The 57,671-nt window shown below is 59.0% G+C and carries 52 protein-coding genes (2 of these 52 cut by a window edge); 35 read left to right on the top strand and 17 right to left on the bottom strand.

Going from position 1 to position 57,671, the window contains the following annotated elements; all coding sequences use genetic code 11:
- Positions 1-365, top strand: the 3' portion of a protein-coding gene (locus ASD46_RS00540) for a cysteine hydrolase family protein (protein ID WP_035198176.1). The gene continues 106 nt to the left of window position 1, outside the view; 365 of the gene's 471 nt are visible here — the last part of the coding sequence; the start codon falls outside the window, past its left edge; its stop codon occupies positions 363-365.
- Positions 366-445: 80 nt separating this feature from the next.
- Here ASD46_RS00540 and ASD46_RS00535 read toward each other — a convergent pair whose 3' ends face one another.
- Complete coding sequence (locus tag ASD46_RS00535; protein ID WP_025593311.1) at positions 446-946, bottom strand: hypothetical protein; 501 nt, start codon at positions 944-946, stop codon at positions 446-448.
- A gap of 21 nt (positions 947-967) precedes the next feature.
- The gene (locus ASD46_RS00530; protein WP_003512774.1) at positions 968-1,741 is read right to left on the bottom strand and encodes an NAD kinase; all 774 of its coding nucleotides are present in this window, start codon (positions 1,739-1,741) and stop codon (positions 968-970) included.
- Positions 1,742-2,047: 306 nt separating this feature from the next.
- Here ASD46_RS00530 and ASD46_RS00525 point away from each other — a divergent pair, with 306 nt between their 5' ends.
- Positions 2,048-2,965 (top strand): PhzF family phenazine biosynthesis protein, encoded by a 918-nt coding sequence (locus ASD46_RS00525; RefSeq protein ID WP_025593313.1) that lies wholly within the window; start codon positions 2,048-2,050, stop codon positions 2,963-2,965.
- Between the two features lie 104 nt (positions 2,966-3,069).
- Here the strand turns inward: ASD46_RS00525 and ASD46_RS00520 are convergent, their stop codons facing one another.
- Complete coding sequence (locus ASD46_RS00520; RefSeq protein ID WP_025593314.1) at positions 3,070-9,621, bottom strand: lipoprotein; 6,552 nt, start codon at positions 9,619-9,621, stop codon at positions 3,070-3,072.
- A 479-nt stretch (positions 9,622-10,100) separates the two neighbouring features.
- Here ASD46_RS00520 and ASD46_RS00515 point away from each other — a divergent pair, with 479 nt between their 5' ends.
- Both ASD46_RS00515 and ASD46_RS00510 read left to right on the top strand, forming a co-directional pair.
- Positions 10,101-10,469 (top strand): Hpt domain-containing protein, encoded by a 369-nt coding sequence (locus tag ASD46_RS00515; protein WP_025593316.1) that lies wholly within the window; start codon positions 10,101-10,103, stop codon positions 10,467-10,469.
- A 127-nt stretch (positions 10,470-10,596) separates the two neighbouring features.
- Positions 10,597-10,917 carry a 2Fe-2S iron-sulfur cluster-binding protein gene (locus ASD46_RS00510; protein ID WP_003512782.1) on the top strand — a complete coding sequence of 107 codons (321 nt, stop codon included), beginning with the start codon at positions 10,597-10,599 and terminating at the stop codon, positions 10,915-10,917.
- A gap of 308 nt (positions 10,918-11,225) precedes the next feature.
- On the opposite strand, the gene ASD46_RS00505 is transcribed toward ASD46_RS00510, so the two are convergent.
- Positions 11,226-11,852, bottom strand: a complete 627-nt coding sequence (locus ASD46_RS00505; RefSeq protein ID WP_003512784.1) for a DUF922 domain-containing Zn-dependent protease — start codon at positions 11,850-11,852, stop codon at positions 11,226-11,228.
- Between the two features lie 179 nt (positions 11,853-12,031).
- On the opposite strand from ASD46_RS00505, the gene folP reads away from it, so the two are divergent.
- The 3 genes from folP to folK all read left to right on the top strand — a co-directional run bounded on the left by folP (position 12,032) and on the right by folK (position 13,780).
- Positions 12,032-12,817 (top strand): dihydropteroate synthase, encoded by a 786-nt coding sequence (gene folP, locus ASD46_RS00500; protein ID WP_025593319.1) that lies wholly within the window; start codon positions 12,032-12,034, stop codon positions 12,815-12,817.
- A 77-nt stretch (positions 12,818-12,894) separates the two neighbouring features.
- Positions 12,895-13,260, top strand: a complete 366-nt coding sequence (folB, locus tag ASD46_RS00495; RefSeq protein WP_013636000.1) for a dihydroneopterin aldolase — start codon at positions 12,895-12,897, stop codon at positions 13,258-13,260.
- Positions 13,244-13,780, top strand: coding sequence for a 2-amino-4-hydroxy-6-hydroxymethyldihydropteridine diphosphokinase (gene folK, locus ASD46_RS00490; RefSeq protein WP_025593320.1), 537 nt, complete (start codon positions 13,244-13,246; stop codon positions 13,778-13,780). Before folB ends, folK begins: the two co-directional genes overlap by 17 nt.
- A 14-nt stretch (positions 13,781-13,794) precedes the next feature.
- Here folK and ASD46_RS00485 read toward each other — a convergent pair whose 3' ends face one another.
- From ASD46_RS00485 to ASD46_RS00470, 4 genes are all read right to left on the bottom strand, one after another.
- A complete protein-coding gene (locus ASD46_RS00485) occupies positions 13,795-14,355 on the bottom strand; it encodes a hypothetical protein (protein WP_003512790.1) in 561 nt (186 codons plus the stop codon).
- A gap of 129 nt (positions 14,356-14,484) precedes the next feature.
- Positions 14,485-15,564 carry a YcjF family protein gene (locus ASD46_RS00480; protein WP_025593323.1) on the bottom strand — a complete coding sequence of 360 codons (1,080 nt, stop codon included), beginning with the start codon at positions 15,562-15,564 and terminating at the stop codon, positions 14,485-14,487.
- A complete protein-coding gene (locus ASD46_RS00475; RefSeq protein ID WP_025593325.1) occupies positions 15,561-17,039 on the bottom strand; it encodes a YcjX family protein in 1,479 nt (492 codons plus the stop codon). The genes ASD46_RS00480 and ASD46_RS00475 overlap by 4 nt, the downstream gene beginning before the upstream one ends.
- 131 nt (positions 17,040-17,170) lie before the next feature.
- Positions 17,171-17,680, bottom strand: a complete 510-nt coding sequence (locus ASD46_RS00470) for a SixA phosphatase family protein (protein WP_035198195.1) — start codon at positions 17,678-17,680, stop codon at positions 17,171-17,173.
- Positions 17,681-17,948: 268 nt separating this feature from the next.
- Between ASD46_RS00470 and dksA the strand changes: the two genes are divergently transcribed.
- Entirely contained in the window at positions 17,949-18,368 is a 420-nt protein-coding gene (dksA, locus tag ASD46_RS00465) for an RNA polymerase-binding protein DksA (protein ID WP_003512796.1), read from the top strand.
- Between the two features lie 128 nt (positions 18,369-18,496).
- Here dksA and ASD46_RS00460 read toward each other — a convergent pair whose 3' ends face one another.
- Positions 18,497-19,735, bottom strand: coding sequence for a flagellar biosynthetic protein FliO (locus ASD46_RS00460; protein ID WP_060641776.1), 1,239 nt, complete (start codon positions 19,733-19,735; stop codon positions 18,497-18,499).
- A 232-nt stretch (positions 19,736-19,967) separates the two neighbouring features.
- Here ASD46_RS00460 and ASD46_RS00455 point away from each other — a divergent pair, with 232 nt between their 5' ends.
- The 8 genes from ASD46_RS00455 to ASD46_RS00420 all read left to right on the top strand — a co-directional run bounded on the left by ASD46_RS00455 (position 19,968) and on the right by ASD46_RS00420 (position 29,689).
- Positions 19,968-20,255: a hypothetical protein gene (locus ASD46_RS00455; RefSeq protein ID WP_013636007.1), complete on the top strand. Its 288-nt coding sequence runs from the start codon at positions 19,968-19,970 to the stop codon at positions 20,253-20,255.
- Between the two features lie 165 nt (positions 20,256-20,420).
- The gene (gene cckA, locus ASD46_RS00450; protein ID WP_003512808.1) at positions 20,421-23,009 is read left to right on the top strand and encodes a cell cycle histidine kinase CckA; all 2,589 of its coding nucleotides are present in this window, start codon (positions 20,421-20,423) and stop codon (positions 23,007-23,009) included.
- 293 nt (positions 23,010-23,302) lie between these two features.
- The gene (clpS, locus tag ASD46_RS00445) at positions 23,303-23,656 is read left to right on the top strand and encodes an ATP-dependent Clp protease adapter ClpS (protein WP_003512812.1); all 354 of its coding nucleotides are present in this window, start codon (positions 23,303-23,305) and stop codon (positions 23,654-23,656) included.
- Positions 23,657-23,666: 10 nt separating this feature from the next.
- Complete coding sequence (clpA, locus tag ASD46_RS00440) at positions 23,667-26,183, top strand: ATP-dependent Clp protease ATP-binding subunit ClpA (protein ID WP_003512815.1); 2,517 nt, start codon at positions 23,667-23,669, stop codon at positions 26,181-26,183.
- A 158-nt stretch (positions 26,184-26,341) separates the two neighbouring features.
- Positions 26,342-27,100 (top strand): AzlC family ABC transporter permease, encoded by a 759-nt coding sequence (locus ASD46_RS00435; protein WP_003512817.1) that lies wholly within the window; start codon positions 26,342-26,344, stop codon positions 27,098-27,100.
- Entirely contained in the window at positions 27,097-27,441 is a 345-nt protein-coding gene (locus ASD46_RS00430; protein ID WP_003512818.1) for an AzlD domain-containing protein, read from the top strand. The genes ASD46_RS00435 and ASD46_RS00430 overlap by 4 nt, the downstream gene beginning before the upstream one ends.
- Before the next feature lie 68 nt (positions 27,442-27,509).
- Positions 27,510-28,460, top strand: coding sequence for a phosphatase PAP2 family protein (locus tag ASD46_RS00425; RefSeq protein WP_013636012.1), 951 nt, complete (start codon positions 27,510-27,512; stop codon positions 28,458-28,460).
- A gap of 278 nt (positions 28,461-28,738) precedes the next feature.
- Positions 28,739-29,689, top strand: coding sequence for a phosphatase PAP2 family protein (locus ASD46_RS00420; RefSeq protein WP_025593331.1), 951 nt, complete (start codon positions 28,739-28,741; stop codon positions 29,687-29,689).
- On the opposite strand, the gene ASD46_RS00415 is transcribed toward ASD46_RS00420, so the two are convergent.
- Positions 29,668-30,558, bottom strand: a complete 891-nt coding sequence (locus ASD46_RS00415; RefSeq protein WP_025593333.1) for a LysR family transcriptional regulator — start codon at positions 30,556-30,558, stop codon at positions 29,668-29,670. The genes ASD46_RS00420 and ASD46_RS00415 overlap by 22 nt on opposite strands.
- Before the next feature lie 110 nt (positions 30,559-30,668).
- Here ASD46_RS00415 and ASD46_RS00410 point away from each other — a divergent pair, with 110 nt between their 5' ends.
- Positions 30,669-31,520, top strand: coding sequence for an urea carboxylase-associated family protein (locus ASD46_RS00410; RefSeq protein ID WP_025593335.1), 852 nt, complete (start codon positions 30,669-30,671; stop codon positions 31,518-31,520).
- 175 nt (positions 31,521-31,695) lie between these two features.
- On the opposite strand, the gene ASD46_RS00405 is transcribed toward ASD46_RS00410, so the two are convergent.
- The 4 genes from ASD46_RS00405 to ASD46_RS00390 all read right to left on the bottom strand — a co-directional run bounded on the left by ASD46_RS00405 (position 31,696) and on the right by ASD46_RS00390 (position 34,657).
- Positions 31,696-32,127, bottom strand: a complete 432-nt coding sequence (locus tag ASD46_RS00405; protein WP_019565530.1) for an HIT family protein — start codon at positions 32,125-32,127, stop codon at positions 31,696-31,698.
- A 126-nt stretch (positions 32,128-32,253) separates the two neighbouring features.
- The gene (locus ASD46_RS00400) at positions 32,254-33,453 is read right to left on the bottom strand and encodes a GNAT family N-acetyltransferase (RefSeq protein ID WP_060641775.1); all 1,200 of its coding nucleotides are present in this window, start codon (positions 33,451-33,453) and stop codon (positions 32,254-32,256) included.
- Positions 33,450-34,190: a glycerophosphodiester phosphodiesterase gene (locus tag ASD46_RS00395; RefSeq protein WP_025593339.1), complete on the bottom strand. Its 741-nt coding sequence runs from the start codon at positions 34,188-34,190 to the stop codon at positions 33,450-33,452. The genes ASD46_RS00400 and ASD46_RS00395 overlap by 4 nt, the downstream gene beginning before the upstream one ends.
- Complete coding sequence (locus ASD46_RS00390; protein ID WP_003512829.1) at positions 34,187-34,657, bottom strand: RidA family protein; 471 nt, start codon at positions 34,655-34,657, stop codon at positions 34,187-34,189. The genes ASD46_RS00395 and ASD46_RS00390 overlap by 4 nt, the downstream gene beginning before the upstream one ends.
- A 116-nt stretch (positions 34,658-34,773) precedes the next feature.
- On the opposite strand from ASD46_RS00390, the gene ASD46_RS00385 reads away from it, so the two are divergent.
- The 14 genes from ASD46_RS00385 (at position 34,774) to lpxB (ending at position 49,098) form a co-directional block, all read left to right on the top strand.
- Positions 34,774-35,616: a cell envelope integrity EipB family protein gene (locus tag ASD46_RS00385; protein ID WP_019565533.1), complete on the top strand. Its 843-nt coding sequence runs from the start codon at positions 34,774-34,776 to the stop codon at positions 35,614-35,616.
- Between the two features lie 193 nt (positions 35,617-35,809).
- Positions 35,810-36,577, top strand: a complete 768-nt coding sequence (gene rpsB, locus ASD46_RS00380) for a 30S ribosomal protein S2 (RefSeq protein WP_003512836.1) — start codon at positions 35,810-35,812, stop codon at positions 36,575-36,577.
- 362 nt (positions 36,578-36,939) lie between these two features.
- Positions 36,940-37,866: a translation elongation factor Ts gene (gene tsf / locus ASD46_RS00375; protein ID WP_003512838.1), complete on the top strand. Its 927-nt coding sequence runs from the start codon at positions 36,940-36,942 to the stop codon at positions 37,864-37,866.
- 97 nt (positions 37,867-37,963) lie between these two features.
- The gene (gene pyrH, locus ASD46_RS00370) at positions 37,964-38,686 is read left to right on the top strand and encodes a UMP kinase (protein ID WP_003502561.1); all 723 of its coding nucleotides are present in this window, start codon (positions 37,964-37,966) and stop codon (positions 38,684-38,686) included.
- Between the two features lie 66 nt (positions 38,687-38,752).
- Complete coding sequence (frr, locus tag ASD46_RS00365) at positions 38,753-39,310, top strand: ribosome recycling factor (RefSeq protein WP_003512840.1); 558 nt, start codon at positions 38,753-38,755, stop codon at positions 39,308-39,310.
- A gap of 64 nt (positions 39,311-39,374) precedes the next feature.
- On the top strand, positions 39,375-40,118 hold the full coding sequence (locus ASD46_RS00360; RefSeq protein WP_025593342.1) for an isoprenyl transferase: 744 nt from the start codon (positions 39,375-39,377) through the stop codon (positions 40,116-40,118).
- Positions 40,118-40,951, top strand: a complete 834-nt coding sequence (locus ASD46_RS00355) for a phosphatidate cytidylyltransferase (RefSeq protein WP_003512845.1) — start codon at positions 40,118-40,120, stop codon at positions 40,949-40,951. The genes ASD46_RS00360 and ASD46_RS00355 overlap by 1 nt, the downstream gene beginning before the upstream one ends.
- A 49-nt stretch (positions 40,952-41,000) precedes the next feature.
- Positions 41,001-42,122: an RIP metalloprotease RseP gene (gene rseP / locus ASD46_RS00350; protein ID WP_019565535.1), complete on the top strand. Its 1,122-nt coding sequence runs from the start codon at positions 41,001-41,003 to the stop codon at positions 42,120-42,122.
- Between the two features lie 199 nt (positions 42,123-42,321).
- Positions 42,322-44,646: an outer membrane protein assembly factor BamA gene (gene bamA, locus ASD46_RS00345; RefSeq protein WP_019565536.1), complete on the top strand. Its 2,325-nt coding sequence runs from the start codon at positions 42,322-42,324 to the stop codon at positions 44,644-44,646.
- 49 nt (positions 44,647-44,695) lie between these two features.
- The gene (lpxD, locus tag ASD46_RS00340; RefSeq protein WP_025593345.1) at positions 44,696-45,763 is read left to right on the top strand and encodes a UDP-3-O-(3-hydroxymyristoyl)glucosamine N-acyltransferase; all 1,068 of its coding nucleotides are present in this window, start codon (positions 44,696-44,698) and stop codon (positions 45,761-45,763) included.
- Positions 45,756-46,223, top strand: a complete 468-nt coding sequence (gene fabZ, locus ASD46_RS00335; protein ID WP_003512853.1) for a 3-hydroxyacyl-ACP dehydratase FabZ — start codon at positions 45,756-45,758, stop codon at positions 46,221-46,223. Before lpxD ends, fabZ begins: the two co-directional genes overlap by 8 nt.
- Positions 46,220-47,035: an acyl-ACP--UDP-N-acetylglucosamine O-acyltransferase gene (lpxA, locus tag ASD46_RS00330; protein ID WP_013636021.1), complete on the top strand. Its 816-nt coding sequence runs from the start codon at positions 46,220-46,222 to the stop codon at positions 47,033-47,035. The genes fabZ and lpxA overlap by 4 nt, the downstream gene beginning before the upstream one ends.
- 3 nt (positions 47,036-47,038) lie before the next feature.
- On the top strand, positions 47,039-47,920 hold the full coding sequence (locus tag ASD46_RS00325; protein WP_003512855.1) for an LpxI family protein: 882 nt from the start codon (positions 47,039-47,041) through the stop codon (positions 47,918-47,920).
- Positions 47,917-49,098: a lipid-A-disaccharide synthase gene (gene lpxB / locus ASD46_RS00320; protein ID WP_035198207.1), complete on the top strand. Its 1,182-nt coding sequence runs from the start codon at positions 47,917-47,919 to the stop codon at positions 49,096-49,098. Before ASD46_RS00325 ends, lpxB begins: the two co-directional genes overlap by 4 nt.
- A 130-nt stretch (positions 49,099-49,228) precedes the next feature.
- On the opposite strand, the gene gltA is transcribed toward lpxB, so the two are convergent.
- On the bottom strand, positions 49,229-50,518 hold the full coding sequence (gene gltA, locus ASD46_RS00315; protein WP_003496202.1) for a citrate synthase: 1,290 nt from the start codon (positions 50,516-50,518) through the stop codon (positions 49,229-49,231).
- A 306-nt stretch (positions 50,519-50,824) separates the two neighbouring features.
- Between gltA and ASD46_RS00310 the strand changes: the two genes are divergently transcribed.
- The gene (locus tag ASD46_RS00310) at positions 50,825-53,257 is read left to right on the top strand and encodes a ComEC/Rec2 family competence protein (protein WP_025593349.1); all 2,433 of its coding nucleotides are present in this window, start codon (positions 50,825-50,827) and stop codon (positions 53,255-53,257) included.
- Positions 53,258-53,273: 16 nt separating this feature from the next.
- Here ASD46_RS00310 and ASD46_RS00305 read toward each other — a convergent pair whose 3' ends face one another.
- Entirely contained in the window at positions 53,274-53,957 is a 684-nt protein-coding gene (locus ASD46_RS00305; protein WP_025593350.1) for a glutathione S-transferase family protein, read from the bottom strand.
- Between the two features lie 439 nt (positions 53,958-54,396).
- Positions 54,397-55,119: a transcriptional repressor LexA gene (gene lexA / locus ASD46_RS00300; RefSeq protein ID WP_003512859.1), complete on the bottom strand. Its 723-nt coding sequence runs from the start codon at positions 55,117-55,119 to the stop codon at positions 54,397-54,399.
- A 211-nt stretch (positions 55,120-55,330) separates the two neighbouring features.
- Here lexA and ASD46_RS00295 point away from each other — a divergent pair, with 211 nt between their 5' ends.
- The 3 genes from ASD46_RS00295 to eno form a co-directional block, all read left to right on the top strand.
- Entirely contained in the window at positions 55,331-56,212 is an 882-nt protein-coding gene (locus tag ASD46_RS00295; RefSeq protein WP_035198216.1) for a VOC family protein, read from the top strand.
- Positions 56,212-57,057 carry a 3-deoxy-8-phosphooctulonate synthase gene (gene kdsA / locus ASD46_RS00290; RefSeq protein WP_025593353.1) on the top strand — a complete coding sequence of 282 codons (846 nt, stop codon included), beginning with the start codon at positions 56,212-56,214 and terminating at the stop codon, positions 57,055-57,057. The genes ASD46_RS00295 and kdsA overlap by 1 nt, the downstream gene beginning before the upstream one ends.
- 147 nt (positions 57,058-57,204) lie before the next feature.
- A protein-coding gene (gene eno / locus ASD46_RS00285; protein WP_003512870.1) for a phosphopyruvate hydratase crosses the window boundary here: on the top strand, positions 57,205-57,671 show its 5' end (the start). 808 nt of this gene lie beyond the right edge of the window; 467 of the gene's 1,275 nt are visible here — the first part of the coding sequence; the start codon lies at positions 57,205-57,207; its stop codon lies beyond the right edge, outside the window.

Here is a 57,671-nt window from a genome sequence, read left to right as displayed (position 1 = left end):
GCGTCGAGCGCCATAATGAAAGCGTCACGCCTTTCGAGCGGCAACTCGGCTGGAAGCCGGGCAGGGACGACTGCTCGCTAGTTGCGGCGGACTGGATTTTCATAAAGCACGGCTACGCGCCGCCAAGGGCGGCTATCGACCACCTCCTGTCTCTAAAGCTCGACAGGGTGCTGGTCTGCGGCATTCAGGCCGATACCTGCGTGCTGGCTGCGGGTTTTGCCCTGTTTGATGCGGGGCTTCATCCCACGCTTCTGCCATGGCTGACGGTGGGCTCCAGCCTCGATCGCAGCGGCGAACTCGGCGCCAGACTATGGAAACATCATTTCGGTGCGGTTCTGGCCGGGCCGCATGAGCTTAACGCGTAGAGAGTTTCCAGTAGAACTGCGTGTAATCAAAGGGGTAGAGAACCTCCAACGATTCCGTTCAAACCGACGTTCTCTCGCCCTCAGTTCGAGGCCTTTTCGATCTTCATCTCGCCGAGTTCGTCGATCAGGATCGTCCAGCTTTCCGCTTCCCTGATCTGCGGATCGGTTTTCAGATAGACGGTCACGAACAGGCCGGGCGAGGCCGACGCACCGTTTGAGCTTTCGGGGCGAATATCCGTGACGTAGGACTTCATCTGGCTGAACTCTTCCAGCTCGATATTTTCGAGAAGGTTCGGTCCGTTTGCGGTAGTGGCGATGCGCTGCAGATAGACTTTAGCGGTGCCATCGCCCTGGCGGATTGCAACCACCTTGTAATAACCGCGCGAGGGTGTCGCTGGCGGCGGCCGCAACTGGCCGTCAGGACCTTTCACCGGCTCAAGATTATGCTCTTCCCACATGCCGCTGCTGACAACGAAGATCGCCGATACCGGCAGTTTGTCGATGGCCTCCGTTTGCGCCCGCACGGGAAGCGCTGTGGCGGCGAAAATCAGGGCGGCGAGAAGAGGTTTTTTCAGGGGCATGGCCATCATCAGTGGTTGGCGTCAATTGTTGAATTGTTCGGCGAGAACGCGGTCTGACCATGAACGGTCCGGGTCCGAGAGAATTCTGGCCGTCCTGTCCTGCGATTGCGCAATCCGCACATGCCGTACGGATTTCACCTCCGTATGGTCGGCGACCGCGTTCACCGGACGTTTGTCGCGCTCCAGAACGTGAATATCGACCGTCACCTTGTTGGGCAAAAGTGCGCCGCGCCAACGCCTTGGCCGGAAGGCGCTGACGGGTGTGAGCGCCAGAAGCGGTGATTCCAGCGGCAGGATCGGTCCATGGGCTGAGAAGTTATAAGCTGTCGATCCTGCCGGTGTCGCAACCATCATGCCGTCGCAAATCAACTCTTCAAGCCGCGTCTTGCCGTCCACCTCGACACGTAGCTTGGCGGCCTGATGCGATTGCCGGAACAGGCTGACCTCGTTCATGGCAAGCGCCGTAAATTCATCTCCGTCGGAATCCGTCGTCGTCATGCGCAGCGGATGAAAATCATTGCCGGTCGCCACCGCAATACGCTCGACCAGGCCGTCTACCCGGTAGTCGTTCATCAGAAAGCCGACCGATCCCCGGTTCATGCCATAGACCCGCTTGCCGGAATTCATCGTTTCGTTGAGAATTTGCAGCATGAAGCCATCGCCGCCGAGCGCCACGATCACTTCCGCCTCGTCGAAGGGCGTGTTGCCGTAAGCGCCTTTCAGCTCCTCCAGCGCCCTCTGCGCCTCCTCGGTTGCGGAGGCCACGAAGGATAGTGAACAGTTAGAATGCGACATTCGCTTCCCTCGGCAACAACGCATACCGGAATCGATATGCGGACGATGCTGTAACCTGTTGAAGCAGCTCACAATCTCCAAACGTCGATAAAACGGTCGATCGCAAGCCACAAGACGCATCCTTGGTACATGAAGACGGCAGCAGGCGACAAGGCCTTTCCGGCGGACAGGCGTTCGCAGCAAGCGGGTTTGCCCGCGTGCGGTCCACAGCTTCTTGGTTTCCGGCCTTCGACAAGGGTTGCGATGCGGCGCGACGTGAGGCAACTTGCGCGAAACAAGCGGAACGGCGAGTGGCAGGAGACGGGCGTGGTGCTGAATTACAATATCTACGATGTCTTTACCGAGACCAAAATGGCGGGAAATCCGCTGGCGGTCATGTATGACGCGGATGGCCTCGACCAAGTGACGATGCAGGCGATAGCCAGAGAAATGAACCTCTCCGAGACCGTTTTCGTCAACCGCTCGGGCAACCCGGCCCACGCGGCTTCGCTGCGTATCTTCACGCCTTCGGGCGAGTTGCCTTTCGCGGGCCACCCGACTGTTGGCGCAGCGATCGCGATAGCCGAGCGCAATCGAAACGAAGGTGACGACGATATCGATATGGTCTGTGTGCTGGAGGAAAAGGTGGGTCCGGTCCGCTGTGCGGTGAAAATGCGCGCCGGTGCGGTCAGCTTCGCCGAATTCGACCTGCCGCGCAAATCGTCCCGCGTCACCCTGCCGCTCGATCATGCCGCACTTGCCGATGCGCTGGGCGTGAGCGAAGGCCATCTCGGCTTTGAGAACCACGTACCGTCGATCTGGACGGCCGGTGTGCCGTTCCTGCTCGTGCCGCTGCACAATATTGCCGCTATCAGCGAAATGGATTTCGACGCCAATCTCTGGCTGCGCACCGCACCGCTGGTGGAGGGGCGCCTGACGGCGGCCTATATCTACTGTCGCGGCGGCGTCAATCACGCGGCAAAGTTCCATGCCCGCATGTTTTCCCCGGAAATGGGGATTTCGGAAGACCCCGCCACCGGTTCCGCCGCCGCCGCCCTTTCCGGTGCAATCCATCATTTCGACGGCCTGACAGACGGTCACTATCCGCTCTTGATAGAGCAGGGCGTGGAGATGGAACGTCCTTCCCACATCCATCTGCGCATGGACATCAAGGACAACGAAATCGCCCGCGCCCGTATCGGTGGCCACGCGGTCCGTGTAGCATCGGGCACGTTCGAGATCTGATTTTAACGTGAGCGACTGAACTACAGTCGAAAAGCTACCTGCCGACCAAAACGAAAAACCCCGGCCATGACCGGGGTTTTATTGTTTCTGGTCTTAACCAGAGATCAGTTGAACCGACCCGCCGCATGGGCAAGCATCGTGTAGACCTTGCCGGTATCGGAGGTGAGGTAGGACTGGGTGACTGTCCGGTCACGGTCCGTGCGGGCGACATCAGCGAGCAGCTTTTCGAAATCGGTGATGTAGCGGTCCACGGCGGTGCGGAATTCGGCCTCCCGCTCGTATTTGCGCTTGATCTCGTCAAACGTCGTCTGGCCCTTCAGCGTATAGAGGCGACGGGTGAAGACGTCACGTTCGCCGCGCTGGTACCGGCGCCACAGTTCCACCGACGCATCGTGGTCGATCGCGCGGGCGATGTCGACGGACAGCGAGTTCAGCGATTCCACCATGTGACGCGGATTGCGGGTATCGGCAGCACGGGTCGGCTGCTGATCGCCGCTTGCGCGGGGTGCGGAAGCGGCGGCCGATTCCTGCGAGGCACCGCGCAGAAGATCGCTGATCCAGCCACCGCCTTCTTCGCGGCGTGCGGCAGGCGCCGCAGCCGCCTGGGACGGGGCAGGCGCCTGACGGTTTTCGACCTGGCGGTTCTCAAGCGGCAGGGTGCCACGCAAGGCGGGTGCGGCTGCCGGCTGCGGCTGAGCCGGGCGTGGTGGCTGTGCCGGCGTGGCTGCTGCCGGCTGCGGACGCGCTTCGACACGGCGTTCAGCGGCAGGTTGGGTCGCTGCAATGGCGCGGGCGACGGGTTCGGAAACTTCCATCTGTTGGGTCGAGCGACCGACAAGCTGGGAAATATCCTGCAGGGCCTTGATCTGCTCGGAAACGGCGCGGCGCATCGCTGCGGCGCTTTCCTTGGCCTCTTCCGGCAGGTCGAACGCGCCGCGCTTCAGTTCGGCACGGGTCGCATCCAGCTCGCGGCGGATATCGTGGCTGGAGCGGCGGATTTCGTCCGTCGCGCCGGCAAAACGGCTGACAGCTTCCTCAACTGCCTGACGCAGCGTTTCCTTGAGGTTGGCGGCGGCGGCATTGGATTTTTCCGAGGCACTGCCGAGCAGGTTGTCGACTTCCGAAAGCGAGGATTCGACACCGCCACGCAGGCGGTTGACCAGCTCGTCGGAATATTTCTGCGCGTCGGAGAGCGTGCTCTCGATCGAACGGCTGGCATCCTGACCAGCGGCGAGCAGGGCGCCCCGCATGGTCTGTGCTGCCGAGCGGGCGCGCTGTTCCGTCTCGTCGAGCGAACGGCCGATATCGGAGAAGGATGCCTGCAGATTGTCACGCAGGTTGCCGGCGACGTTCTGCGAACGCTCTTCGGCCTCGTTGAGCGTGGTTTCCACCACGCTGACGACGCCGCGCATGGCGGTTTCGATTTCCTCGGAACGCTTGACTAGTCCTACAGACAGGCTGCGAAGTGCATCCTGACGCTCTTCCAGTGTACCGACAAGGCTCGACTGCGCGGCATTGAGCAGTTCGGACGCCTGGCTGAGAACCTTCGAATGTTCCTCGAAACGTCCGACGATGCCGGCAACCTGCGCCAGTGTCTGGCCGGAAATATTCGACAGACGATCGATCTTTCCTTCGAGCAGACGGCTGGAGCTGGACACCATGTCGGCGGCCTGCGAGGCGGATTCGGAGAAGCGGGTGGCCGATGCGTTCAACGCTTCGTCGGCCGTGCCGAATTCCTGCGCGGCGCGCTCAACCGCAGAGTTGAAGTTGTTTGCCGACTTTTCGACGATTTCGGCCATGCTGTTATGGGTCTGCGACAGCATATCCGTGCTCTGGCGCGTGGCGGCGACAAGCTTGTTTGCCACATCGCTTCCCGTGCGGGTGTATTTGTCGATACCTTCTTCGACGGCGTCGGCCATGGCCGTATGCGTCTGCGATAGCATGTCCGTGCTCTGGCGGGTTGCCGCGACAAGCTTGCTTGCTGCCTCGCTTCCGGCATTGGCATAATCGCTGATCGCCTGTTCCACCATGCCGACCATGCCGCTGTTGCTCTGCGACAGAAGTTCGGCGCTCTGCTGGGCGGCGGAGACGATCTTTTCGGCGGCTTCGCGACCGATGGTGGCGTATTCGTCGACGACAGGCTTTGCCTTCTCTTCGATCAGGCGCGACAGTTCAGCAGAACGGCTGGCCAGCATCGAGTTGAGTTCGCGAGTGCGGTTGTCCAGCGCCGAGCGGATGGATTCGCCGCGTGCATCGAGAGCGGATTCGACACCGGTCAGGGTCTCGGAAATGACGCCCACCTGCGAGCGAACGACCGCTTCGGCCTCGGCAACCTTGTTGACGATGATGTTGCCCGCCTCGGAGAAGGTCTGGGCGACGGCTGCCGCCTGGCCGGACAGGCGCGTCTGTGCATCCGAGATGCGGTTGACGATCTCGCCAGAACGTTCTTCGATCGCCTTGGTGAAGGCGTCGTTCTGGGCCTGTACCTGTTCGGCGAATTCCGAGCCGGTTTTCGCAAGCAGGGCAGTGGAACGAACGGCTTCCTCGTCGATGCTCTGGGTGGCGGAAATGACCGCCCCACGCAGGCCGACCGCGAGTTCGCTCGCCTTGCCTTCGATGGTGCGGTTGACGTTTTCGAGGCCGATCGTCAGCGCGCGGTCCATGGTGCCGAGGCGTTCATCGATGCGGGCCGAACCGGCATCGAAGGTTTCCGCCAGACGGCTGGTGCGGCTTTCGAAGGTGTCGGCAACCCGTATCGTCTGCTCGTCCAGAATGCCGGTGATACGTTGAGCCGCATCGTCGCTGGTGCGGGCGAAGGCGGCTGTCTTGTCTTCCAGCGCGTCGGCAAAGCGACGTCCGGCATCCTCGATAGAGGTGTTGACGTTGCCGAGATCGCTCGACACACGCTCCTGCAGCGCACCGAGCGAAGTCTCGATGCGGGTGCCGGTCTCGTCGAGCCTGCCCGTGACGCTTCCGATCGAGGTTTCGATCCGCGAGGAGAGAGCATCGGTCGCACCGCCGATTTCGCGGGCGGCCTCACCGATCTTGACGGCAATATCGCCGGCGCTGTTGCGAAGACGCTGTTCCAGCGTGGCTGCACTGCCGTCTATGGCCTTCTGCAAGGTCTCCTGCTGGGTTTCGAGCGAGAGTTCGAGCATGCTGGCGCTGGATGCAACGGTGGTGCCGATCATTATCGCCTGTTCGGAGAGCATGTCGCCCATCTGGGTCGTGGCTGAGCTCAACGTCGCGGCGATATCCGCCTGGCGCTGCTCAAGCGCGGTACGGATGTCCTCATGCGATTGCGAGAGGTTGTTTTCGAGGCGGGAGACGCCTTCTTCCACCGTCTGCGCAAAACGGCTGCTGCCGTCTTCCACGACGCTTTCGATGCGGTTGGCCGCGCCGGAGACGCTCTGCTCGATCAGGCCGCTATTGCGCTCAAGCGAGCCGGCAATGCGTTCGGCCTGCGAACCGAGCATGGTCTCCAGCCGCTCGTGGCCGCTGGCAAGTGCGTTTTCAAGCGTGAAAGCCGTCGATTCCAGTCGCTGGCCGACGCCTGCGGCCGCGAGCGACAGTGATGCGGTTCTGGCATCCATCGCCTCGGAGATACGCTCCTCAACGCCGGAAATCGTCATGTCGAGCGCCATGGTGCGGCTGTCGAGCGCGTCCGCGATGCGTTCTTCCGCACTGGAGACAATGCCGGAAAGGGCGGCAGTGCGGCTGTCCAGGGCATCGGCAATACGATCTTCGACCCCGGAAACCGCCGAGTGAAGCGCAGCAGTGCGTCCGTCGAGGATGTCGGCGATCTTTTCCTCGACACCGGAGAAGCTCAGGTCGAGCGCCATGGTGCGGCTGTCGAGCACGTCCGTGATCCGCTCTTCCGCGCCGGATACGACATTTTTGAGCGAAGCCGTGCGGCTGTCGAGTGCGCTGGCAATGCGGGTCTCGGCACCGGCCACCAATTCGCCAAGAACGGCGGTGCGGGTATCGAGCGCTTCGGTAATTTTTTCCTCGGCGCCGGAAAACGCCATGTCAAATGCCATGGTGCGGCTGTCGAGTGCATCCGCAATGCGTTCTTCAACGCCGGAGACGACGGCGTTAAGCGCTGCCGTGCGGCCATCGAGCGTTTCCGCGATACGGGTCTCGGCACCGGCCACCAATTCGCCAAGGACGGCGGTGCGGGTGTCGAGTGCTTCGGTAATTTTTTCCTCGGCGCCGGAAAACGCCATGTCGAGTGCCATGGTGCGGCTGTCGAGTGCATCCGCAATGCGTTCTTCAGCCCCCGAAACGACGGCGTTGAGTGCTGCCGTGCGACCATCAAGCGTTTCCGCGATACGGCTCTCGGCACCGGCAACCACGTCGCCGAAGGTGGACGTGCGGCTGTCGAGTGCGCCCGCAATCCTCTCTTCGGCACTTGCCACAATGCCGGTCAGCGCCGAGGTGCGGTTGTCGAGCGTTTCCGACAGCCTCTCCTCGACATTGGCGAAGGTCATGTCGAGCGACAGCGTGCGGCTGTCCATCGTGTCGGCGATGCGTTCCTCGACGCCGGAAATGGCGCTGGAAAGAGCGGCCGTGCGGCCATCCAGCGTCTCGGCAATACGGTTTTCCGCACCGGATACGACGTCGTGCAGGGCAGCCGTGCGGCTTTCCAGCGTATCGGAAATGCGGTCCTCGATGCCGGAAACGGCGCCGGTGATGGCGGCGGCGCGGGTTTCTAGCGTTTCCGAAAGACGGCGCTCGACATCGGCAACGACGCTGTTGATTGCGGCTGCACGCTCCTCAAGCATCGCGGCTAGACGTTCCGCCGTGCCGGAGACCGAGCCGGTAATGGCCAGCGAACGGCTGGCAAGCGCCTCGTCGAAACGGTCCTGGCTTGCCGAAAGCGCGCCAAACAGGGCATTGCTGCGCTCCGCCAGCACGCCGTCGATCTTCTCGTGCGAATTGGCGAAGGCATCGGTGATTTCAGCGGTGCGCTGGCCGATTGCGTCGCTGAACGCGCGGGTACGGGTCTCAAGCGCGCTTTCGAGCATTTCCTGGCCGGTGCCCAGTGCGGTTGCAAGAGCAAGCGACTGGTCGGTCATGGTGTTGCCGATGCGCTCAAGTCCGCTGGTCAGCATGGTGTCGAGGGCTTCGGAGCCGCCAGCAACGGTTTCGTTGATCCGGGCGAGGCTCTCCATCAGCTTGCTGTCGAGGCTGCCGGCGCGCTGGTCGAAGGCACTGGCGAAATCCGCCACATGTTCGTCGAAGGCGGAGTTGACCTGGCCGACCGTCGCCTGCAGGCGTTCTTCATAGAGGCCGGAGCGTAGATCGAGATCCATGATCGCGTCATCAGCCGTGCTTTGCAGGCTCTGGCGGAAGGACAGGCCTTTTTCTTCAAGCGTCGTGGACAGCTTGTCGAGCACGTTATCCAGCGAACCGCCGATGATCTGCTGGCCGCGATCGATATTGCGGTTGAGTTCGAGCGTGCGGGTGGAAAGGGTCTCGTTAAGCTGGCGGGTGCGTTCCTCGAGTGCGCTGTTGAGGCTTTCCGCGCCGCTGTCCAGCGTCGATGCGTGGATCGCGAAGCGTTCCAGCAGCACTTCGCCGCGCTCGTCCAGCGTCGAGGTGAGGTTGTGCAGACGCATGTCGAATTCGCTCGATAGCGTTGCGCCCGAGGAATTCAGTGCCTGAAGCAGGTTTTCGGTCTTGGCGGCAATCAGGCTGCCCATCGCCTCGGTCGAGGCGCGCGATTTTTCGAGCAGCGCGGCCGAGCGTGTGTCGATCATCGAGGCGAAGGCCTCGCCGGTGGTGGAAAGCCGCATCGAAAGCTCTTCGCCGACGATGGAAAGCTCTTCCTTGATCTGTTCCTGCGCGCCGACGATGGAGGAGCGGATGCGCTCCGCATGGTTGACGATGGCGTCACGCTCGGCGCTCAGTTCCTGCACGAGGCTGCGCACGCGCAGTTCATTGTCTGCATAGCTGCGCTCAAGCGCGTTGACTTCAGAATGGACGAGCGTTTCGAGTTCCGTCGCGCGGGCAATGGTGCGCTCGATGCCGTCGTTCATGGCCGAGACTTCTCGGCGAACCGCCTGGCCGACGGACATGATCCGGTCGGAGGCGACAGTTTCGGGTTCGGCAAGACGAAGGGCGACTTCTGCCATCGACCGGGCAGCGTTGCGCAGATCGCGGGCACGCGCCATCATGATCGCGAAGGCGAAGAACAGCATGATCGGAACGACGATGCCGACGACGATCGCCATCAGCCCAGGTATTGCGGCGAGATCGGCAACCGAGCCGATGTTCCAGAGTGCACTGCCGTAGATAAGATGCGCGATGCCGAGGCCGCCGAGCGCCCAGATCACCGACATGATCGTCGCGTTTCTGAGCGCGCCGCCGATAGAGCCGCCTTCGAGCGATTTCAGGATCATGGCCGGGCTGCGCTTGGAGCCGTCGTTGGCAGCTTCCAGATTGGGGGATCTGGGTGCCTGTTCGGCAGGCGCGCGCGCGGCCTCGGGAGCAGGGGTCTGTCTGCTTGCTTCCTTCAATCTGGCCTCCGGCTGCTTTGGCGCTGTCGTCTTCCGCGATTCCGGCTTGTCTTCGAAAGCACCAAGCTGCAGGGCGTCTTCCAACGCCTGAAATGCAGTCTCGTCGACAGAGTCGCTGATCTTGTTATTCGCCATGCGGTTACGCCTCGTTACACATACGCCCGGCTTCATGCCGTTTGACCATCTGCGACCCGCAAATGGACTGCCGCCATCATGCCAGCGGAACATTATCCCGTTAAAGAGAACAATTCCGCCATTACCAATCCCGAATTGCTGGTGGTCCAGCTTTCGGGCGAAATTACATCACTGTGCCGGAATAACAAAGCTTGAGCATAAGCCTCGTCGGAACGGCAGTACCGTAGTGACACATTTAGGTGTTCGAAACAATTAATGCGGGTTTGCCGCAGCAGCGAAGTGTCGGCTTTTTAACAGTTTTTAAACCTGAGTTTCACGCTGAACGCCTTGTTTCGCATAAGTTTAACATAAATTAACCATAGCAGAAGATTTTCGCCCGCGTCACGCCGTAATTTAAGCTGATAGCACCGGCTTCAATGCGTAAATACGACACAGATGTGACACGAAACAGGAAACGGCGAGACAAAGGAATTTCAGATATGGCAGCCGTCAGTATTGCTTTCGAAGCTCCGGATAATTTTGGTGGTGCGCCGGCCGCCGCGACAAGACCAATCGATTTCGAACATCTCGCCCGCCAGACGATGGGCGACAAGGAACTTGAAATCGAGGTGCTGCAACTCTTCAGCCGTAACGCCCGTGCTGCTCTGCATGAAATGGCCGGCGCTGACGACAAGACCGTCAAGGCAACTGCCCATCGCCTGAAGGGGGCCGCGCAGGCGATAGGTGCCTCCACCGTTTCCACGGCGGCGGCGGCAGTGGAGGACAAGGGCAACGATAGCGCGGCTGTAGCCAGACTTGCGGCAGCGATTGTCGAAGCGGAAAACTTCATCCTCAAGCTCTGCCGTTAAGGCGAATCCAGTCTGTTTTACAGGGCCGGTTGCACTTGGCGCCTGCGAGAAGCGGGTTGCCAAGGCGAACCGGCCTTTCTATGTGTTTGTTTAGAACAGTTCTTAGACACCATTTTGGATCTCCGGCATGACAAAACTGACCATTGTTGCCTTTGACGGCACGCCCCATGAACTCGACGTAAGCAACGGTTCAACCGTCATGGAGAATGCCGTGCGCAACTCCATACCCGGCATCGATGCGGAATGCGGCGGCGCCTGTGCCTGTGCGACCTGTCATGTCTATGTGGATGACGCATGGGCGGAGCGCGTCGGCGGACCCGAGCCGATGGAAGAGGACATGCTGGACTTCGCCTTCGAAGTACGCCCGACCTCGCGTCTTTCCTGTCAGATCAAGATGAAGGACGAGCTTGACGGCCTAGTCGTTCACGTTCCCGAACGTCAGGGCTGACGACAAGCCGAATTATATGCCACAGAAAAAGCCCCGCTCACCTGTTAGCGGGGAGCGGGGCGAGGCGGGTACGCAGCATGCAAGCGAGGGAGGAAACACCTGCGAGCCTCAAGTGCGCACCGGGAGAACCGGAGGTGGTTTCGAACGCCGGACCCCTGCGGATCACCACCGTTAAAAACCATGTGAACAAGCTACAATGAGTCTCGTTGACCGCACCATGACGAGAAGTCACGGGTGATATCGAACATGACGTAACGTCATGTTAGCGTTGCGTTTCGCGTCCAGGGGAGTATGGGCGGAAAGGCGGCTCAGCGCCGGTTCTGGCCCTGTTCGATCCGGTTCTTCAAAAGCCGGGTCATGCGCGCGTCGAAGTTTTTGGATTCCACGATATCGAACCTCAACTGATCCTTGTCGTGCTCGTCCATGACGGTCTGGGTTATCTTGCCGACCATTGCCTGCAGCGTTTCACAGTCTTTTTGCGGACGAAGCGCCGTCAGTTGCCTTTCGAGCGAGCGGGCATGGGTGCGGGCGATTTCCGCGTGCCGTTCCTCGTGGCGCTTGATATCTGCAAGCAACGTATCCCAGATGAAGGCCAGTTCCGCCGTGGTGCGGCGGCGGTTTTTCCATTGCGGCAGGAGAATACGGGTGTTCAGCAACACCTTGGTGCTTCCAACGCTGCACATGCCGTTTTTCTCGACATAGGTGAGTTCGCCGCCGAATTTGATCTCGGTGGCACCGGGATGGCGTGCGCCGGTGTTGCGCGTCAGCGGGCCATGCTTGGAAAGCTGCTTGTCGAGGTCAGCGGCGGTTTTACCGCTGATCGAAAAATAGGAATAGGTCTTGCTGACGATGGTTTCGGAAAAAGCCGATCCGGGCATGGAAAGGGCTAATGCGCCAGCGAAAACGGCGCAAAGAGCACGTGAAGATATGGTCATAACCCGGCCTTCCGGTTGAACTTGAAAAACGTTTGCTGCATAGGCGGAGCGGAACTTATAAGAATTGGCATAACACTCCGTTATTCCCGAAAGGCGCGTGTTACGTGATAACAGCCGGCAGCAATGTGTGGCAAGCGGCCCATGGTCGCTCCCTGAAACTTGATGGACGTGGCCGTATTATGGCCATCGTCAATGCGACGCCCGATTCCTTTTCGGATGGCGGCCGTTATCTTGCCGTTGATGCGGCTTTTTCCCATGCCCTGACCTGTGTCGAGGAGGGGGCGGATATCATCGATGTCGGCGGCGAATCCACCCGCCCGGGCGCGGCCGAGGTGACCGAGGGTGAGGAACAGGATCGCGTGCTGCCGGTTATCGAACGGCTCCGTCGCGAGACGGATGTCCTGATTTCCGTCGACACCTACCGCGCGTCCACGGCAAGGCTGGCGATCGAGGCGGGCGCCCATATCGTCAACGATGTTTTCGGCCTGCAGAAGGACGGGAACATGGCGGGTGTGGTTGCCGCCGCGCGCGCGGGCGTCTGCATCATGCATACCGGGCGCGACAGGCAGAAGCGCGCCGATGTTATCGAGGATCAGTTCGAATTCCTCAATCGTTCGCTTGAGATGGCGGAAGCTGCGGGAATCGCCCGCGACGCCATCGTGCTCGATCCCGGTTTCGGTTTTGCCAAGGACGAGCGTGAAAATGTCGAGTTGATGGCGCGCTTTGGCGAACTTGCCGCGTTTGACCTGCCTGTTCTGGCCGGGACGTCGCGCAAGCGGTTCATCGGGTCGCTGACGGGCAGGGATGCGGCCCACGAACGCGATATCGGAACAGCAGCGACGACAGTGATCCTCAGGCTGGCGGGTGCCGCGATTTTTCGCGTGCACAATGTCGCCGTAACACGCGACGCGCTGGCAATTGCCGACGCGGTTCTTGCCAAAGCGTCGGCAAGGCCCGATGCATAGATCAATAGATGCCGGAGTGCCGCATGCCTTAAAAGAGGCCGGCTATTCCGGTATAACCCCGCCATGGAGGCGATGCGATGAGCCGCTACACCATTATTCTGAAAAACTGTTCCTTTTTCGCCCGTCATGGCCTTCTCGAGCAGGAGGAGGTGCTGGGCCAGCGCTTTTTCGTCGATGCCGAGATGGAGGTTGAAGCGGGTAACGCGCTCGAGACCGACGATATCGAAAATACCGTCGATTATGGCGTCGCCTTCGCCGTTATCGAAAAGATCGTCGTCGGCCAGCGCCGTTACCTGATCGAGGCCCTCGCGAACGATATCGCCAAGGCCCTGCGCGCGCGTTATCCGCAGATTGTCTGGCTGCGTATCACGGTTCGCAAGCCCTCTGCGCCGGTTCCCGGCATTCTCGACTATGCGCAGGTGAGTGTTGAACACCGTGCCTGACAGGATAACAGTTGCCGCACTAGGCCTTGGCGGGAATATCGGTGACCCTGCGGCTGCAATGGCCAGAGCCTTGCGCGAACTGGATGCGCACGACGATTGCCGGGTGCTGTCTGTCTCCGGGCTTTATCGCACGCCGCCCTGGGGTAAGACGGACCAGGCGGATTTTTTCAATTGCTGTGCGCTGGTGGAAACCTCGCTTTCAGCACCCGCGCTGCTGCAATTGTGCCTCGATATCGAAAAGGGCATGAAACGGGTCAGAACGGAGCGCTGGGGGCCACGCACCATCGATATCGACGTGCTGACCTATGGTAATGATGTTGTCGTTACGGAAAGCATTGAAGTGCCGCATCCGCGCATGACGGAGCGTGCCTTCGTGCTGATGCCGCTAGCCGATATCGCACCCGATCTCGAAGTCCGGGGCAAGCCCGTGCGGGAATGGCTGCGGCAGGCGGATACCACCGGCATCATCAGCGCAAACGAAAAACGGGAGTGGTGGACACTCCCGCTTGGCGATGGCTGAAAAGGTCGCGGGTTTTACGGCTTGATCGAACCGACGGCGATCTGGTCGATGTCGCGCGCGAGTGTGACGCCGATAACCGGGATCATCTGGTCGGCGACCTTGACGGAAATGGTGATGTTCATCGAATTGTCGTTCGAGACGCGGGCGACCATGGCACCGTTGAGCTTGGCGCGATTGATGCCCACAACGACCTTGTCACCGCTGACCTGCCCGGAAATGATGTCCAGTCCCTTGCCTTCGGCGCCGTCGAGGAACTTGCCCTCGTAAGAGCCGCCCTTTTGGCTGATGACCGCGGACATGGGCTGGCTGAAGACGCCGACGCGGCAGGTGCCGGCGAGCTTGATGCCCGTCTGCTTGTCGTCGAGCGGCTCGCCCGTCAGGTCGCAGGTAAACTTGGTGCCCTTGTACTTGCCGGCGACGATTTCGCCCGGACCTTTCCAGCTTCCGGCAACGGAACGGAAAAACACGTCGTCGCGATCGCGCGATGCGGCATGGACGTCAGACAGGCCGAAGCTGCCGCTGACGGACAATATGGCGGCAAGTCCGCCCACAAGCGAAAAGAAGCGCGAATACATGATACTTTCCCCGGCGAAGAAGCCTGTTCGATAAGCGGCAATCTACCGGCGGAATGGTTAATGTTTGGTTTATTTCGGCTTTATTTACAGCTTCGTCCGTAACCTTTTGAGCCGTACAAGTCCGGCTGATCAGGCTTTTTGACCGGTTTTTCCGCCACCAAGATCGGGCGTGAGGTCAGACATGAAATCACCTATGCCGGGTCGCTTTACCGCCTTGAAGGGTAGCGGGCGGCAGAGATCCATCGCCGCAATGCCGATTCGTGCCGTCATCAGACCGTTTATGACACCTTCACCCAGGCGTGCGGAGAGTTTTGAGGCAAGCCCGTGACCGAGAACCTGCTGGGCAAGCCCATCACCGACGGCGATCGAACCTGTGACCGCGAGATGGGCGACGACGTCACGCAAAAGCCTGAGCATGCCGAGCGTGCCCGGCCGGCCGCCGTAAAGTTCCGCCATGGCGCGCACCAGCCTTGTGACCTCGAACAGCACATAGGCGAGATCGACCACGGCGCGTGGGCTGACGGCGGTAACGACGGAGACGCGTTTGGAGGAGTTGAGGATCAGCGCGCGGGCCTGCCGGTCGAGCGGCACCAGCAATTCGCGTTCGGCAAGCTCAATCAGATGCGGCCCGTCGATCACGTCGTTTTCGGTGTCCTTGAGTGCGGCGCGCCCCTTGGCCGTTTCGGCGCGGTGGGAGAGAACTGCATTGAGGCGGGTAACGATGGCGCGGGCGGGTTTCGGGCTCTTGTCGAGGCTGGCCGTCTCCGCATCGGCTTTCAGCGATTGGACGGCGTTCAGCCGCATGATGCCGAATACTTCTCGTCCGACCAGAACGAGGACGGCAAAAAGCGCAACAAGGAGCGCAATGCTCGCCGTGTAACCCAGCCAGTCGGAGCGGGAAAAGAGATTGCGGATAAGCTGATCCGCCCAGAGCCCGAAGGCCAGCGAGAACAGCACGCCGAGTGCACCAAGCGCGAGCTTGCCGAAGGAGAAGCGGCTTTTCTTCGGCACGGCCACCGGCAATGCGGCGGCATCCGTCTCTTCAGGTGCTAAAAATGGATCATCCTCATCGGGCGTCAGGGAAATCTCGGTGTCGAAGCTGCGCGGTGCGCGTTTTTGCGCGACGGTTGGCCGTGCCGTTTCTTCGGTTTCGAGCGTGAAAGCCGCCGGGCGGCGTGCCTGCGGATCGTTTGGTGTGGGAGCCTTCATGCGAGCTTGTCTCCAAACAGGAACTGCATGGCGCGGTCGAGCCTTATGTGGGGAACGGAAAGCCGGATGCCGCCGCTGCCCGGTTCATCGATATTGGGGGGGCGGAAACGCACGACATTGACGTCCGGCAACGTCGCCTTGTCGCCATCCCTGTCGATGCTGCGGAAAAGCGGCTCCGGATCTTCGGGCAGGTCGCCGGGAAAGATCGCCGTCTTACGGTTGCCGTCAAATATCTCGCCGTTGATGGTTTCACCCGCCATCGGCGTGCCGACGATGACCGGAAGCTCGTGACCGTCCTGTCTCACGCTTGCTTCCCGCGTAGCGCGCACGGAAGCCAGCGCCATGACCTCGATGCCGGCACCATTCATGCCGATGGTGGTGATGGCGCGGTCCACCAGACGGCGGGTTAGCCGTTCCAGCCGGTCGTGGCTTTCATGATGCAGGTGGTCGGCCTTGGTAGCGGCAATCAAAACCTTGTCGATGCGCCGGCCCAGCAGCGATGACAAAAGACTGTTGGTGCCAGGGCGGAAACAGGCGAGAACATCGCCCAGCGCCCGTTCCAGATCCTGCACCGCCTCGGGGCCGCGATTGACCGCCTGCAGTGTATCGATCAGCACGATCTGCCGGTCGAGGCGGGCGAAATGTTCGCGGAAGAAGGGTTTCACCACGATTGCCTTGTAGGCGTCGTAGCGCCGCTCCATCATGGCGCGCAGCGACCCCTTTGGTGCCTTGTCGTCTGTCAGCCCCGGCAGGGGCGCAAAGGTCAGCGCCGGTGATCCTTCCAGATCCCCCGGCATCAGCAGACGGCCCGGCGGCAAGGTGGAGAGCGACCGCTCGTCGGATTTGCAGGCCTTCAGATAGGCGGCGAAGCTTTCCGCGAGGCGTCGCGCCGTCATCTCGTCGGCGGGCGCATTGATGTCGAGCCAGGAGGCTATTGCCAACCATTCCTGCGCGAGTTCGGCCCGGATGCCATTTTGCGCCAGCGCGACGGTGCTGTCGCTGAAGCTCTTGTAGTCCTGCGAAAGCAGCGGCAGGTCGAGCAGCCATTCGCCGGGATAATCGACGATATCGATGGAGAGCTTGCCTGCGGAAAACCAACGGCCCCAACCGCTGGCGCTCTGGTAGTCGAGCGTGATCCGCAGTTCAGAGATTGCCCGTGTCGAATCCGGCCAGAGCCTGTCGCGTACCAGAGCCTGAATATGGTCCTCATACTGAAACCGGGGAATGGCGTCGTCCGGTTGCGGCTCCAGACGCACATTCGAGACGCGCCCAGAACGCATGGCCTCAAACAGCGGCAGACGACCGCCATTCAGAAGATTGTGGACGAGCGAGGAGATGAAAACTGTCTTGCCCGCCCGCGAAAGACCGGTGACGCCAAGCCGCAATGTCGGATGTGTAAGGGTGCTCGCACGGTCGGCCAGATTGTCGAATGCGATGAGCGCACTGTCTGTCAGGGACGTAAGAGAAGGCGGCAATGGCAGTTTCCCAGCTATTTTTCACGGTCACAGCTGCAATATAGGAAGGGGCGGTTGCCCAAAAAAGAAGCGCGCCAATGGATTTTCAACGGGTCCGGCTTCGGCAACGCATTGGTCGCACGCTGCTGCTGCTATTTTCCGGGCGACAGAAAATCGACCAGCCGCCAGCGATTTTTACCATTCCCGGCACTGTCGTCGTGATCGAGAACCGCAAGACCGGATGTCGGAAAACCGGAGGGCAGGGCGGCATGCAGCAGGTCCTCGCCAATCATCGCCTCCAGCGTCGCCTCCATTGTGGGGTTGTGCCCGACCAGCATCACGGACTGTGCGTCCGTTTGCGCGGCGATGAGAGAAAGATAGGTTTCGCTGCGCGCATTGTACATTTCGTCGATATAGACGATGTCGATGCCCTCGTTGAAGGCCCGCTGCCAGGCCTGCGTGGTCTGCCGGCAGCGCGTGGCCGTGGAGGACAAGAGCACGTCCGGGCGGTAGCGCCGGTCGGCGGCGAGGTCGGCGATGATCTCCGCCTCGGCAAAACCGGCCTCGTTCAATCCCCGGTCGAAATCGCGTTCTCCCGGTGCCGCCCAGGCGGCCTTGGCGTGGCGCAAAAGATACACTCGGCTCGGAGAAGATGCTGTCAAGGGCGGGGACCGACGTTCGAATGGGAGGCAATGGAGGAATGCTACAGGATAGGGTTGCATGACCGCAAGTCCTCTTTCCTGTTGGTAAGTCGCGTTTAAGTGATTTAAGAAGAGATCGCTTGAATACGAATAAAGGATAAAAATTAGTCATTTAGATGATTTTTGTGTCAGTTTTAAAAATGCCTGAAAACTGATCTGTAGACTTGAATCAGCCTATATCATTGGAGTATACACCGCCGCATTGAGATGTTCTTCGAGGAGAATCGCGTTGAGTGAGAAGATCGATCTTAGCAAATATGTGCTCTCGGAAGACGACGAGTTCATGAATGCAAACCAGCGTGCCTACTTCCGCGCGAAGCTGGTCGCCTGGAGAAACGACATCCTGAGAGAAGCGCGCGAGACCCTCGGACATCTCGCCGAAGAAAGCGCCAACCATCCCGACCTAGCCGATCGGGCATCTTCGGAAACTGACCGGGCGATCGAACTTCGCGCCCGTGACCGCCAGCGCAAGTTGATCTCCAAGATCGACTCTGCCCTTCAGCGGATTGATGACGGCACTTACGGTTACTGTGAAGAAACGGGTGAGCCTATTGGCCTCAAGCGCCTCGACGCACGACCGATAGCGACCCTGTCCATCGAGGCGCAGGAACGTCACGAGCGTCGTGAAAAAGTCTACCGCGACGAATAAAGCCAGCGTTGTTCCGGGCGCTTCGGCGAGTCGGCCAGCGAACAGAACCAAAAATGACAAAGGGCACGGATTCGTTTCCGCGCCCTTTTTTTGTTTTGAATGTCTGTCTGCCGACAGATGTGAACCTGTCAGCGGTCGCGGGTAACGGAAAGTTCGCCGAAAATACGCGCCATTTCCTTCTGCATGTCGCCATCCGGCGTTGCACCGGTAACAGGCGGCGAGACGGGTTCGGTTTTTGGCTTTTCCGCAGCAGCGGCGACTGCCTGTTCGCTATCCGCATCCTTGCTCTTGGCGATCTCCGCCTCAAGAAAGCTTTCGAAATCGCTGGCAAGGTCATCGGAAAATTTCGGCTCGGCGTTAGCGGAGACGACGGGCGGATTTTCGGGCTTTGGCGCAAAGGGCGCAGGCGCATCTTGCCCCGGTTTCAGGCCGGGTAGAACGCGCTCGCGCGCGGCATCCAGAAAATCTGCGGCATTCGTTTGGTCGATGATCGGTTCGCGCGCGGCAAAAACCGGCGGGGCAACGACCGTCGGCCGTTCTTCAGGAACCGTTGCCTGGACAGGCGGTGCGGGCGGCGCCGAGGGTAGAGGGGCCGGCGCGAAGGGATCAGGGCGGCGCTGTTCCGGTCGCTCGGCGGGCATGTCGAGCGATGCGGCGGCGAGAGGCAGAACAGCGGCGGCCGGTGCCGCAATGACCGATGCCGGTGGTGGCGCAGGACGGGTAGCATCCCTTTCCGGGGCGGCAGGTCTTATCGGTGCAACGGGCTCGCGTGCCGTCGTGGGCGTGGATACGGGTTGCGGCGGCGTAGACGGACGTGGTGGCAGAGATGCGGCCGGTGCAGGGGTGGGTGCTGGACGAGCAGCCGGGGCGGGCGGTTCCGGCCGCTGCGGCTGCTTTACGGGTTCTTCCGGCAAGGAGGCTGGAGATGCCGCTGCGATTGGCTGCTGTGGCAAAGCTGGGCGGCTTTCGCGAGGGGTCGGCGGTTCAGCCCTTTTAGGTTCGCTGTCCTGACGCGGCAGCGCCTTGAGTTCCGCTTCCTGCGGTTCGCGCACTTCCCTGACGATTGGGATCGCGCCGATACCACTCTCGATGACGATATCGGTTGGACCGCCGATCATGACAAGATGCTCGACATTGTCGCGGCGCACCAGCACCAGACGGCGCCGGGCGTCCACCGCCGTCGCATCGAGAACCTGCAAGCGCGGCTGCCGGTTGCGACCGCCACGGATAAACGGGGCCGCCCCGCCGCGCCTGCGCAGTATCCAGAGAACAATTGCCAGAACAAGCAGGGCGAGACCGACACCGACGACGGCGACGATGAGATTGTTTCCATAGGTGCCGATAAAATCTTCCATCATGGAGATCATCCCTTCAGATTTTTTCGTGCAATTAATATTGCCGTGGTTCTTATAATGTGAACGTTAAGCAGGAAAAGACGATTTTTTTTAGCGTGATACAAGGTTTATTCATTTCGTCCCCAGGATCGCTTCATAGGATCGTCTCATCAGCCGGCCGGACGCCACCGAAGCGTCATATCTTCCCCTTCAATGCCGGGGAGCAATGAAGGTTGCAATTCTCTCTTCGAAGGAGCAATTGTAAATGCTTGCGAAATTGCTCGTTGACGGGTTTCAGGTAAGAGTTTTCATTTTTGTTGTTTTATTTGGATTGCCGGGATCTGTTTTTCCCGCTCAGGCCGCGACGGCGGATGACAAGGCGTCCGAAAATCCTGCGAACATGATCGAGTTCGTAAGAGACAATCCATCCTGTATCGATTTCACCGATGGATGCTCGGTTTGCACGGTTGCGGATGGCAATATCGTCTGCTCCGCGCCGCGCATTCAATGCCAGGTTAAAGCGCTGACCTGCAGCCGCAAAATAGGCTTCTGAGGCATTTGCGCCTCTTTAGGGCCGTTTCTCTGTGCGATTTTAAGCCTTTGTGGTGCAGCGGAGCTTTTTGACGGTCAAGCGAGTTGCTACAAGAAATTCTACTGCCCGATTCCGTTGAGGAAATAGGGCTGACCGAATGACGACCTGCAGGACTGCGAGGCCAAGATGACACGGGTGCGCGAGACAAGCGACAACGACCTTCCGCTGGTGGACAGGCGTGCCCGTTCCGGCACGGTTCTGCGGATTCTGCTGCTGGCGCTGGTGCTCATCGCCGCCGCCGCTGCTTTCGTCTATTTCAAGGATTCGCTGGAAAACGAAATCGTGCTCGGCATTCTCGGCGTGCTGGCGATGATGGGTATCTTTTTTCTGGTGTCGTCGATCATCGGTTTCATCGAGGTCATGCCGCAGTCGCAATCGGACGGGCTGGCCCGCCGTTTCCTGTCGGCGCACCCGGACGGCACGCTGATCACCGATGCCAAGGGGCATATGGTCTACGCCAACGCCACCTATTGCAGGATGAGCGGCACCACGAAGGCGAGCGATATCCAGAGCCTGGAGACGCTGCTCTCGCGCAGCCGGGAATCGACCGAGGCGCTCTATCGCCTCATCAATGTTTTGCGGGAGGGGCGTGACGGTTACGAGGAGTTCCGTCTGCTCAAGCCGCTCGGGGAGGCCACTTCCGGCGGGCCGCACTGGTACCGGCTGAAAGGTCGGGTGCTGAAGGATGCGGGCGGCGAGGCGCTGCACGTCTTCCAGATCGCCGACATCACGCCTGAGCGGGAAGATCAGGAACGCTTCTTCCGCGAATTGCAGAACGCCATCGATTATCTCGACCACGCGCCGGCCGGTTTCTTTTCCGCAGGTCGCAAGGGTGAGATCGTTTATCTGAACGCCACCCTGTCCGAATGGCTCGGCATCGATCTCGCGCAATTTTCGCCCGGTTCGATGACTGTGTCGGACATCGTCGCCGGCGAGGGTATGGCGCTGATCGAATCCGTCCATCCGCAGGGTTCAGCCAAGCGCACCGAGATTCTCGATCTCGACATGCGCCGGGTCAACGGCCAGAGCATGCCGGCCCGCCTCGTGCATCAGGTTACCTCGAAGGACGGCGCGCCCGGCGAAAGCCGGACAATTGTTCTGATGCGTCCGAAAGGGCAGGAGGATACGGAATCCTCGTCCGCCATGCGCTTCACGCGTTTCTTCAACAATACGCCGATGGCGATTGCCTCGCTCGACGGCGAAGGCCGCATTCTTCGTATCAACGCGCCATTCCTCAAGCTGTTCTCCGGCGTCGTCGGGCGTGACGATATCGATCGCGGCGTTGCCCTCGAGGCCATCATCCACGACAATGAGAAACCCAGGCTTGAGCAGGCGCTGGCCGAGGCGAAGGACCGGCAGGGCGATATCGCCCCGTTCGATTCCCGCCATCCGAGCGACGAGGGCCGCCATTTCCGTTTCTACGTCAATGCCGTCATCGATCAGGACGACGAGGCGCCCGAAGAGGTGGCAATCGTTTATGCGATCGAGGTGACGGAGCAGAAGGCGCTCGAAACCCAGATGGCGCAGACACAGAAGATGAACGCCGTCGGCACGCTGGCAGGCGGCATCGCCCACGATTTCAACAATGTGCTGACTGCGATCCTGTTGTCATCAGACCATCTGCTGTTGCAGGCCCGGCCCGCAGACCCGAGCTTCGCCGACCTGATGGAGATCAAGCGCAACGCCAACCGCGCGGCGGTGCTTGTGCGACAGCTTCTCGCTTTCTCGCGCAAACAGACGATGCGCCCGGCGATCCTCAACCTGACCGACGTTATCGGCGACCTGCGCATGCTGGTGGACCGGTTGATTTCCGGCACCAATGTCAAGTTGGAAGTGGATTACGGCCGCGATCTCTGGCCGGTGAAGACCGACCTGTCGCAATTTGAGCAGGTGCTGATCAATCTTTGCGTCAACGCGCGCGATGCCATGCCCGATGGCGGCAAGATCACCATCCGCACGCGCAATGTGGATGCGGATGAAGCCGCAGCGCTCGGTCGGCCGGAAGTCCCGGCGGAAGACATGGTCATGGTGGAGGTCGCCGATAACGGAACCGGCATTCCGCCGGAGATCATGGACAAAATCTTCGAGCCGTTCTTCACCACCAAGGATGTCGGCAAGGGCACCGGTCTCGGCCTGTCGATGGTCTATGGCATCGTGAAGCAGTCCGGCGGTTACATCTATCCCGAATCGGAAGTGGGCAAAGGCACTGCGTTCCGCATCTATTTGCCGCGCCACGTGGTGGAAGTGGTGCACGTTCCGGGCCAGCAGCCCGGTGAAGCTGCACTTGCCCCTGTGGCTCTGCCCGAACCGGTGAAGGAAGAGCCGCTGGATCTGACCGGTAACTCCGCCGTCGTGCTTCTGGTGGAGGACGAGGAGGCAGTACGGCGCGGCGGCAAGCGCATGCTGGAAACCCGTGGTTACACCGTTCATGAGGCGGGTTCGGGTGTCGAGGCGCTGGAGGTGATGGAAGAGCTGGAAGGCAAGGTCGATATCGTCGTGTCCGACGTCGTCATGCCGGAGATGGACGGTCCTTCACTCCTGAGGGAATTGCGCAAATCCTATCCCGACCTGAAATTCATCTTCGTTTCTGGTTATGCCGAGGACGCGTTTGCTAAAAACCTTCCGGCGGATGCCAAGTTCGGCTTCCTGCCAAAACCCTTCTCGCTGAAACAGCTGGCGATCGCCGTTCGCGAAATGCTCGACAACAAGGAATGACGGCGGATGGCGCGGGCGTGAGATTAGGTCCGCTGTTGCTCGCGATTCCCTTGCAGGCGCTTGGCGTCAAGGCTGAAACCACGTCAGGAAAGGCGGATAGCACCGCGCTTTCCAGCAGTGCTATGGCAAGCCCCCTGTTTTTCCCAAGGTTTGCCTCTTCGCAAACGCAATAGTGATTGCACCGTTTCACAGGGGGCTTAAAATCCGATCTTAACGACCTAGATATGTAGAGGCGAAGTTCTCCCTCCTGGTGATGACTGCCGGTTTGAGAACGGTTTGGAGAATGATGAAAGATGATCGCTGAGCCGATCTACATGCAGGGCGAGGGCGACGGGGAAGACGGCGGTACGAACCGCGGAACGTCCGTTATAACCCGCGTCAAGCCAAAGACGAAAAGACCGAATTTGTACCGTGTTCTTTTACTGAATGACGATTACACTCCAATGGAGTTCGTCATTCATATTCTGGAGCGTTTTTTCCAGAAGGATCGCGAAGCGGCTACCCGCATCATGCTGCACGTGCACCAGCACGGCGTAGGAGAATGTGGGGTGTTTACATATGAGGTCGCAGAGACGAAAGTAAGCCAGGTCATGGATTTCGCCCGACAGCACCAGCATCCGCTGCAATGCGTCATGGAAAAGAAATGAGGATCGCAACGTGCCAACTTTTTCCCCAAGTCTCGAGAAGGCGCTGCACCAGGCACTGACCTTTGCAAATGAGCGTCACCATGAATATGCGACGCTGGAACATCTCCTTCTGGCGCTGATCGACGACGCGGATGCCGCTGCCGTGATGGGCGCCTGTAATGTCGATCTCGATGCGCTGCGCAAGACTGTCAGCGATTATGTCGACAACGAACTGACCAACCTAGTGACCGGTTATGACGAGGATTCCAAGCCCACATCTGGCTTCCAGCGGGTTATCCAGCGGGCTGTCATTCATGTTCAGTCGTCCGGCCGCGAGGAAGTGACAGGAGCAAACGTGCTTGTGGCCATTTTCGCCGAGCGCGAAAGCCACGCTGCCTATTTCCTGCAGGAGCAGGAAATGACCCGTTACGATGCGGTCAATTATATCTCCCACGGCATCGGCAAGCGTCCGGGCACATCGCAGACCCGCGCTCCGCGTGGCGCAGACGAGCCGGAGGCCGACCCCAAGGCTGCACGCAGCAATCCCGAGGAAGAAGGCTCATCCGCCAAGAAACAGCAGGATGCGCTGAAGGCCTATTGCGTCAACCTCAATGAAAAGGCGAAAAACGGCAAGATCGACCCGTTGATCGGCCGTCATGAGGAAGTCAACCGCACCATCCAGATCCTCTGCCGCCGCTCCAAGAACAACCCGCTGTATGTGGGCGATCCGGGCGTGGGCAAGACGGCGATCGCCGAAGGTTTGGCCAAGCGTATCGTTGAAGGCAAGGTGCCTGAAGCGCTGGCCAATGATACGATCTTCTCGCTCGACATGGGCACGCTTCTGGCCGGAACCCGCTATCGTGGTGATTTTGAGGAACGCCTGAAGCAGGTCGTCAAGGAGCTCGAGGAATATCCCGGCGCAGTCCTGTTTATCGACGAAATCCACACCGTCATCGGTGCGGGTGCGACGTCTGGCGGCGCAATGGATGCATCGAACCTGTTGAAGCCGGCGCTGTCGTCAGGCGCGATCCGCTGCATCGGTTCGACCACCTACAAGGAATATCGCCAGTTCTTCGAAAAGGACCGCGCGCTGGTGCGTCGCTTCCAGAAGATCGACGTCAACGAGCCGTCGATCGATGATGCTATCGCGATCATGAAGGGCCTGAAGCCCTACTTCGAGGATTATCATCACCTCAGATATTCCAACGAAGCGATCAAGGCTGCTGTCGAATTGTCGGCCCGCTACATTTCCGACCGCAAGCTGCCGGACAAGGCGATCGACGTAATCGACGAGACCGGTGCGGCGCAGATGTTGCTTCCGGCGTCCAAGCGCCGCAAGCTGATCACGGAACGGGAAATCGAAGCAACCATCGCGACGATGGCCCGCATTCCGCCGAAGACCGTTTCCAAGGATGACGAGATGGTTCTCGCCAACCTCGAAAAGGAACTGCGCTCGGTCGTTTATGGTCAGGACATCGCCATCGAGGCGCTGGCCACCGCCATCAAGCTGGCACGTGCCGGTCTGCGCGAACCGAACAAGCCGATCGGCTCATATGTCTTCTCCGGCCCGACCGGCGTGGGCAAGACCGAAGTGGCCAAGCAGCTCGCCGCCTCGCTCGGTGTCGAGATGCTGCGGTTCGACATGTCGGAATATATGGAGCGCCATACCGTTTCGCGTCTGCTCGGTGCACCTCCCGGTTATGTCGGCTTCGATCAGGGCGGTCTCTTGACCGATGGCGTCGATCAGCATCCGCATTCCGTGGTGTTGCTGGACGAGATCGAGAAGGCCCATCCGGACATCTACAACATCCTGTTGCAGGTGATGGACCATGGCTCGCTGACCGACCATAACGGCAAGAAGATCGACTTCCGCAACGTCATCCTCATCATGACGACCAATGCGGGCGCTTCCGAAATGGCGAAATCGGCCATCGGTTTCGGTTCTTCGCGACGCACGGGTGAGGATGAAGAGGCGATCAATCGCCTGTTCACACCGGAATTCCGCAACCGTCTGGATGCGATCATTCCGTTCTCGCCGCTGCCGACTGCCGTTATCCACAAGGTGGTACAGAAGTTCGTCATGCAGCTCGAGACGCAGCTCTCCGAGCGGAATGTCACCTTCGATCTGCACGAAGACGCGATCTCCTGGCTGGCGGAAAAGGGTTACGACGAAAAGATGGGCGCTCGCCCGCTGTCGCGCGTGATCCAGGAACACATCAAGAAGCCGCTCGCCAACGAAATCCTCTTTGGCAAGCTCAAGAAGGGCGGTGTCGTCAGCGTCACCGTCGGCAAGAAGGACGATGGTTCCGACGGCCTCAAGCTCGAGGTTCTGCCGGAAACAGCGCCGGTAAAGCCGAAGCCGGAAGCAGAGCTCAATGCTGCCAAGTCTCCGGGCAAGGCGTCTAAGGCCAAGGCGAAGCCCGCCTCGAAGGCAGCGATTGCCAATGAGGAAGCGGATGTTCTGGTTGCCGAGGCGAGCAAGCCCGACGAGGATAGCAAGCCGCGCCGCAAGGCGAATACGGTGCCGAAGGTGCCGAAGAAGAAATGATAACGGTCTTCCGACCGACAAACGGTGCCGGGCGAAAGCCCGGCATTTTCATGCCTGAAGCGCGTCGCATTTTACCGGATTCGTGAAGCGCGCTTTATTTTTCTCATCATTCCGAAACCGCTGCGCACTTTCGGACGACATGCATTAGTGGACCAGCAATGCAATCAGCAGACAGCGATACCATCCCCCTGCGCGGCTGGTTTTTCAGGGGAATGCGGGGCATATTCTCGCTGCCCTCGCTTATTCTCATGACATCCTTCGTCGGTTTCAGCGCCTTCGCGCTGGAATCGGGCGTTCAACGTGGGGAAGCGGTGTTTATGACGCTGGTTATCTGGGCTTTGCCGGCCAAGATGATCCTGATCGGCTCGATGGTCGGCGGCGCCAATCTTGCCGCGTGTTTTCTGGCGGTGACGCTGTCATCGGTGCGAATGATGCCCATGGTTGCCTCCATCGTTCCGGAGATGCGTGGCGCAAAAACGCCGACATGGATTTTGTTGTTCCTCTCCCACTTCGTGGCGATCACCGCCTGGGTCTTCGCCACGCAAAATCTTTCCAAGATACCGCGCGAAGCACGGGCTGCGTGGTTTGCCGGTTTCGGCATTACCCTTACCGTCGTCAACGCTATCATTGTCGGCCTTTGTTACGGCGTCGTCGCGGCTTTTCCACCGCTTGTCGCAGGCGTGCTGTTTTTTCTGACGCCTGTCTATTTCATAGCGTCGATCTGGGCGACCGCCCGCCATTCCGTCGTCAAGGTCGCCTTCATCATCGGTGTGATCGCGGGGCCGGTCTTTGCGTTAATCGCGCCGGAATTCGACATTCTCTATGCCGGGATCGGTGGCGGCACGGTGGCTTATCTGATCGACCGTTTCGTCTTTCGTCGAAAGATCGTTCCCGTCTCACCGGAGAGCGAACCATGATGACCGAACAGTGGTGGGCGCCCTATCTCTTCATCGCCATTGCTGGCTGGCTGGCGACCGATCTCTGGCGCTGGCTCGGCGTGCTCGCCGGCAACCGGCTGAAGGAGGATTCCGAGGCGCTATACTGGGTGAGGGCAGTCGCCACCGCGCTCGTGATGGCCGTCACCGCCAAGCTGATCGTCTTTCCAACCGGAACGCTTGAAGCTTCACCGCTATGGCTACGCATCGGCGCGGCAGCACTCGGTTTCACAGCGTTCCTGGCCGCCGGCCAGCGTGTCATTGTCGGCGTGGCTGTGCCCATCGCACTTTTGGCAGCCGGGTTGTTTGTGCTCGGTTTTTAGTACTCTTCTTATCCGAATATTAAGGCCAATGACCTAGATTTCCGCTGAAGGCGTCTGGGGTAAATTCTATGAAGTTATTTATAGCAGAACGTTTTGTACTGAATGTAATTTTTATATTATTTATTGTCGATGTTGCATTGATTATGACGAAGGGCATTGAGGTTGACTATACCGGATATTCTCTGTGCCTGGTGGCGGGTACCGGGGTTTTTCTTCTTGGCCAGTTCTACCGGATAAGCGAGCGTGATCTTCGCATAGCGGCTGCACTTGTTTCCGCTGGGCTGTTCATCCTTTTTTCGCTGGCGGGCTCTGTGTTTAACTACATGTTCCTGCCGGTTCAGTTTCCGGCGATCGATCCCCTGTTGTTGAGCGTGGATGCCGCGCTCGGCTATAACTGGCGGGATGTTGTCATCTGGGCTGCTACCCAACCGTGGATCGGCAAAACCTTGTTTTTTGTCTATGCGACGTCGCTGCCGCAACTGCTGTTGATCGTCATCATGCTGGGTTTTACCGGCAAGGATCGGATGCTGCACCATTTTCTGGTAACGGGTGTGCTTGGCGCTCTCGCCAGCATCGTTTTTTGGATATTTTTTCCAACTTACGGCGCTAAAGCCTATCTGGATCTGCCGCAATGGGTCACCGAGACAATTCCAATGGCGGTCGATCCTGCCTATGGACAGGAACTGATGCGATTGGGGCAGGAAGGCGTAAGCTATCTCACCCCTAAAAACGTGTTGGGATTGATCGGTTTCCCGTCGTTTCACATCTTCATGGCGGCGATGTCCGTCTGGTTCGTTCCGCGTCACTGGCTGGTGATGGCGGTGATTTTGCCGCTAAATCTTTTGATGCTGCCTGCCGTTCTCGTTCAGGGCGGACATCATCTCTCGGATATTTTTGGCGGCCTCTTCGCTTTTGTTATCGTTTGCGCAGCCTCGAGCCGTCTGCTCAACTGGCTGTCGGCAAAGGAACGGGCCGGCAAGGCGGCAGCAGTTCCTGCCCAAGTCTTCGCGGCGGAATAATCGCCCCGGTTTTCGTACTCGCGCGCCTCCGCAACAAGCCGTTCCGACAGAAGCCGGGGCGATGTGGTCATCTCGTGGAGGCATCGCTACTGTGGCTGCACATCGGAGCGGCGACATTCGGTTTCATCGCATTCCTGGCGACCGGCAATCGCTTTATCGCCGGCGTGGCCGCGCCGATCTGGCTCTCGGCCGGTGGGTTGTTTATAATACTTTCCTTATATGAATATTAAGCTAAATACCCTACTGTCCCGTCGATTGGAACCGGGGCGGGCTATTCCATGCGACTCTTTGCGGCAGAGCGTTTTGTACTTGGCTTTATCACCATCTTATTCGTTATCGATACGGTACTGATCGCTGTCAAAGGCATCGGGGTTGACTACGCCGGATATTTATTATGCGGATCGATGGGCGCCGGCGTTTTTATTCTCGGTCAGTTCTATCGCAAAAGCGGGCGTGATCTTCGCATAGCTGCCGCGCTAATCGCAGGCGGACTGTTCATTCTTTTTACGCTTGTCGCGTCCGTCTTTAACTACATGTTCCTGCCTGTCGCGTTCCCGGCAATCGATCATGTGCTTTTCCGTGTGGATGCAGCCTTCGGTTATAGTTGGATGGGCATCGTCACTTGGGCGGCGACACATCCGTGGATCGGAACGATCCTGTTTTTCGTTTATGCGACGTCGCTGCCGCAGCTTCTGGTGATCGTTATTACGCTTGGTTTTACAGGCAAGGAGCGGATGTTGCACCACTTCCTTGTGACCGGAGTGCTGGGCGCTTTTGCAAGTATAATCTTCTGGATATTTTTCCCGTCATTTGGGCCATCCGCCTATGTGCAATTGCCGCAATGGGTTTCTCAGACCATCCCCTTGGCGGTTGATAATGCGTACGGGCAGGAGTTGAACCGCCTGATAAAGGAAGGGGTTGTTCACCTTTCGCCCAAAAACGTGCTGGGGCTAATCGGTTTCCCTTCGTTTCATATCTTAATGGCGGCGATGTCCGTATGGTTCGTTCCACGTCACTGGTTGGTGATGGCGGTGATCTTGCCGATCAATATCTTGATGTTGCCCGCCGTTCTCGTTCAAGGCGGTCATCATCTGTCTGATGTTTTCGGTGGTCTCGTCGCGTTTGCAATCGTCTGCCCAGCCTCAGCTTGGCTGCTCAAGTGGCTTTCGGTAAGGGAAAGAAACGGAGAGAAGGCTCGCGCTTCGACTCAAGTCATCGCGGCGGAGTAATCGCCCCGGTTTCCGCTCTCGCGCGCCTCATCGACAAGCCAGTCCGACAGGAGTCGGGCCGATGCGGTCATCTCTTCTGCTTCAATCAACCAGTAATATTTGTCCGCATCGGCCGCCCGATCGAAAAGCACGGTCAATTGACCGTCGGCGATTTCGTCGCGAAGAAGCGCTGTCGGGCAAAGGCCGATGCCGTGTCCCGCCTTGAGAGCGGTCACGAGCAGATTGAAGTCGGCAAAGATTGGGCCAGTGCCCTGGAACAGGGATAGGCCAGCAGTCGCCAGCCAGTCCCGCCATGCCGTCTCGGTGGCGTCATGCAGCAATTCGGTCCGCAGCAGGCTTGATACATCGTCGAAGGGACCGGACTTCGTGGCGTAAGCGGGTGCGCATGTCGGGCGCGTCTCGGCACTGAAAAGCGCCACGGCTTTTTGCGCAGGGCGTGGGCCGTGGGTGATGCTGAGATCGGGCTGCGTGGTCTCATTCCTGCCGGAATAGCTGATTGAAACCTGTATGTCTGGATAGAGCGCGCGGAAACGGGGCAGGCGGGGTGTCAGAAAATGCGCAACTACTGAAGGCAGGCTGGCCAGACTAACGGTGATGCGGTTTCGGCCCCGGCTGATCCGTTCCGCACCGGAAGCGATCTGCCCCAAGCCGGCCGAAACCGTCATGCCGAATTCCTGACCCGCCGGCGTCAGTCTCACGCCTCTTGCATGGCGCTCGAAAAGCGGCGCGCCGAGCCATGTTTCCAGATTGCGCACATGCTGGCTTACGGCCGTCGCCGTCATGCCGAGTTCCTGCGCGGCCAAGGAAAAACTTGTCCTTCTGGCCGCAGCTTCAAACGCGCGGAGAGTGGCGAGCGGTGGCAGTTTCATGATGCTGCGAGGCTAAGTCAGACTTGGTCTGAGCGCAAGAAAAACCCGTCTTGTCATCACTCCATTCATGCCGCAATTTCGCGTCACATTTTCATCCATCCGAGGATTTCATGACCCCCGTGTCCGCCGCCGAACCCATTGATGCCGCCGCGCGCCGCGCCGTCCGTCCCGTCGTCGTTTATCCGAACGGCACACTTCAGACACCGGACCTGGCGCGTCTTGAACAGGCTAAAAAAGCCATGGTGAAGATAGACGAAGTCATCGTGCCACCGCGCGAGGGCGGCACTTTCAATGTTCCGAAGGGACACTTTTTCCGCATCGTTAGCACCGAAGGCCCGCAGGTGGGGGATTTGAATCTCTGGAATGCCCATGATCTGACGGAGCGCTTTTTCAGCGGCAAAACCCGCGCCCTGCATGCGACCCATGTTTCCGTAGGCAACCGGCTGTGGAGCAATCTGCCGTCCCTGCGACCGATGGCGACCATCACCCATGATACTTTGTCATGGTATGGCTGGGATGAAGATGGCGGTGGCGTGCATGACGTGATCGGCACCCGGTGCGATCCCTACACCAACAAGCTTTTGAGCGGCGGCGACTATCACCATTGCTGCCATTCGAACCTCACCAATGCCCTCGCCGCGGCCAAAGGCCTGTCATTCGGCGAGGCGGAACCGCATGTACACGATGTTCTGAACGTCTTTATGTGCACGGGTTTCACCCGCGATACGCATCAGTATTTCATGAAGGCAAGCCCGGTGCGGCCGGGCGACTATCTGGAACTCTTCGCGGAAATTGATCTCATCGGCGCGCTCTCCGCTTGCCCCGGCGGCGATTGTGGTGCCAGCCATTCGAGCGACGCGGTCCCGTGCTATCCCCTGAAGGTGGAGATATTCCGGCCGGATATGGCGGTGCTTGAAGGCTGGCCCTGGCCGGAAAGGAATGCCTATCGTCCTGTGGAATGATGATAAGCACCACGGTCGTCGTGCCGGACTAATCCGGCAATCAGCCACGGCGCGTCTGCGCCGAGAGGAATATTGCGCGATCAATGACTTTATCGCGCCGCACCCCGGATAAGCTCCGGGGTGACGGTGTGCGGATGCCGACATTCTGCCAAACGCGTGGGCGTCTTGGCAAACATCACGAGGCAAGCGCTGCCTTTATCTTTTCCGCATGCGCCTTCAGCACTTCGCCATCGGCCATAGCGCCGGAATGCGGCTTCAGCGGTTCGCCTTCCTTGCGCGGAATGACGTGGAAATGCAGGTGGAACACGGTCTGGCCGGCTGCCGGTTCGTTGAACTGGGCGATAAAGACGCCATCAGCGTCGAAGGCTTCCTTTGCCGCGACTGCCAGTTTCTGCACCACGGCAATGGTCTTTGCCAGCACTTGCGGGTCGGCATCGAGCAGATTGCGCGAGCCGGTTTTCGGAACGACCAGAAGATGGCCGGGTGCCTGCGGCATCACATCCATGAAAGCCAGCGTATGCTCGTCTTCATAGAGCTTGTGGCTCGGAATTTCGCCGCGCAGGATTTTCGCGAAGATATTGTTGTCATCATAGGCGCTGGCGGTCATCGGTGGTCTCTCCTCGTAACGGACTAAAGCATGTCGCCTAAAAGCGTGTAGCGGTTTTGCGATAACGACATGCGACAAAACAAAGGCATAAAGCGTAGGCAGCGAATCTGAAAGATCGCGACCGCTTTATGTATCCGGCTCGTGTTCCTGTCGCTCACCCTTGCGGAAGGGCGTGTGGTCTTCCAGATAGTCGCCAATATGTTCGACCTCTTCACGCTCGCGCTGAAGATAATCGGCAATCGCGCGGCGCAGACCCGGATGAACGATGAAATGGGCTGAATGGGTGGTGACCGGCACGTAACCGCGCGCCAGCTTGTGCTCACCCTGCGCACCCGCCTCCACCCGCTTCAGACCCTTCGACAGCGCGAAATCGATCGCCTGATGGTAACAGACCTCGAAATGCAGGAAGGGATGATCCTCGATACAGCCCCAGTGCCGGCCGTAAAGCGCATCCGAGCCAATGAAATTGATTGCACCAGCGATATAGCGTCCCTCGCGTCTGGCCATGACCAGCAGAACGTCGTCAGGCATGCGCTCGCCGATCAGCGAATAGAATTCCCTCGTCAGATAGGGCCGTCCCCATTTGCGGCTGCCGGTATCCATGTAGAAGGCGAAGAACTGGTCCCAGATCTCCTCTGTCAGGTCGCTTCCGGTCAACCAGTCGATCTCGATGCCGTTTTCCAGCGCTGCCCGACGTTCCTTTTTCAGCCCCTTGCGCTTGCGCGATGAAAGGGCATCGAGAAAATCGTTGTGATCGCGATAGCCGTCATTGATGAAGTGGAACTGCTGATCGGTCCTGTGCAGGAAGTCCCGGGGCAGAAGCGCGGATAGGTCGGCGTCTTCCAGAAACGTGACATGCGCGGAAGAAACGCCGATCTTTTCCGTCACCTGGACAAGGCCGGATGCCAGAAGCGGTTTGAAGCGCGTCTCGTCTTCGGTTTCGGATACCAGCAGCCGCGGCCCGCTCGCCGGCGTAAACGGCACCGAACATTGCAGCTTCGGATAATAATGGCCGCCGGCTCGCTCAAAGGCATCCGCCCAGCCATGGTCGAAGACATATTCGCCCTTGCTGTGGTTCTTCAGATAGGCCGGAACGGCTCCGACGAGTTCGCCCGACGCGTTTTCGAGAAGCAGATGGTGCCCAAGCCAACCGGTCTTGGCAGTGGCCGATCCGGAATCTTCCATCGAGGATAGAAATGCGTGGGAAATGAAAGGATTGTACGGTTTTCCTGACACATTGCGTGATGTTCCGGAAAGCCGTTTCCAGCTGTCCGGATCGATATCCCTCAGGGATTGCGCAACGCGTATGGTATAGTCTTCTGTCATGCCGTGGCGGAGGGGTTCTCTCTCGGGTCGAAACCTTCGAATGTCATCTGGTCCGCATATTTATAGGTAGTCTCGCGCGCATTTTCATCCCTGACAGTCCAGGTAATCACGGGAAGCCCAAGTTTTCTTTGCGCCTCGATGAAACTATTGGGCAAATGACCCCAATGATAGGAGATGAAATCAACACCGATCTGCATCGCCTCGTAGTGTTTGAAGAAGTCTTCCGGCTTGGCGCCTTCGGCGGTAAGGCCGAGCGGCCAGGGCGAGCCTGCAGCCTTCAGGTCTCTGAGGAGGTGATGGTCGAAGCTCATCAGAGCCACCTGGCCCTTGTAGCCCTCGAGATCTTCCAGCACCGCTTCGGCAAACCCGTCATCGACGCCTTCGCCCTGACGTCCTTTCAGTTCGATCACCAGCGGCACCTTGCCGGCGCATAGCGTCAGAAGCTGTTTCAGCGTCGGTATGCGGTCCTTGGTCTTACCGACCGAAAGCAGAGACAATTCACTGGCGGTATGTTCGCGCACGTCGCCCTTGATACCCGTCAGCCGGGCCATGTCGTCGTCGTGAAAAATCACCGGCACGCTATCGGCGGCCAGCTGCACGTCGCATTCGATGGCAAAACCAGCGTCGATGGCGCGCGAAAATGCGGATAGCGTGTTTTCCCAGACCACCTTGTTCAGGTCATGATAACCGCGATGGGCGACGGGCTGGGCGATAAGCCAGGAAAGTTTAAGTGTCATACGTCGATTTCCACGATCGCGTCGATCTCGACGGCGGCATTGAAGGGCAGGCAGGCCATGCCGACGGCGGCGCGGGCATGCTTGCCGGCATCACCCAGAACGTTGGCGAGCAGATTGGAGGCGCCGTTAATGACGAGGTGCTGTTCAACGAACTCCGGAACCGAGGCAACGAAGCCGTTCAGCTTGAGGATACGACGGATTTTCGAGAGGTCGCCGTTCAAGGCAGCCTTGACCTGTGCGAGAATGTTGACGGCGCACAATTCGGCGGCGCGCTGGGCGGTTGCAACATCAACATCGCGGCCAACGAGGCCCGTCACCGCAATCTTGCCTGATTCCATCGGCAGTTGACCCGATACATAAAGAAGATTGCCGCTGATGGTGAACGGAACGTAGTTTGCGGCAGGTGCTGCCGCTACGGGAAGAGTAAAGCCCAGTTCCTTGAGGCGGCCTTCGATGACATCAGACATTTTCGTCTCCGGTTTTGTTGTAAATCCTTCAAGAATCCGGCATTCAGAAGATGTTGATCCAAAAGCCGGGCGGTTGCTTGTACAATATGAGCAGCGAGTCCAACAGGAGATATTGAATGTTTGTCAGGACGCTTGGTTTCGTTGCCGCCACAGGGCTCATGACCGGCCTGTCGAACGGTGCCAATGCCTTGCCCGTCACGGTTCCGGACCTCATCGCCCATCGCGCCGTCTACGATCTCGAACTCAAGGACGCGACGGATCGTTCCGGTATCGAGGGCATGACGGGCCGCATGGTCTATGAATTCACCGGCTCTGCCTGTCAGGGTTACAAGACGGATTTCCGTTTCGTGACACAGATCAACACCGGCGACGCGGTCCGCATGACCGACCAGCAGACGACGACCTTCGAGGACCTGGCGGCCAGAAAGTTCACCTTCGAGACCAAGTCCTACACCGACGACAAGCTGGACAAGGAAGTGCAGGGCGCTGCAATCGACAACAAAGAGGGTGTGAAGGTTGATCTGACCCGCCCGGACCCCCGTCAGATCGATCTCGTCGCCAGCGAATTTCCGACCGAGCACATGTTTCAGGTCATTGAAAACGCCAAGCAGGGAAAGCGCATCTTCGAATCCCGTATTTTCGACGGCTCGGATGACGGCGATGAAAGCCTGATCACTTCGACGCTGGTCGGCAAGGCGCAGATGCCGAAGGACGGCGATGCCGAGGCCGGCAAGGCGGGCGAATTCGGCAAAGCCGCGTTCTGGCCGGTGACGATCGCTTATTACAACGACAAGACCGGCACCGACGCCCTGCCGATCTACCGCATGTCGTTCAAGCTTTACGATAACGGAATCACCCGCGATCTGACGATGGATTACGGCGATTTCGTTCTGACCGGCAAGCTCGCGAAGCTTGATATCCTCAAGCCGGAAACCTGCGAAAACAAGCCGGTTCGCTAAAAGACGGACCGTTTGCGTGGTTTTTTCGCAGAAATGCTTGCTTTTTATCTGAGGCGACTGTATGCGCCTCACCATTCCACACGCGAAGCTTGGGATGTTCCGGGAGAAATCCGGTCCGTTCCGCCCGGTGGTGTCGATGAAAATCGGCGCTGTTCGCTTCGCGGGGGTTAAACCGGAAAAGGAGTAAATAGGCATGGCATTGCCCGATTTTTCTATGCGTCAGCTTCTGGAAGCTGGTGTTCACTTTGGTCACCAGACGCATCGCTGGAACCCGAAGATGAAGCCGTACATCTTCGGCGACCGTAACAACATCCACATCATCGACCTGGCTCAGACCGTTCCGATGCTGTCGCGCGCCCTTCAGGTCGTGTCCGACACCGTTGCTCGTGGCGGCCGCGTTCTGTTCGTCGGCACCAAGCGTCAGGCGTCTGAAATCATCGCCGACAGCGCAAAGCGTTCGGCCCAGTATTACGTCAACTCCCGCTGGCTCGGCGGCATGATGACCAACTGGAAGACGATCTCCAACTCGATCCAGCGTCTGCGCAAGGTTGACGAGATCCTGAACTCGGAAGGCACCGGCTATTCCAAGAAAGAGCGTCTGACCCTCGAGCGCGAACGCGAAAAGCTTGAAAAGGCTCTCGGCGGTATCCGCGATATGGGCGGCGTTCCGGACCTGATGTTCATCATCGACACCAACAAGGAAAAGATCGCGATCGAAGAAGCCAAGCGTCTTGGCATTCCGGTCGTTGCGATCATCGACTCCAACTGCGACCCGGATCACATCGACTACCCGATCCCGGGTAACGACGACGCATCGCGCGCCATCTCGCTCTATTGCGACCTGATCGCCCGCGCCGCCATCGACGGCATCCTGCGTCAGCAGGGGTCGTCCGGCCGCGACATCGGCGCTTCGGAAGAAGCTCCGATCGAGCCCGCGCTCGAAGACGAGGCTGGCGCCTGATATAGGCCCTGTCTGGCGGCGATTTCGTGTCGCCGTCTCCTCGACCAGGATATGACAAGGCCGTCAAAGACCTTAAATGGGTTGACGGCCTTGTTCGTTTCAAACCGCTCCGTCGGGGCTTCGGTGAAGTCTCTGGCGTTTTGATGCGGATGAAATCCGGTGGCAGCCTTCATAACGCTGTCACACTTGAGCGGCACCCATCGTTTCGATGTATGGAGACGCCGCAGCACTTGGGAATGCGCATGACCCTTTCCTGAAATCGTCCCGGTTTCAAAGGGTGTGCGGCCGGGTACACTCATCACCCAGAACTTCGGCACGGCGAATTCAGCCGGCTGACCGATCGAACCGATAAGAGGCAAACTATGACCGAAATCACAGCCGCAATGGTGAAGGAACTGCGCGAGAAATCCGGCGCAGGCATGATGGACTGCAAGAAGGCTCTTGCTGAAACCAATGGCGACATGGAAGCGGCGATCGACTGGCTGCGCGCCAAGGGCATCGCAAAGGCCGACAAGAAGTCTGGCCGTACGGCTGCCGAAGGTCTGATCGGCGTCGCCACCATGGGTCACAAGGCTGTTGTTGTCGAACTCAACTCCGAAACCGACTTCGTTGCCCGCAACGACGCGTTCCAGGATCTCATTCGCGGCATTGCCCAGGTAGCGCTCTCCACCGACGGCACCGTTGAAGCCGTCAGCGCCGCCACCTATCCGGCAACCGGCAAGTCCGTTTCCGACAGCATCAAGGACGCGATCGCCACCATCGGCGAGAACATGACGCTGCGCCGTTCGGCAGCACTCGAAGTCGAGCACGGCGTTGTCGCGACCTACATCCACAATGCTGCCGGCGAAGGCATCGGCAAGCTTGGCGTTCTCGTTGCCCTGAAGTCGGTCGGCGACAAGGCCGTTCTGAGCTCCATCGGCCGCCAGGTCGCCATGCACATCGCTGCAACCAACCCGCTCGCCATCCGCGCCGAGGAAGTTGACGCAGCCGTGGCCGAGCGCGAACGTAACGTCTTCATCGAGCAGGCCCGTGAATCCGGCAAGCCGGAAGCCATCATCGAAAAGATGGTTGATGGCCGTATGCGCAAGTTCTTCGAAGAAGTCGCTCTTCTGTCGCAGGCTTTCGTCATCAACCCCGACATCACTGTCGGCGCTGCCGTCAAGGAAGCTGAAAAGGAAGCCGGTGCTGCCATCGAAGTGACGGGCATGGTTCGCCTGCTGCTCGGCGAAGGCGTCGAAAAGGAAGAAAGCGATTTCGCAGCAGAAGTCGCTGCAGTCGCCAAGGGCTGATTATATTTACCCAATCTTGGGAAAACGGGAGGGCATCGCGTGACAACGCGGTGCCCTTCGTGTATCCGCGTTTCGGTTACATTTCCGAGGAGTCATGATGTCTTCCAAGCCGATCTACAAACGTGTTCTTCTCAAGGCTTCCGGTGAAGCCCTTATGGGCGATCAGGGTTTCGGTATCGATGTGGCGGTTGCAGACCGTATCGCCTCCGATATTGCCGAGGCGAGGGCGATGGGCGTTGAAGTCGGCGTTGTCGTCGGCGGTGGCAATATTTTCCGCGGCGTTGCCGTGGCGTCCAAGGGCGGTGATCGCGTTACCGGCGACCATATGGGCATGCTGGCCACCGTCATCAACGCGCTGGCGCTCGCAACCTCCCTGCGCAAGCTCAGCATTGACACCGTCGTTCTGTCCGCAATTGCGATGCCGGAAATCTGTGAGAGCTTCTCGCAGCGTGCAGCGCTCCACCATCTGGCGCAGGGCCGCGTGGTGATTTTTGCCGGCGGCACGGGCAACCCCTTCTTCACCACCGATTCCGCTGCAGCGCTGCGCGCCGCGGAAATGGGCGCGGAAGCGATCTTCAAGGGCACCCAGGTGGACGGCATCTATTCCGCCGATCCGAAAAAGGACCCGACAGCCACCCGTTTCGACGAGCTGACCCACAGCGAAGTGCTGGGCAAGGGACTCGCGGTCATGGATATTGCAGCTGTCGCGCTTGCCCGCGAGAATCACATCCCGATCATTGTTTTCTCGATCCACGAGAAGGGCGGTTTCGCGCAGATATTGACCGGCGGCGGCCGCAAGACCATCGTGCACGACAAATAATCAAAAAACGATGTCGCCCCTGTGGCGTATTCCGGCCGCCACGGCCGATAGAGATGGAGTATCAAGATGAGTGGTATTGACCTCAACGATATCAAGCGCCGCATGGATGGTGCCATCAATGCATTCAAAAGCGATATCGCATCGCTGCGCACCGGCCGCGCTTCGGCCAACATTCTCGATCCGGTGACCATCGAGGCCTATGGCTCGCGCGTTCCGCTAAACCAGGTCGCAAACATCACGGTTCCGGAGCCGCGCATGCTCGGCGTCAACATCTGGGACAAGTCGATGGTGAACGCCGTCGACCGTGCCATCCGCGAATCCAATCTCGGCCTCAACCCGATCGTTGATGGTCAGAACCTGCGTATCCCGCTGCCAGAACTCAACGAGGAGCGCCGCAAATCGCTCGTCAAGGTAGCTCATGACTACGCCGAGAAGTCCAAGGTGGCGATTCGCCACGTGCGTCGCGATGGCATGGATGGTCTGAAAAAAGCCGAAAAAGACGGTGATATCGGTCAGGACGAAAGCCGTGGACAGTCGGAAAAAGTGCAGAAAATCACCGACGACACGATTTCGGAAATTGAGCGCTTGCTTGGCGAGAAGGAAAAGGAAATCATGCAGGTCTAGTATCGCTTGCGATAGACCTGTATTTTATTCGTTTTAATTCCACGCTGCCTGTTACTGGATCGATATGCCGACGACGACACGTTCCTCAATACCCGAGCACGTCGCCATCATCATGGATGGAAATGGGCGATGGGCAAAACAGCGCGGTCTTCCGCGCGTGATGGGGCATCGCCGCGGCGTCGAGGCTGTGCGCGAAACGGTGCGTGCGGCCGGCGACTGCGGTGTCCGCTATCTCACACTTTTCGCGTTCTCGTCGGAAAACTGGCGCAGGCCCGAATCCGAGGTCAGCGACCTGATGGGGCTCTTAAAGGCTTTCATTAGGCGCGACCTAGCGGAACTGCACCGCGAAAACGTGTGTGTGCGCATCATCGGCGATAGGCAGGGGCTGAAAAACGATATCCGCAGTCTTCTCGAAGAAGCGGAACATATGACGGCTGACAACACCAGGCTGACGCTGGTGATTGCCTTCAATTACGGCAGCCGCGACGAGATTGCCCGCGCGACAATGGCTATTGCCCGCGATGTCGCCGAAGGCCGGCTGGATGCAGAATCGATCACGCCGGAGATTATTTCGGCCAGACTCGATACATCAGGCATACCGGATCCTGATCTGATCATCCGCACCAGCGGCGAGGAACGGCTGTCGAACTTCCTGCTCTGGCAGGCTGCCTATTCCGAGTTCCTGTTCGTTCCCGAATATTGGCCCGACTTCGACCGTCAGCGGTTTTTTTCCGCAATCGAGCAATATGCAACGCGTGATCGCCGTTTTGGCGCTCTGTCCGAGCAGGTTGCCGTGGCAGGCGCCTGATGAGCCGTGAACTCAGACTGCGGATCATATCCGCAATCGTCATGGCGGCGGTCATTTTGGCTGCGACCTGGTATGGCGGCATTCTGTTCCGCATCGTGGCCGGTCTGCTGGCGATCCTCATCTATTATGAATGGGCGACAATCACCCGCATGTCGGAAACCAATTCCACCGGCAATGCCTGGGGCTGGTTTGCGGTCGCCGTCATCGCCGGCAACACGATTTTCGGCGAACCTTCGCTCGACCTGCCTCTGCTCTCTGGCTTCACGCTGACGGCGGCACTTTTTCCCGTGTTGCGTGGCAGAAACTGGTGGCTGGTGGGCGGCATCGTTTATGCGGGTCTGAGCGGCATATCGCTGGCCGCCATTCGCGGCGATGAGCTGACCGGTTTCGTCGCCATCCTGTTCATTTTCGCGGTCGTCTGGTCAACGGATATTCTCGCTTATTTCGTCGGGCGCGCCATCGGCGGGCCAAAGCTTGCGCCGTCGATTTCACCGGGCAAGACTTGGTCAGGCGCTATCGGCGGAGCGGTGGCCGCATTGATCGGCGGCGGCGCGGTGTCTCTTGCCTATCACGGCAGAATCAGCCTGCTGCTGCTTGGGCTCGCTCTCATTCTTTCGGTGTTCAGCCAGATAGGCGATCTCTTCGAATCCTTCGTGAAACGGCGTTTTCAGGTCAAGGATTCGAGCCATCTCATTCCCGGCCATGGCGGCTTTATGGACCGGGTTGACGGTCTTGTTTTCGCCTGCTTTACGGTATTCCTCATTGCTTTCGTGCATGCGGCGGCAACCGGCGACGTGCCCGGATCGGGCGGCGGCCTGTTGCCGGGCTTTTAATCGGCGCGCAAGGTCATGAAATAAAGGGCAGATTGTCATGAACACAATAATGGCGGCGACCGGTTTTCTGACCGGCTATATCGTGCCCTTCGTCCTCGTACTTTCCCTGCTCGTTTTCGTCCATGAAATGGGCCACTACCTTGTCGGCCGCTGGAGCGGCATTCGCTCCACCGCCTTTTCCATCGGTTTTGGCCCGGAGCTGATCGGCTTTACCGACAGGCACGGCACGCGGTGGAAGATTTCCGCGATACCGCTCGGCGGCTATGTAAAATTCTTCGGCGACGAGGATGCGTCCAGCAAGCCGGATAGTTCCGGCCTGTCGCACATGTCGCTTGAGGAGAGGGCGCAGACGCTTTCCGGCGCTAAGCTGTGGAAAAGGGCGGCGACGGTTGCCGCCGGACCTATTGCCAATTTCATTCTCGCCATTCTCATCTTCGCGGTCCTGTTCGGTGTCTATGGCCGTATGATCGCCGATCCGGTCGTGGCGGAAGTGCGGGAAAACAGCGCGGCTGCGGCCGCCGGCGTGCACCCCGGTGACCGCCTCGTTGCGATCGACGGTGAAAAGGTCAAGACGTTCGAGGACGTACGCCGTTATGTCGGCATCCGTCCGGGCACGCCGATCACTGTGACCGTCGAAAGGGCAGGCGAGGAGCTGAAGCTGCCGATGGTTCCGACCCGCACCGAAACCACGGACCAGTTCGGCAACAAGCTGGAAATGGGCATCATCGGCATTGTCACCGATCAGAACAGCGGCAATTTCCGCCACATCGAGTATTCGCCGTCTGAGGCGCTGCTTGAGGGCGTGCGTGAAACGGGCCACGTCATCACCGGTACTTTCAACTACATCGGTAACCTCGTGACCGGGCGCATGAACGCCGATCAACTGGGCGGTCCAGTCCGCGTAGCACAGGCTTCCGGTCAGATGGCGACGCTCGGCATTTCGGCCGTCATCCAGCTTGCAGCGGTCCTTTCCGTATCGATCGGTCTTTTGAACCTGATGCCTGTGCCGGTTCTGGACGGCGGACATCTGGTGTTTTATGCAATCGAGGCCATCCGCGGCAGACCGCTTGGTGCCGGTGCGCAGGAGGTTGCGTTCCGTATCGGCATGGCAATGATTTTGGGGCTTATGGTTTTTGCAACATGGAATGATATCAGCAGCTTGATTGGCTGAGGATAGTGTTTTAACGGTTTTGTTAGTCGATTGTTTACCCTGTTTTTATCCCGAAGTGGCGAATGCGCCACTCTGGATCACGAAGTAAACAGAATTTAACGTTCTGACTTGCTTGTAGGGGAAAAGCAGGTAAAACGACGCACATGGCCGGAGTCGGGTTCCGCCCGCTGAGGGACAACGTAAAAAGGTAAGAATTGAAATGAAGGCTGGTTCAAGATTTTTGAACGCGGTGTCGGCGGTTGCGCTGTCTGCTGGTGTTTCTTCGGTTGCGGGCCTCGGCGTGCTTGCCTCTGCTGGTGTTGCGAATGCAGCCGTCATCAGCAAGATTGATGTTCGTGGCGCTGAGAGATCCGGTGCGGACTCCGTACGCTCCAACATTACCATTGCGCCGGGTAAGAACTTTTCCAATTCGGACATCGATGAATCGGTGAAGCGTCTTTACGCCACCGGTTACTTCTCGAATGTCTCCATGCGCGTTTCCGGCAGCACGCTGGTTGTAACGGTCAACGAAAACCAGCTCGTCAATCAGGTGGTTTTCAACGGCAACCGCAAGATCAAGGACGATAAGCTCGCTGGCGTCGTGCAGACCCAGCCGCTCGGCCCGTTTAATCAGGCAATCGTTACTGCCGATATCGCGCGCATCAAGGAAGCCTATTCCGCGATCGGCCGCAGCGACGTCGAAATCACCACCCAGACCGTTTCCGTTGGTCAGGGCCGTGTGAACATCGCTTTCGTCATTAACGAAGGCGAGCGCACGAAGATCGGCCGCATCGATTTTGTCGGCAACAATTCCTATAGCGACGGTCGTCTGGCCGCCGTCATCAATACCAAGAAGTCCAACATGCTGTCGTTCCTGACACGCAAGGACGTCTATAACGAGGACAAGCTGCGCGCCGACGAAGAGGCGCTGCGCCAGTTCTACTACAACCGTGGTTATGCCGACTTCCGGGTCGTGTCGTCCGACGCGGTGCTTGATGAATCCAAGAACGAATACACCATCTCCATCACGGTCGACGAAGGCAAGAAGTACGACTTCGGCAACGTCGCAGTCGAATCGACTGTTCCGGGTATTGACGGCTCCGAGCTTCAGGGTCTCGTGGAAACCCGCCAGGGCGCTAGCTACAGCGCCAAGGAAGTCCAGCAGAGCATGGAAGCGATTTCCAAGCGCGTTGCCGGTGAGGGGTATCCTTTCGCCCGTGTAACGCCGCGCGGCGACCGCGATATGTCTGGTAACACCATCGGTGTGACCTATATCGTCGATCAGGGCGAGCGCGCCTATGTCGAGCGTATCGAAATCCGTGGCAACACGCGTACGCGTGACTACGTCATTCGTCGCGAGTTCGATATTTCCGAAGGCGATGCTTTCAACCAGACTGTCATCACGGCTGCCAAGCGCCGTCTTGAAGCGCTCGGTTATTTCTCGAAGGTCAATGTCTCGACTGCCGGCGGCAGCGCGCCTGATCGCGTCGTCATCGTTGTCGACGTGGAAGATCAGTCGACAGGTTCGTTCGGTATCGGTGCGGGTTACTCGCAGAACGACGGTGTGCTGCTTGAAGCATCGATCGAAGAGAAGAACTTCCTCGGTCGTGGCCAGTACATTCGTCTCGCCGCCGGTGCGGGTGAAGACGATGCACGCAGCTACACGCTGTCCTTCACCGAGCCGTATTTCCTTGGTTACCGTCTGGCCGCAGGTTTCGACCTGTTCAAGAGCCAGAGCCGCAGCGAAGATTATTACGATTACGACGAGCAGGGCTTCGCACTGCGCGTGACGGCGCCGATCACCGAGAACCTCTCGACGACGTTCAAGTACACCTACAAGCAGCTCAACTACGACGGTGAGGGCGATTGGGAAACCGGCAGCAATCTTGCCGAGCCCTATAAGGCTCTGATCCGTGGCGGTGACTGGACACAGTCCATCATCTCCAACACGCTGAACTACAATACGCTCGACGACCGCAACATGCCGCGCGAAGGCTGGCAGGCTGCCTTGACGAACGAATTTGCAGGCCTCGGCGGCGATTCCGAATATTACAAGATCTACGCCAAGGCGCGCTTCTACTACACGCTTTCGGATGAGTACGACGTTATCGGCTCGCTCACCGGTCAGGCGGGTCACGTCGTTCCGACGGGCGACAATCTGCTGGTGTTCGATCAGTTCAAGTTCGGTGGTCGTCAGGTTCGCGGCTTCAAGAATGATGGTATTGGCCCGCGTATCGGTTCCGACTCCATCGGCGGTACGACCTACTTCGCGGCTTCTGCTGAAGTCACGGCTCCGATGCCAGGTGTTCCGGAAGATTTCGGCCTCCGTCTCGCCGGTTTCGTCGATGCCGGTACGCTGTACGGCAACAAGGTTGCCAACAGCGCAGGCGTGAAGGATGACAACTCCATCCGAGCATCCGCCGGTATCGGCGTGATGTGGGCATCGCCCTTCGGCCCGATCCGCGTCGACTATGCGGTTCCGATCGCCAAGGAAGACTACGACGAGGAACAGCGTTTCCGGTTTGGCATGTCCAACACTTTCTGATATCGGCAGTCCAGAACTGCAACTTTGAACGTTCTGGAGTGTCCGGCTAATGGAATACAACGCGTTTTTTCCGCCCCACGAGGGACTGCGATTGAAAGACATCGCAGACCGTTTTGGGGCGGAACTGTCTGATGAGGCGGCGGGAGAAAGGATCATCAGGTCCGTTTCGCCGGTCTACCGGGCAAAACCCGACCAGCTCTGCTATATTCTTTCTCGCAAGAACCGCGATGAGTTGCCGACCTGTGAGGCTGGCGCCGTCATTTGTGACGCCGCACTTGCGGATATGCTGCCGTCTCACATTCCGGCGCTGATATCGAAAAACCCGCACACGCTTTTTGCGCAGGTAGGTGCCTTGTTGCATCCCGCCGCGATGCGTCCCGGTACGACTGTGGTGATGGAAGCTGAAGTTTCCCATACCGCGCATGTCGATCCGTCTGCAAAGCTGGAAGCTGGCGTGATTGTTGAGCCGCTTGCCGTGATTGGCGCTGGTGCCCATATCGGCGCCGGTACCCGGATCGGGCCTGGTGTCATCATCGGCGCGGATGTTCAGGTGGGGCGTGATTGCACGATTGCCGGCGGCGCGAGCATTCTTGCCGCTCTCATCGGCAACAATGTGATTATTCACAACGGAGCGCGCATAGGTCAGGACGGGTTCGGTTATGCGCCCGGTCCGCGCGGCATGCTGAAGATCGTGCAGATCGGCCGGGTTATCATTCAGGATAATGTTGAGATCGGCGCTAATACGACGATCGACCGTGGCACGATGGACGACACGGTCATCGGCGAAGGTACCAAGATCGACAATCAGGTTCAGATCGGCCACAACGTCCGCATCGGCCGACATTGCGGCATCGTCAGCAAGGTCGGCATTGCGGGCAGCACCCGCATCGGCGATGGTGTGATGATCGGCGGCGCGGCGGGTATCAACGGCCATATCACTATTGGTGACGGTGTGCAGATTGCGGCGATGAGCGGTGTTGTCGCCGACGTTCCGGCCGGCGCCCGTTATGGTGGGACGCCAGCGCGTCCGATGAAGTATTTCCTGCGCGACATGGCCGATATTCTGGCGCGCGCTGAAGGGCGTGATAAAAAAACAGGAGAAAAAAACGATGGCTGAAGAAACCAAGACGACGCTCGGCGCGGCTGACATTCTGGAAGTCATGAAGCTTTTGCCGCATCGTTACCCGTTCTTGCTCATCGACAAGATCATCGAGATCGATGGTAATAATTCGGCGATTGGCATCAAGAACGTGACGGTCAACGAACCGCATTTCACCGGTCATTTCCCGGATCGCCCGATCATGCCGGGCGTTTTGATCGTTGAGGCCATGGCCCAGACGGCAGGTGCGATCTGCGCCCGCAGCCAGGGTGAGGGCGGTTATCTCGTCTATTTCATGACAATCGACAATGCGCGCTTCCGCAGACCCGTCGTTCCCGGCGATCGTCTGGAAATTCACGTGGTCAAGCAGCGCCAGCGGGGCAATGTCTTCAAATTTCATTGCGAGGCCAAGGTCGAAGGCGCGCTGGTGGCGGAAGCTGACGTCGGTGCGATGATGATCCCCGAGGACCAGCAATGAGCACTATCGCGGCTTCGGCAAAAATTCACCCGACCGCCGTTGTCGAAGACGGCGCGGTTATCGGTGAAAATGTCGTCATCGGTGCCCTGAGCTATGTCGGCGCGAAAGTCACGCTGCAAGACGAGGTCACACTGCACAATCATGCCGTCGTCTCCGGTCTCACCGTCATTGGCCGTGGTTCGGTCATCCATCCAATGGCCGTTATTGGCGGTACACCGCAGGCAATTCGCCACGATGGCTCGGAAACGACGCTCGAGATCGGTGCGCGCTGCATCATGCGCGAAGGCGTTACGATGAATGCGGGCAGCTCCGATGGCAGCGGCAAGACGATTGTCGGCGATGACAACCTGTTCCTCGCCAATTCGCATGTGGCGCATGATTGTCGCCTCGGCAGCCATATCATCCTGTCGAACAATGTGATGCTGGCTGGACATGTCACCATTGAGGACCGCGCCATCCTGGGCGGCGGCTGTGCCGTGCACCAGTTCACCCGAATCGGTCGTCAGGCCTTTATCGGCGGGTTGTCGGCGGTCAATTATGACGTCATTCCCTATGGCATGCTGAACGGTAATCCAGGCATTCTCGGCGGGCTGAATGTCGTTGGCATGACGCGTTCCGGTATCGACCGCGCGGATATTCACAAGGTCAGGCGCGTCTTCAAGCAGATCTTCGAAGGCGAAGGCGCTATCCGCAGCAATGCGGCTGCGATTGACCGCGCAGAATATCTCGATTGCCCCCAGGTCATCGAAATCCTCGATTTCATCGGTGCGGACAGCGACCGCGCGCTTTCTTCGCCAAACCGGGGCAAGTGAGCCGTGACAGGCGGCGGGCGTCTCGCCATCGTGGCCGGCAGCGGCCAGCTGCCGCTGCATGTCGCGGCGGCTGCGCGCGAGATGGGGGAGAACCCCTTCATTGTACAGCTGCGTGATGATTCCCAGTTTGACTGGAGCGGTTTCGACAATGCGGTGATTAGCGTCGGCGATGTCGCCGGGCTTGGTCGGCTGCTACGCGAAAACCAGGTGGACCGCGTCGTGCTTTCCGGCGCCGTGGCGCGACGCCCTGAATGGCGGGAAATCCGCCCCACGATCGGCATATTGCTGAAACTGCCATCCATCGTCCGCACCTTGCTGTCGAGCGGCGATGACGCCGTTTTGCAGATGGTCATCAAGGTCATCGGCACGCTTGGGGCAAAAGTCATTGGCGCCCACGAGATCGCACCCGGTCTGCTTGCGACGACCGGCCCTTTCGGTGCGCATAAACCTGCTGAAGACGATCTGCGCGACATACGCAAGGCCGCGCAGGCCGCACTGGCACTCGGCACGCTTGATGTCGGGCAGGGTGCAGTCGCCGTTGGCGGCCGTATCGTTGCACTGGAGGGCGTCGAGGGCACAGACGCGATGCTGGCGCGTGTCGCGGCATTACGCGCTGAGGGCCGCATCTCGACCCGTCGCAAGGGTGTTCTGGTGAAGCTCTGCAAGCCGCAGCAGGATATCCGCGCTGACTTGCCGACCATCGGCGTGGAAACGGTGGAGAACGCGCATAAGGCCGGGCTAGCGGGGATCGCCGTTGAAGCCGGACGCGCGCTGGTACTTGATCGCGATGAGATGTTGAAGGCGGCAGATCAGGCCGGCATATTCGTCTGCGGTATCGATACGTCACTCGGTGAAGACATGATGGGCGGAGACATGGTGGGATGACGGCAACGTTGAAGGTGGCGGTTATAGCCGGCGAGGTATCGGGCGATCTTCTGGGTGCCGATCTCATCCGGTCCCTGAAAGGCCATTACTCGGGTTCTGTCGAGTTGATGGGCGTCGGCGGTGAGGCTCTGGAGGCGCAGGGGCTGGTTTCGCTGTTCGATTATTCCGAACTCTCCATCATGGGCTTCACGCAGGTTCTGAAGAAGCTGCCCAAGCTGATTTCGCGGATCAACCAGACTGCGCAGGCAATCATTGTCGCCAAGCCGGATATTCTGCTGATCATCGACAGCCCGGATTTCACCCATCGTGTTGCGAAAAAAGTACGCAAACAATTGCCGCATCTGCCGGTCGTCAATTATGTCTGCCCCAGCGTCTGGGCGTGGAAGGAATATCGCGCCACCGCGATGTTGTCCTATGTCGATCACGTTCTGGCCTTGCTTCCATTCGAGCCGGAGGCGATGCGGCGTCTCGGCGGCCCGCCGACAACCTTTGTCGGCCATCGCCTCAGCGTCGATCAAGACGTGCTCTCCGTGCGGCAGAGGCGGGCTGAGCGGCCCCTGCCTGCCAACGGCGAACCGAAAACCATTCTGCTCCTGCCGGGGTCACGTTCCACCGAAACGACCCGGTTGATGGAGCCGTTTCAGGAAGCGGCAAAAGCATATGTCGAGCGCAACGGCCCGACGAAGTTTCTGCTGCCGACAGTGCCGCGCCAGGAAAACCGCATCCGCGAACTGGCAGCAACATGGCCGCAGGATATCAGGCCTGAAATCGGCATCGATCCCGCCTTCAAGTGGAATGCATTTGCGCGCGCCGATGCGGCGATTGCCGCGTCCGGCACCGTTATTCTCGAACTCGCGCTCGTCGGCGTACCAACCATATCGGTCTACAAGACCGACTGGATTTTCACGATGCTGAGCAAGCGGGTGAAAACCTGGACAGGTGCGCTTCCGAACCTGATTGCCGACTATGTCGTGGTGCCGGAATATTTCAACGAGGTGGTACGGGCAGGGTCGATGTTGCGCTGGGCCGAACGGCTCTCATCCGACACCACCGAACGGCGGGCGATGCTGGAAGGCTATGCTCTTGTGCAGGAGCGTTTGCACACCGAAGTGCCTCCTGGCGAAACCGGCGCCCTTATCCTTCTCGATGTGCTGAACAGCCGCAAGCAGCAAGGCTGAACCGGCAGCGATCCTGTCTGCTTCCTGGGGTTGGCAGGGCAGGTTTCGCTATTCTTATCGATGATCATATCCAACAAAAAAGCCGGCGGATAAAACCCGCCGGCTTTTTTATGTTGGTTGGTTTCCCGGCTTAACGCTTGGAAACCGGAACGTAGTCACGCTTGCCGGCGCCCGTGTAGAGCTGACGCGGACGGCCGATGCGCTGCTGCGGATCCTCGATCATTTCGTTCCACTGCGCGATCCAGCCGACGGTGCGGGCCAGTGCGAACAGCACGGTAAACATGGTCGTGGGGAAGCCAAGCGCCTTCAGCGTGATACCCGAATAGAAGTCGACGTTCGGGTATAGCTTCTTCTCGACGAAGTAAGGATCGGAAAGAGCGATCTTTTCGAGTTCGAGCGCGACCTGCATGATCGGATCGTCGGAGTTGCCGGTGGCTTCCAGCACTTCGTACATCGTCTTCTGCATGATCTTGGCGCGCGGGTCGTAGTTCTTGTACACGCGGTGGCCAAAGCCCATCAGGCGGAACGGATCGTTCTTGTCCTTGGCGCGGGCAATGTATTCCGGAATGCGGTCAACCGTGCCGATTTCGTTGAGCATGTTGAGCGCCGCTTCGTTGGCGCCGCCATGTGCCGGACCCCAGAGGCAGGCGATGCCCGCTGCAATACATGCGAACGGGTTTGCACCCGACGAACCGGCAAGACGCACCGTGGAGGTGGAAGCGTTCTGTTCGTGATCCGCATGCAGGATGAAGATGCGGTCCATGGCGCGGGCCAGAACCGGATCGACCTTGTACTCTTCGCAAGGCACGGCAAAGCACATGTGCAGGAAGTTGGAAGCGTAATCGAGGTCGTTCTTCGGGTAAACGAAGGGCTGGCCGATATGGTACTTGTAGGCCATGGCGGCGATCGTCGGCATTTTCGCGATCATCCGCAGCGAAGCGACCATGCGCTGATGCGGATCCGTAATGTCCGTCGAGTCGTGATAGAAGGCCGAGAGAGCGCCGACCGTGCCGCACATGACAGCCATCGGATGTGCGTCGCGACGGTAGCCGGTGAAAAAGCGGCTCATCTGCTCGTGCACCATGGTGTGGCGCGTTACGCGGGTGTCGAAGTCCTTCTTCTGCGCAGCCGTCGGCAATTCGCCGTAAAGCAGCAGATAGCAGGTTTCCAGGAAGTCGCCCTGTTCGGCAAGCTGCTCGATGGGGAAGCCGCGGTGCAGAAGAACGCCTTCGTCACCATCGATATAGGTGATCTTGGATTCGCAGGAGGCTGTCGAGGTGAAGCCGGGGTCGTAGGTGAAGGAGCCCGTGTGCTTGTACAGCGTGGCGATATCGACGACGCTTGGTCCAATCGTGCCTTCCCTGACCGGGAGTTCGACCTGTTTTTCGCCAAGTGTCACTGTAGCGCTTTTTTCCGTCATACTGATCCTCCGAAAACATGCGGGTGGGGGCGTTGAGATACGCCCCGCGGTTAAGCGTCTACCGATTAGCTATATGATCCTTGCGCGGATGCCAAGCTATCCAAAGGTCAAATTGTGCATTGCGGCAAACGCAATCGCGTTGCTTCAGGCTTTCCCGGCAGCAGCAATTCAATCTCGGTCAACGCATCGTTAAAGTAAAGGATTGCAATCCCCAGCGCTGGTCTGCAAACCTGTTTTTGGTGCGGCAAGGGGCGGTGGGGATTGCTCGGTCAAGGGGAAAAACAGCATTTCGAATATGCTAAAACGATGCAGGGAGACTTGCCCGGCACGCGGGAAATTCTGTTTCCTCTCCGCCGAAGCAGTGATGCGGCAACATATGACACTTCCGCCATTATTCCCGAGATTAACCGCAACACTACCGTGGTCGAAAAAATCGCCACGTACCTGGCCGAGGAGCGCGCATTCGGCCACGATTTTCTTTTCATTCCCGTTTCCATCGGCTGCGGCGCGGTACTCTGGTTTTCTCTAGATACCACGCCTTCCCCGGTCGTTTTGATTGCCACATTTCTTTTTGTCGCCGTTCTGGCGCTCTTTGTGAGATATAAAGCTGGCATTGCGGCGGCGGTTTGCGGCCCCTTCGCTTTTTTATTGCTCGGCATGCTTCTGGCAGATTTCGAAACCCGAAGGGCAGGGACCGTGGTGCTGGATACCCCCGTCACCACCACCATCACCGGCACTGTGGCGCGCCGGGAGGTCGATGCACGCGGCTACTGGCGATATGTCGTCGATCTGACCGCAACAGCGGACCCGACATTGTCGCGTCCGCCGCAGAGGATATCGGTGCTTTCGCGTGGCGGAGGCGAGCCGATCGCACTCGGCGCAACCCTTCGCGGCAAGGTCCGCCTCTCGCCGCCATCCGGCCCGGCCTTGCCGGGACTGAACGACTTCGCCTTCACGTCCTATTTCAAAGGCATAGGCGCGACCGGTTTCTTTTATAAATCACCGGATGCGCTTGTATCACCCGTTGGTGACGCAAGGCCTGACAAGGGTTGGTTGGAATGGGCCGATATGCGGCTTTATGGCCTTCGCAGCGCAATTGCCGAACGCATCCGCACCACCATCGGCGGTGATGCCGGAGCCTTCGCCGCCTCCATCATCACCGATGAGAGACAGGCTATATCGGCGGAGACGATGGAGGCGTTGCGGCTCTCCGGCCTTGCCCATATCGTCGCCATATCCGGGCTCAACATGGCATTGGCCTCCGGCATATTCTTTGTTGGCCTGAGACTGGCTTTCAGCCTGTCTCCCGCCTTTGCGCAGCGCTGGCCGGTCAAGAAGATCGCGGCTTTCGCGGCACTGCTGATGACGCTTGCCTATTATCTGATTTCCGGTTTTGCCGTTTCCGCCGAGCGCGCCTGGCTGATGATGTCTGTGATGCTGATCGCGGTCCTTTTCGATCAACCATCACTCAGCCTCAGAAACGTTGCCATTTCCGCCCTGATCATTCTGGCTTTCTCGCCCTCGGAAATCATGGGTCCGAGTTTTCAGATGTCATTTGCGGCCACCATAGCGCTTGTTTCGGCCTATGCCTTCTGGAGCCGTTGGCGTACGGATCGCGAGCGGCTGTTCATCGGGCGCAAGCCCGCATGGCTGAAGGTGGCGGAAATGATGGGCGCGGTCATTGGCGGCGTTATCACGACGTCGCTGATCGGGGGCCTTTCGACGGCGATCTATTCAGCCGAACATTTTCACCGTGTCACCACCTATGGACTGTTCGCCAATCTGGCTGCAATGCCGCTCATGTCGCTGATCGTCATGCCATTCGCTCTTATCGCCATGCTGCTGATGCCCTTCGGGCTCGATGCGCCGTTCCTGAAGATCATGGGTTATGGCATGGCACTCGTCATCGAGGTTGCAAACGAGGTGGCCTCCTGGGGCGGCAGCGCAGCGACGGGGCGTCCGCATGGCTGGTTTATCGGTTTGGCTTCGGTGGGTTTCCTGCCGCTGACATTGCTGCGCAGCCGGCTTGCGCTTCTTGGCATCCCGTTTCTGCTCTTCGCCTTCGGCGTGTCGGCAGTTACGGCCTATCGTGATCTGCCGGATCTATTGATTCACGAGGACGGCGAATTGGTGGCACTCCTGGAGGATGGCAAGGTCTCAACCACAAAAGCCCGTCCGCAGAGCTTCGTTTACGGACAGTGGCAAAGGGCACTGCTGCTGCCGGAAAAAACCGTGCCGCCGGGTTTTATAAATGGCGAGAGCACGGCAACTGCTGGTTCTGACTCGAGATCGAAACTGTCGCCGGAAGACATGGCTGTGGTGGTACGCGAGATGACGGCGGCGCTCAAAGACGCCAAAGCTGGCGTCTTCACCTGCAGGAAAGACATATGGTGCGTAGCGAGCGCCGCGAGCGGAGAGTGGATCGTCGTTCTGGACGATGGCCGCTTCGCCGGAAAAGCCTGCGATATTGCCGATATCGTCGTTGTTTCCCGCAGAACCTCTTTTTCGCAGTGCCGCTCGGGTGCACTCCTGCTCAGCCGTGACATCTTGCGGCGTCTCGGTTCTGTGGAAATAGATTTTGCTGACAAGAGGGAGGAGGGTGTGGCGAGCGGGCTGCGCGCCGCAATCGCCGGAACGGACAGGCCCTGGAGCCAGCACCGTTATTACGATTGGAAAAGCGGAAGTTTCGACCGTGATCTGCCGCAGCCCATCATCCGGCTGCTGGCGGCGTCGCAATGACCGCCGCCAGCTTGGATCATCGGGCCTTGGCGCGCAAATCTTCAGTCAATTCGCCGATCCCGCCAACTTCCTCTTCATGACCAGCGTCGCGCCAGCTCTCCTTCAAACCGGCCTCGTACCATTCTTGCATGGCAGGCAGGGCGAGCAGCCGGTCGCAATAGGCTTTCGCTGCTGGCGAAAGATCCGCGCTGCCATAGGTCTGGAAACGGAATGCAACCGGGCAGAAGAAAGCATCGACCGCCGTGAACTTTTGACCGGCAAGATATGGCCCGCCGAATTTTGTGAGACCCTCGCTCCACAACGCATCGATCCGCTTTATATCGGCTTTAAGCCCGGCATCGCCGCCCCTGGGTTTGACCCGAATGCCCACCGACATGGGATAGAGATTGCGCAGCGAGGAAAAGCCGGCATGCATCTCACTTGCGGCCGAACGCGACCAGGCCCTCGCATGCTTGTCGCTTGCCCAGACACCCTGGTGTCTTTCGGCAAGATATTCGACGATCGAAAGCGTTTCCCAAACCGTCATGCCCTCGTCGACTAGGCAGGGCACCTTGCCTGTCGGCGAAAAGGAGGAGAAGGAGACGCCTTCGCCGAACGGAATGAGCTTTTCATCAAAGGCGATACCGAGCGTGCGCATCAATACCCACGGCCGCAGCGACCATGAAGAATAGTTCTTGTTGGCTATATAAAGATCGTACATGGCGTATCTCCCGGATATGACGCGTATTTCTACACCTGCCAAGCGTTCACGGAATATCGAAAATTATCCATGGCTCCCATAAACGCCGTTGATGAATGGTGATGTGGGGCCGCTGAGAGCGCGCCTTGCGATAAGTCACCCTTTGGTGACGACTAAAACTGACTGCGCAACACGACAGAACAACGTCGCTAAAAAACAGCGGATGGGATCGCTTCGACAATTACAGCGAGCAGCCCATTCGCCACCACGCCTGTAGCGAAACCGAAGCATCTTTATGGAGCAGGAACTTAGTTTGGAAAGGGCAACGCGCACAGGCTGAATGGCGCATATGTTCGTGCACCCGCTAAAGCACGCCACGTTTGGAAACAGCCAAACCATATATAGGCGCCATCTTCACGATGACGCCTATTGTAAAGTGAATACGTTCGGTTTGATAAGATCAATGGTAGCGGCGGATCAGCCCCACCAGTTTGCCCTGAATTTTCACCCGGTCGGGCCCGAAGATACGGGTCTCATAGGCTGGGTTTGCCGCCTCGAGCGCAATGGAGGCTCCCTTGCGGCGGAAGCGCTTCAGCGTGGCTTCCTCGTCATCCACCAGAGCCACAACGATATCCCCGGGATTGGCGGTGTTGCCGTTGCGGATGATGACTGTGTCGCCGTCGAAAATGCCGGCCTCGATCATCGAATCACCCTTGACCTCAAGAGCGTAATGTTCGCCCGTGCCAAGCATGTCTACTGGCACGGCCACATCATGGGTGTTGTTCTGGATGGCGGAAATCGGCACGCCCGCAGCGATGCGGCCCATGACCGGCACGGTGACAGCCCCGCCCAGATCATTGGCCGGCGTCTTGGGGGCAGGGGCCGGTTCCGGCGTCTTGGGCTTGCCAAGGCTGCCTTCGATAACGCTCGGCGAAAAGCCGCGCTGCGGCCTTGCACCCGGCGTATAAGCCTCGGGCAGCTTGATGACTTCCAGCGCCCGGGCTCTATTCGGTAGCCGACGAATGAACCCGCGCTCTTCGAGAGCGGTTATCAGGCGGTGGATGCCGGATTTCGAAGCAAGATCGAGTGCGTCCTTCATTTCATCGAAGGAGGGCGGCACGCCGGACTCTTTCATTCGTTCATGAATGAAGAGAAGCAATTCCTGCTGTTTGCGCGTGAGCATGAGGAAAACACCCTTTAGAATCGTAGTGGAAGTCGCGAAACAAATACAGAACGAACACTATATGTTCCATATGTGTTCTGCAATCCCCTAAAATTTCGTGAAGGTGCCATCTGTTGCTGTGATGATTTGCCTCATAGCACGCAATTGTGCTTTTGTGCGGTCGAAACCGTCCCGGCATGCTCCGGGCGGAAGGCCAGCAGGATACATTTTCATGACGAAACCCTATAGCGTTGACCATCTCGTTTTGCCCGTGGAAGTCATAGGCGTCGCCGTGAAGCGCCTCGTCAGTCTTGGCTTTACGGTTGCGCCGGAGGCTCTGCATCCTTTCGGCACCCAAAATGCCTGCGTATTTTTCGCCGATGGCACCTATCTGGAGCCGCTCGCAATTGCTGATCCGGCTAAATATAATGCGTCAATAGAGAGGGGTGATGTGTTCACTGGCAGGGATGTGGCCTTCCGGCAACGGGACGGGCAGGAGGGTTTTTCGGCTCTTGTCGCCAGGACTGAAGACGCCTTGGTTGACCATGAGCGGTTTCGGGCAGCCGGCCTTTCGGCGGGCGATGTTTTCGAGTTTTCGCGGCCTGTTCGGATGCCGGATGGCTCGCAAGGCGAGGCGGCGTTCCGGCTTGCTTTTGCTGCAAGCGGGGCGGCCGCGGATTTCTTTTTGTTCAGTTGTCAACGGGTTCAAGCCCTTCCGGGCGATCGCACCATGCTGGAGCGCCACGCCAATGGTGTCACCGGCCTGAGTGAAATCGTCCTGTTTTCCGGCGGCAATATGAAGGTGGCGGGCCTGATCGAGACAGTGTTTGGCTGTGAAGGCAAAAGGTCTCCGGGCGGTGATATTGTTTTTGCGACCGGCAATGCCAGCATCAGATTGACCGGAAAACCGCCTTTCGGCGGGCAGGCCCTGAGTGCTCAGGATGGCAACGAAGGCGGATTGCGCGGCGCGGGCATCGTCTTTTCGTCACACGATCTTGCCGTGACAGAGGCGGTGCTTGCTGCTAATGGCGTGTCCTGCGCAAAAGCGGACGGCCGTCTGGTAGTGCCCGCGGCACCCGGTCAGGGCGTTGCCTTCGCCTTCGAGGAAAAATGATGAGCGTTACGAACAATCTTAAAGTCACTGCCGGCGACGGCGCCAGCAAGGTTTCCTTCTCGAATACCGAGCGGTTTTCGCTGATTGCCGGTCCGTGCCAGATGGAAAGCCGCGAACATGCCTTCATGATCGCTGGCGTCCTGAAGGAGCTTTGCGACAAGCTGGGAATAGGGCTTGTCTACAAGTCCTCTTTCGACAAGGCGAACCGCACTTCGCTTTCCGGAAAACGCGGCATCGGCCTGGATAACGCGATGCAGGTTTTTACCGATCTCAAAAAGGAATTCGGTTTTCCTGTTCTGACCGACATCCACACGGAAGAGCAATGCGCCATCGTTTCCGAGGTAGTGGACGTGCTGCAGATTCCGGCGTTCCTCAGCCGCCAGACCGATCTTCTCGTTGCCGCCGCCAAGACCGGCCGCGTCATCAACGTCAAGAAAGGCCAGTTTCTGGCGCCCTGGGACATGAAGAACGTGCTCGCCAAGCTCAATGAGAGCGGCAATCCGAATGTGATGTTGTGCGAGCGCGGCGCGTCCTTCGGTTACAACACGCTGGTTTCCGACATGCGCTCTTTGCCGATCATGGCAGCGCTCGGCGCACCTGTCGTGTTCGATGCCACCCATTCGGTGCAGCAGCCGGGCGGGCAGGGCGGCTCCACAGGTGGCCAGCGCGAATTCGTCGAGACGTTGGCGCGTGCGGCCGTTGCGGTTGGCGTGGCTGGTCTCTTCATCGAGACCCATGAGGATCCGGACAATGCGCCGTCAGACGGCCCTAACATGGTCCACCTGAAGGACATGCCGAAACTGCTCGAAAAGCTTCTGGCTTTCGACACGATTACGAAAGCCTGAGCGGCTGACCGTGACGGCGGGCACTTTTGTGCCAATCGATTTTAATGGCGGGCGGGCCGTTTCCGCTGCCCACCGTCATTGTAATTTCTTCGCCATCGTCTAAGACAGGCGACGGAAAATATCTGTTCCATTCCCAAGGGAGAGACCATGACTGCCATTACCGATATCATCGCGCGCGAAATTCTCGACAGCCGCGGCAATCCGACCGTTGAAGTCGACGTTTATCTCGAAGACGGCTCCATGGGCCGTGCCGCCGTTCCCTCCGGCGCCTCCACCGGCGCGCATGAGGCGGTTGAACTGCGCGATGGCGGCAAGCGTTATCTCGGCAAGGGCGTGGAAAAGGCGGTCGAAGCCGTCAATACGGAAATCTTCGACGCGATTGGCGGTTTCGACGCTGAAAACCAGATCCAGATCGACCAGATGATGATCGCGCTCGACGGCACGCCGAACAAGTCGCGCATCGGCGCCAACGCCATCCTCGGCGTGTCGCTCGCCGTTGCGAAGGCTGCCGCTGAAGCCTCCGGCCTGCCGCTTTACCGTTATGTCGGCGGCCCGAACGCGCATCTGCTGCCGGTTCCGATGATGAACATCATCAACGGCGGCGCGCATGCCGA

Source organism: Rhizobium sp. Root491 (assembly GCF_001427205.1).
Classification (GTDB): Bacteria; Pseudomonadota; Alphaproteobacteria; order Rhizobiales; family Rhizobiaceae; genus Agrobacterium; species Agrobacterium tumefaciens.
This window is presented reverse-complemented; position numbering and strand designations above follow the sequence as displayed.

Coding starts and splice junctions, on each gene's coding strand:
- ASD46_RS00505 (WP_003512784.1), bottom strand. CDS start 11,852: ATGACCATATCTTCACGTGCTCTTTGCGCCGTTTTCGCTGGCGCATTA.
- lpxB (WP_035198207.1), top strand. CDS start 47,917: ATGACGGCAACGTTGAAGGTGGCGGTTATAGCCGGCGAGGTATCGGGC.
- ASD46_RS00455 (WP_013636007.1), top strand. CDS start 19,968: ATGCTTGCGAAATTGCTCGTTGACGGGTTTCAGGTAAGAGTTTTCATT.
- folP (WP_025593319.1), top strand. CDS start 12,032: ATGGCCATCGTCAATGCGACGCCCGATTCCTTTTCGGATGGCGGCCGT.
- ASD46_RS00530 (WP_003512774.1), bottom strand. CDS start 1,741: ATGTCGCATTCTAACTGTTCACTATCCTTCGTGGCCTCCGCAACCGAG.
- ASD46_RS00510 (WP_003512782.1), top strand. CDS start 10,597: ATGACAAAACTGACCATTGTTGCCTTTGACGGCACGCCCCATGAACTC.
- ASD46_RS00480 (WP_025593323.1), bottom strand. CDS start 15,564: ATGAAGGCTCCCACACCAAACGATCCGCAGGCACGCCGCCCGGCGGCT.
- ASD46_RS00430 (WP_003512818.1), top strand. CDS start 27,097: ATGATGACCGAACAGTGGTGGGCGCCCTATCTCTTCATCGCCATTGCT.
- lpxD (WP_025593345.1), top strand. CDS start 44,696: ATGGAATACAACGCGTTTTTTCCGCCCCACGAGGGACTGCGATTGAAA.
- ASD46_RS00410 (WP_025593335.1), top strand. CDS start 30,669: ATGACCCCCGTGTCCGCCGCCGAACCCATTGATGCCGCCGCGCGCCGC.
- frr (WP_003512840.1), top strand. CDS start 38,753: ATGAGTGGTATTGACCTCAACGATATCAAGCGCCGCATGGATGGTGCC.
- ASD46_RS00535 (WP_025593311.1), bottom strand. CDS start 946: ATGCCCCTGAAAAAACCTCTTCTCGCCGCCCTGATTTTCGCCGCCACA.
- ASD46_RS00400 (WP_060641775.1), bottom strand. CDS start 33,453: ATGACAGAAGACTATACCATACGCGTTGCGCAATCCCTGAGGGATATC.
- ASD46_RS00520 (WP_025593314.1), bottom strand. CDS start 9,621: ATGGCGAATAACAAGATCAGCGACTCTGTCGACGAGACTGCATTTCAG.
- ASD46_RS00305 (WP_025593350.1), bottom strand. CDS start 53,957: ATGTACGATCTTTATATAGCCAACAAGAACTATTCTTCATGGTCGCTG.
- ASD46_RS00360 (WP_025593342.1), top strand. CDS start 39,375: ATGCCGACGACGACACGTTCCTCAATACCCGAGCACGTCGCCATCATC.
- ASD46_RS00460 (WP_060641776.1), bottom strand. CDS start 19,735: ATGATCTCCATGATGGAAGATTTTATCGGCACCTATGGAAACAATCTC.
- lexA (WP_003512859.1), bottom strand. CDS start 55,119: ATGCTCACGCGCAAACAGCAGGAATTGCTTCTCTTCATTCATGAACGA.
- tsf (WP_003512838.1), top strand. CDS start 36,940: ATGACCGAAATCACAGCCGCAATGGTGAAGGAACTGCGCGAGAAATCC.
- ASD46_RS00295 (WP_035198216.1), top strand. CDS start 55,331: ATGACGAAACCCTATAGCGTTGACCATCTCGTTTTGCCCGTGGAAGTC.
- clpS (WP_003512812.1), top strand. CDS start 23,303: ATGATCGCTGAGCCGATCTACATGCAGGGCGAGGGCGACGGGGAAGAC.
- ASD46_RS00355 (WP_003512845.1), top strand. CDS start 40,118: ATGAGCCGTGAACTCAGACTGCGGATCATATCCGCAATCGTCATGGCG.
- bamA (WP_019565536.1), top strand. CDS start 42,322: ATGAAGGCTGGTTCAAGATTTTTGAACGCGGTGTCGGCGGTTGCGCTG.
- ASD46_RS00420 (WP_025593331.1), top strand. CDS start 28,739: ATGCGACTCTTTGCGGCAGAGCGTTTTGTACTTGGCTTTATCACCATC.
- gltA (WP_003496202.1), bottom strand. CDS start 50,518: ATGACGGAAAAAAGCGCTACAGTGACACTTGGCGAAAAACAGGTCGAA.
- ASD46_RS00435 (WP_003512817.1), top strand. CDS start 26,342: ATGCAATCAGCAGACAGCGATACCATCCCCCTGCGCGGCTGGTTTTTC.
- ASD46_RS00405 (WP_019565530.1), bottom strand. CDS start 32,127: ATGACCGCCAGCGCCTATGATGACAACAATATCTTCGCGAAAATCCTG.
- ASD46_RS00390 (WP_003512829.1), bottom strand. CDS start 34,657: ATGTCTGATGTCATCGAAGGCCGCCTCAAGGAACTGGGCTTTACTCTT.
- folB (WP_013636000.1), top strand. CDS start 12,895: ATGAGCCGCTACACCATTATTCTGAAAAACTGTTCCTTTTTCGCCCGT.
- cckA (WP_003512808.1), top strand. CDS start 20,421: ATGACACGGGTGCGCGAGACAAGCGACAACGACCTTCCGCTGGTGGAC.
- ASD46_RS00415 (WP_025593333.1), bottom strand. CDS start 30,558: ATGAAACTGCCACCGCTCGCCACTCTCCGCGCGTTTGAAGCTGCGGCC.
- ASD46_RS00385 (WP_019565533.1), top strand. CDS start 34,774: ATGTTTGTCAGGACGCTTGGTTTCGTTGCCGCCACAGGGCTCATGACC.
- rseP (WP_019565535.1), top strand. CDS start 41,001: ATGGCGGCGACCGGTTTTCTGACCGGCTATATCGTGCCCTTCGTCCTC.
- pyrH (WP_003502561.1), top strand. CDS start 37,964: ATGTCTTCCAAGCCGATCTACAAACGTGTTCTTCTCAAGGCTTCCGGT.
- ASD46_RS00395 (WP_025593339.1), bottom strand. CDS start 34,190: ATGACACTTAAACTTTCCTGGCTTATCGCCCAGCCCGTCGCCCATCGC.
- lpxA (WP_013636021.1), top strand. CDS start 46,220: ATGAGCACTATCGCGGCTTCGGCAAAAATTCACCCGACCGCCGTTGTC.
- ASD46_RS00425 (WP_013636012.1), top strand. CDS start 27,510: ATGAAGTTATTTATAGCAGAACGTTTTGTACTGAATGTAATTTTTATA.
- ASD46_RS00310 (WP_025593349.1), top strand. CDS start 50,825: ATGCAGGGAGACTTGCCCGGCACGCGGGAAATTCTGTTTCCTCTCCGC.
- rpsB (WP_003512836.1), top strand. CDS start 35,810: ATGGCATTGCCCGATTTTTCTATGCGTCAGCTTCTGGAAGCTGGTGTT.
- ASD46_RS00485 (WP_003512790.1), bottom strand. CDS start 14,355: ATGTATTCGCGCTTCTTTTCGCTTGTGGGCGGACTTGCCGCCATATTG.
- fabZ (WP_003512853.1), top strand. CDS start 45,756: ATGGCTGAAGAAACCAAGACGACGCTCGGCGCGGCTGACATTCTGGAA.
- ASD46_RS00515 (WP_025593316.1), top strand. CDS start 10,101: ATGGCAGCCGTCAGTATTGCTTTCGAAGCTCCGGATAATTTTGGTGGT.
- kdsA (WP_025593353.1), top strand. CDS start 56,212: ATGAGCGTTACGAACAATCTTAAAGTCACTGCCGGCGACGGCGCCAGC.